Raw genomic sequence first — 57671 nt, forward strand, 5'->3', positions numbered from 1 at the left:
GTATCAGAAACAAGATGGGTATTTGGGCTTTTTGTATCTTTACTCATGGAAAAGTTTGTTTAAAAGTTTATACACCTCAAAGATAATGATTATCAATGAGATAACAAACTTTTCCATTTTTTTATGAATAATTCAGGTTAAAGTTTTGGCTACACAAAATTGAAATTATTAAATATTTTTACTTACTTTTGACGGATTCACGAAGGAAATAAAAAATCAACATATGGGCAAAGGAGACAAAAAATCACGAAGGGGAAAGATCATCATTGGCACCTATGGTGTGAGACGACCCCGCAGGCTAAAGTCGACGAAAGCCGTGGTATCAGCAGCACCAGTAGTGAAGAAATCCAAAGAAAAAGTTAAAAAAACCGAGGAGATCCCTGTAATGATCCCTGTAACGATCCCTGTAACGATCCCTGTAGCGATCCCTGTAGCGATCCCTGTAGCGACGGTTCCTGTTGAGGTTCCTGTTGTGGTTCCCATCCCTGAAGTTATAGCAGAACCTGTTGCCGAAGCTGTAGTAAAGGAAGAGATCCCGGTGGAAAAACCGGTAAAAAAGCCCGCAAAAAAGGCTGAACCTGCTGCCAAGGCAGCTCCTAAATCACCGGCCAAAAAGACAGAGCCGAAGCCAAAGGCCTCAGCTAAGAAGACCACACCGAAAAAGGGAAAAGAAGAAAAGAAAACTGAGTGATTCTCCTCTTCTTCATCCCTGTCGCTGATCGTTCAGAACTGCAACTTAACACTACCAAACACTTCCCTGCCAGGCCCCGGCTGATATGAATTTCCTCCGGGATCGGGTTCTGTAAATCCCATGTAATCTGCATTTGTCAGATTCCTGCCATATATTGACAGCTCTCCATCTAATGTCCCAATAATAAAATGATATGCAAGCCTTGCATGGTACAGGTTAAATCCAGCCTGATTTACATCCTTATTTACAACATCGGTATAGATATACCATTTGGATTGGAATTCGGTACTTATCCCGAAGGAGAAATTTTTAAGGAAATTAACCTCAATCCCGGCATAGAGTTGGTGTTGCGGCGAATTGGGAAGCCAGTTGCCGCTGATGCTGTCAGGGGCAGTATATTTAAAATGGGAATAGGTATAAGCTGCCTGTATTAGCAAAGGTTTGAACGGAGAGTACTTCACATAGGTCTCCACACCAAAACGTTGGCTTGAACCTGCATTACCGTAAAAAGTCTCAAGCGGCCTGTCAGGAATTCTGTAACGGTAAAAGTCATTATCCGTATTCAGAATAAAGGCTGTGATGTCATAATAAAAATTATCATCCTTGTATCCCCTGATGCCAATTTCTTCCCCTATGGATGTGGCAGGTACCATGTCCTGGTTAAAACCTCCGTACGAAAGCGGATTGCTGGCCAGTTCCTCGGTGGCGGGCGGTAAAAATCCCTGCCCCCAGTTGGTATAGAGGTTGACAAGGGGTGAAAGGGCGTACGACAAACCTATACGGGCTGTCGGCTTCTTGAAATCGGCATTACCTGAAAGTTTCACACCTCTGTTCATCTTATCGGTCAACTCGTTTTCCATCTTATCAAACCTGACACTGATAATGGCATTCAGTTTCCGGCCAAGTTCAAGGCGGTCAACAATAAAGGCACCGATAGCATTCTGACGTATGTCCTGGTTTGCCAACATGATGGTATCCTCAATGACGGTTTCACTGATCTTGCCCATTTCTTCTGTTCTCGTTGGATCCTTAATGTTAGGCACCTTGTATTCATGGATGAACTGGTATGCAAAATCAATCCCGGTGCTGAAGTGGTTGATGATTTTATTTTCTCCGTTGGTGAGGTTATACTGAACGGAGGCACCTGAAGTGTTGTAGTAACGGTATTGGACAGCCGAGGAACCTGGTTCCTTGTAATCGGTCAACCTCAGATATCCATTGAAGTGAATATACTGGTTACCGGTGATTTTCACTTCACCGGTTAAGCCATTTGTTATCCGGTTGGTTTTCTGGTATTCATTGAACGGGATGGCGTCAGGATTGGCCTGTTTAGGATCATCCAGCTGCGCTAAATTCAGCCCTTCTGCATTCTGATTGAAATAATCTGTGACATAAAGCATTTGTGTTAATTTCAGCCTTTCGTTGGGTTTCCATGTTACTTTTTCACTGAAATTAGTTCCCCGGAATGCCTGGTGATTGCGATACCCATTACCTTTTATATGTGAAATCGATATGCGGTAATTCAAGTCATTTTTCGTTCCACTGGCCTGGCCCAGGATCTTATAGAAGCCGTTGGAGCCAAAAGTTGCCTGCACATTTCCCTGGATGGGTTTATCGCTACCATTTTCTGTGCTGATGTTCAGTACCCCGGCATTGGAACTGCCACCATAAAGAGATGCTGATGGTCCCCTGAGCACCTCGATGTTCTGAACTGTGGCCCAGTCTACATCATAGAAATCCGGCGCAAAGCCAGTGGGATCGTTCACCGGAATGCCATCGATCAGAACTTTTATTCCCCGTAAACCACGTTCCGACAGTATGCCCTGCCCCCTGATAGACATGTGAACCCTTGATCCGTTTGCCTGATTGTCAATCCTTACTCCAGGGACAAGCCTGAGGGCTTCATCGACGGCAATCGACCGTGGCATGACTGATAGAACAGTTGGCATTACTACTGTGGTCGCACCGGGATTTAATTTTATCGGAAAGGGCAGCCGGTTTGCCGTAATGACTACTTCATTGAGATTTTCCTGCCGTACTGTGTCCTGCACTTTTTCCTGCCCAAATGCAAAGACGCATATAAATAATAGTAATCCTGTGATCAATATTTTTTTATTCATAATTTCTCATTTTAATGTTATTCAGTAAATTATAATGATGTAAGGATACCGGGATGGCATCACGTATGAATACTAGCCGGCGTCAGTCGCCGCTGCTTACAAACGGAAATATTATCAGCTACTGTTCATGTTTTAATTGACCTTACCCCCCGTGCCCCTCTCCTATAGGAGAGGGGGTGAAGGGGGTGAGGTGGTTTGGATAAATTCCCTGCAGCTCGCCACAGTATTTGAGTCCAGAGCACCGCTGGAACGGCATTTCGTAAGCTCAACTTGCTCTGGGGTTCATACCAATTGATTACCTTAACATTGAAAAGATTTGCACTTTCCCGGAAATTAAGTGAGAATAGAATATTCGGGTGGAGGTGAAAGAATGTCTTTAATTGCCGAAGTATAGAAATGAAATAGATCGGGAAACCGGAACTCTTTCGGAACGTCATATAAAGAATTTTCCGACGATTGGAAGAAAAATACCAGGAGAAAGTTTAAGTTCAGCTGTGTTTTGGACCTGGGAGCATTTACCTTGTTTTTTGATAATTTCTCAAAGTCCCTGATGAGCTGTTTCTCTTTTATGTCGTTTATGCAATAATAAACAATAGCGTCGTTTTTTACTTCTATTGAAACAATGTCATATAAATCCTGGTTATAGACAAACTCTTTGTTTTCCTTGATCCAGCGGATGGCGGTCTTGTTATTGACAGGAATACAAATGCGGGTGAGATCTTCTTTAGATATTCTGGAGCGTATTTCTTTCCTGATTTCTTTTCTGACCTCCTGCTGCATCATGCGGAAACAGAGGTAATATCCACAGGTATCATACACAATGGCAATGAGAAGGATGGCTGACAGAATTTTTTTCAAGAGAACAGGAAATTTTCTTACGAAGTTATGAATTTTTGGTTTTATTACTGATTATTGGGTTTATTTTGCACCGACTTTTTAAAGATTTCGCCCCGTTCCTTGAAATCCCTGAACATATCATAGCTGGCTGCAGCCGGTGAGAGCAGGCATATCTTACCTTTTCCCGTATGCCGGATGGCAAAACTGACAGCATCTTCCATGCTGGAGGCAAGATATGTCCTGCGCTCACCGGTCTTCTGTTCACCGGTGAGTGCCAGCATCCGCTTACCTGCTTCACCTACGAAAACCAGATTGGTGATGCCTTTATCCAGTATAAATGATATTAAACCGGTATAATCCACACCTCTGTCGTAGCCGCCAAGGATGATGGTATCCACGTCTTTCAGGGCTTTAATTGCGAAAATGGCAGCCTCGGGTATCGTGGCAATGGAATCATTGTAAAAATGAATGCCATGATATTCACCTATATACTCCATTCTGTGCGGCAGCCCTTTAAATGTCGCGATACCATCAATAATACCGGCATCCGGAATCTCCATCACTTTACAGGCTGTGATTACAGCCATGATGTTCATGAAGTTATGCTCTCCTTTGATAGGAGGCATGCCAATGTGATAGGTGGTTTGTTCTTTGCCGCTGGTGAATACCACTGTTTCTTCATCCGGGGCATAGCACCCTCGTTTTATCTTGTTTTTCAGTGAAAAACCAAACCGTTGACCCTTTAAGGGAATCTGCTCCAGAAGGAGTTGAATGAGTGGATTATCAGCATTGAAAATAAAATTATCGGATTTGGACTGGTACCGGGCAATATTGAATTTTGTGGACTGGTAATGTTCGAAGGAATGATAATGATCAAGATGTTCCTGGTACATGTTTAATAATATGGCTATATGCGGCGAGGAGGTGACATGAGCGAGCTGGTGCGACGATAATTCATAGACGATGATGGTTTGATCATTGATCTGATTGGCGAAGTCCAGCGGTGGCAGTCCGATATTCCCGACCAGAAGGGTATTTGGGTTATGTGAGCGGATTATATGATACAGCAGTGAAGAGGTCGTGCTCTTACCTTTCGTGCCGGTCACACCGATCATCTGAGGGCCATACTGGTGTAAAAATATATCCGTCTGTGAAGTGATGATTCCCATTTCCTGAAGAAGAGCCAGTCTGTTATCCCTTACTCCGGGTGATTTGATGATCAGGTCAAAATCCGTCACATGGCTCAGGTATTCTTCCCCACAGATGACTTTCACCAGTCTGTCTTTGTCAAGATGCGGAGCTTTCTCGAGGATACGGTTGTTTTTATCGACGATGGTCAAAGGCAAATCCGGGAAAAAATTACGCAGAAAGGAATAGGTTGACTGTCCTTCCATCCCAAAGCCAAGTATCAGAACTCTTTTACCTGAGACCATATGTTTTATATGATCAACCACCGATCCAGTTTTTTAATCGCAGCTCCTCTGCGGTATTTAAGAAATGTGCGGAGTTAAATCCGTTCAGCAGCCGGTCGAATTCCTGATTTTTAGCTTGTGTGATTTGCCTGATTGTTTTGTAGTACTTCAGGAGATAAGGTAATGGATCCCCATGATAGGAAGTGATCAGGTGAGTGAGGGTTGCGTTGGTCTCATCAATGGTGCCGACACATTCAAATGGTTTTTCATGTGCCAGGCCTGTGAGGTGTTTGAAAATGTCAAGTAATTCTTTGTCATCCAGCATGTTTTTACCAAATATCTTTACCATGGCATCATGTTCTATGAAAGGTGACAAAATAATATATGAGAACAGGCATTTAGGGCATTGTCCGCACCAGGTGTCGGTTTTGCTTCCGGCATTGCAGCTTTTAAAGGCATCAAAATATTCAGGGAAATCAGCAAAGCGCCTGGCTATCTGAAGTTCATTCAAAGGCCGCAGGATACTGAAATAGTTGATCTGATCACTGATATATTGATCGACATACCATCTGAAATCCTTTTCAAATTCAAAGGTTTTGGAGTATTGATGGTTGATACCGATGCCCGGTATTGTGGCTTCGTTTGAGCTGGATTCATTTGACAGGGCAATATTCCGGCTGGCCGTGATGGCTGATGCCAGCAGGCTGGTAAATGCTATCAGAGCTGAGAAAGGCGTGTGCCCATTGAGAAATCCTTTATCATTCAGTGACAATAATTCAGGATGAATCTCCCGGTTAATGACCATGGTGTCATGCAAGGTGAGTCCTGATTTTTCAATGCAATCGACGATGGCCTTCCGGGGATTGATCGCAAAGGGAATGATGCTTTCTGATTTCAATAACTCAAGGGTCACTGCCGAATCTTTTCCGCCTCCCACAGGAACAATATACCTGCCGGTAAAGGGTACAGATAAGAGATGGTGTGGAGCTTTGCCGGGTGACACGATAGTCATGAATCCCTCCGGATCCGGCCGGATGTTATTCATGTAAAAGAATTCACCTAATCCATGATAATATAATTTTTTCCACCATGCCTTCTGCCGGTCGTCCAGATAGCCTGCCTTAATGATCACCTGTATGGGGCATGCAGCTTTCCAGTAACTGATCAACTCGATCATGCCGATATGAAAAGCTATGTTTTGTATCCCCGGTGATTTCAAAATATTCCTGTAAAAAAATGTTTTCCACGGTAAACTTATAGAGGGATAAAAATGAAACCGGTCGGCCAGATTAAAAAAATATCGGATCTGAACAGAGTGTTCATCCTCCTTTACCTCGAAATTTTCAAAGATGAAAAAAGGATATTCTTTCTGAAGTCGTACATATTTCTTCCGGTTATCCTGATGCTGCATCCAGAGAGGTATAATAGTTGCAAAGGGCCGATAAAGCTGTCCAAAAGTAGAAAATAACTGTTTATTCTGATCTCACAGGTGCGAAATATTTGAAATTATGTATAGTTTGAAGTAATTTTACGCGATTGAAATGGATCGGTAAAAATGCTCAGACGTAATTTCGGGAGATGATGAAGGAAGACAAAAGAAAACCTTTCAAACCATTACAGGGACAGTTGCTGATCTCAGAACCAGCGCTCCAGGATTTTTATTTCAAGCAATCGGTAGTGTTACTTGCCGAACATAATGAAAATGGTTCTTTTGGTCTGATCATCAACAAACCCATCAGTGTCACATTAAATGAAGTCACCCGTGACTTTCCGTCCTTTGATACGCCGCTTTTTCTTGGTGGCCCTGTCAAAACCGATAACATTTACTATATTCATACCCTGGGTGATGTCATTAAAGAAAGCCTGAAGATCATGGATGGTCTTTACTGGGGTGGTGATATTACCATCATCAAAGAAATGATGTTGCTTAATCAATTGTCTCCCAAAGATATTCGTTTTTTTGTCGGGTATTCAGGATGGGCATCTAAACAACTGGACCGTGAGCTGGAAGAAAAATCATGGGTGGTGACAAATGCCAAAGCTGACCAGATTATTCATTCCAATCCCAAGAAAATGTGGGGAAATCTTATCAAAAGGTTTGGCGATGAATATGCCATATGGGCTAATTTCCCTTCTGACCCTTCAATGAACTGACCTTTTCCTGTATGTCAGTTTCCGAATAATGCAGCGATCTGTTGATAGAAAATCAACAAGAGCTTTGGTTTCAGAATAATTGTAAAGAACATGCCGAAGAGTGCTCCATAGAAGTGGGAGTTATGACCAATGTTATCTGAGCCCCTTTTTGACATATATGCTGAATAGACCAGGTAAAGAACTCCAAAAATGATAGCGGGTATGCCGATTGGAATAAAGTAGAGGTAAAGCTTACCTGTCGGATTAAACAGAATGTTTGAAAAAACCACTGCTGAAACCGCACCTGACGCACCGACAGCGTTATAATAGCTGTCATCTTTATGTTTGCCATAATCGTACAGCACTGAAAAGACGATTCCACCGGCATACAGAAGTATATAATATAGGTATGCTTTGACACCGAAATAGTAATTGAAATACTGTTCCACTGCAAGACCAAAGGAGAGCAATACGAACATGTTGATGATCAAATGTATCCAGTCGGCGTGAAGAAAGCCATAAGTAAAGAACCGGTACCATTCGTTATGGTGTCTGATGGAATAGGGATTGAACTGCAACTTGTAGAAAAGAGTCCTGTTAAAGAAAGCAGGCACTGAAAACAGCACCGTGATTATAATAATGATGTACGTCATATCCTGATCATTAATCCCGTCGGATCATTTATGGCTTGGCGGTATAATCAATCTCAGATCCGAGCAAGCTATGCGGAATGAGAAACACGACAATGAGGATAATGGATGCGGCAAGGGCCCATCCGGTTTTTTCTCCGTTTTTGCGAAGTATAAAGAATGCCACTACCCACATGATAAAGGCAATCAGGATTTTATTATCTGTCAGGTCATATCCGAAAGGCCAGCCTGACCAATAAACTCCAAAAGCAAATTTCTGAACGATAGGGCCTATGATTAATCCACCGAAAAATAATAAAATAACAGTCCACCGGGTGTATTTAAAGACATTATTGCCTTTAAACAGGACTTCCACACCTGTACGGGTGGACAACAGCATGGCAAGAAATATCAGCAAAATGTGCGGAATGAGGATATACGCTGGAACATCCCCCCTAAACCGCATGACAACAGGTTCTTTTGTTAAGGCTTTACGCTGGCTGTCCTTTTCGGTAAATATCTGGTACATCACTTTTCCGGCCGGCGGCTGATGTGGTATCTGCGTGAATAAGGAATCACCGCGCCTGACCATCTGAACTTCCGACCATTCGTCATAACTCTTATAACGTTTGAATTTCATGAATCCCCTGATGTCGTCACCAGGCACGAATAGTCTGATATCTGCATCACCTTCGCTACCATGGCTCCTTATGAGTTTATTTTTAATGCTGGTACCATCATTTTCCAAACGCACGGTGACCGGGTATGTCGGTCCGGTTTTTCGCTGATAGTAAGCCGTTACAACCGTAAGTCCGATACTTAAAATCCACAGATAGAAATTCTTTTTTCTAAACATACTGTTTATTTTGGGCTGCAAAATTAAGAAACTTGGTCTATTTAGAAATATTTTAAATATTATTTTATTTTGTGGATGTCCGTAAAAGGTTATTAATTTGGCTGTTCAAATGATGAGCTGTCGCAACTGTTCAAATGAGGCGATATATTCTTGTATTACTGATTCTTATTTCATTTATCCCTGAATACCTTCGTTCGCAGGAATTACTCGGGTTGGTTAACAGCAACTTCGCAGATGTAAATGGCATCCTTATTAATCCCGGTCAGCTGGTAAATTCCAAGCTTTACCTGGATATCAATGTATTTACGGCTGATGCCTTTTTTGATAATAATTACCTGTACATTCATAAGGAGGATTACAGGTTCCTGAATTTTTTCAGAAAAAATATTACACTTCCTGAATATGGCGAAAACAATAACCCTGTTGATCATTATTGGGATAATTATAATAAGTATTTTAACGGCAATATCCGTTTGATCGGTCCTTCGGCCATGATGGTCAGGGGATGGAATGCTTTTGCCATACAATGTGCCATCAGGATGGTGACCACTAACAAGGGAATACCGTATCATCTGGCTAATTTTATCTATGAAGACATGACTTACACCCCACAGCAAGACACGGATTATTCGGCATCACATATGAGGGCAGCAGCATTAGCCTGGGGCGAGATAGGTTTTAGCTATTCAAGGATTATCATGAAATTTCAAAGAAATTCATGGACTGCCGGTATTACAGTGAAACGTTTATTCGGCTATTCCGGGGGATATGTGAATGGATATGAAATGGCTTATCAGGTTCCAAATGACTCGACACTGTATATTGGTTTGTTGAATACCAGTGCTGGTTTAGCACTGGACATGGATTATGAAACCAACGATGTGCCTTACGGCCCTCCGCTCATCAAAGGATATGGATTTTCATTTGATCTGGGAGTAACGTTCCAAAAGAAGCTGCGGGATTATCCTGTAAAACCATTCATGAGTTTATGTACCCAGGGGTACGAAGATTATCTTTACCGGCTGGGTATCTCATTGCTTGATATAGGATGGATCAGATTTACATCCAATGCTCAGAAACATGACTTAAATAATGTTCCCCTTTATACTTGGAATAATATTAACCAGTTTACTTATACAACTGTTAATGATTTGTTTCATGAGCTGAGCGGAAGATTTTATGGCGATTCCATGCAATCGCTGGTTGCCGAAGCGTTTACAATGTTTTTGCCTTCTGCCATGAGCGTGCAATTCGATTACCATTATTACCGCGGTATGTATTTCAATGTCACGCTGATAGCACCGCTTCCCCTGAGTGATGCCCGCGTGACACGGACTCCTGTGCTGGCAATTACTGCAAGGTATGAATCCCCGCTGTTTGAAATGAATCTGCCTCTTATTTTATATAATCTGAGATATCCCCGCATTGGCTTGTCGATGAGGTTCTGGAACCTCACTATCGGTACCGATAAGCTGTTCGGATTTTTCCATTTTACTGACTTTACGGGTCTTGATCTGTACGCTTCACTCAAGCTTAATTTTCCTAAAGGGAAATGCATCTCTTTTAAGAGAAAGGACAGATGCAGAAATATGGAGTTCTAGACAATGAACAATGATCAATGAACAATGATCAATAGTCGGAATACGCCATACTGATCATTGATCCCTGATCATTGATCATTGTTTAATGATTTTGTGGTTCATGACAGTTCTGTCATTAACTATGTGTAGCAAGTAAATGCCTTGCTGAAGAGCAGAGAGATCTATTTTTTTGGTGTAAGTGTTTTTTGTTATACTTAAGGTTTCTTCCTTTGTGACCACTTGCCCATTCAGATCAAGTACAGAAATCCGGAAGTTACCCGAAATATTATTCATTACGATGTATAGCATGCCTGATGTGGGATTGGGATAGCAGGTTACTGAAGAGTTATCAGGCTGATCATCAATGCCGGTGCACTCATTAAAAGCGAAAATGATAGTGATGGTATCGGTATTTGAGCAGTACGTAACAGGATTTGTTACTGTCACCCAATGTGTTTGGATTGCCGTGCCTATGCCTGTTGTATGTATCCGGAGGCTATCGTCTGTAGAAAAGTCTGACCATATATAGTCAAATCCGGGATTTCCGGCATAGAGGAATAGGGTATCATAAACACAGGCGATGACCGTGTCTCTATCTTCGTTAATGACTGTGACGCCCTCTGGCACCAGGTCAATATAAGGTAAAGGAAACATGATGACTGTCCGGGACTCCTGGACGGTATTATAGCCGTCATGGACTGTCACAGTATATGTTGTGGTATCAGATAAGGGTTTCGTCCATGTTGTATCGGAATTGGGTGAATGAACATCCTGTGCGGGGGACCATGAAATGGTATAATACCCTTCGTTTCCACCATATGGAAAGGCAATCAGCAACGTTGAATCACCTCTGCATACTGCCGTATCGGCGGAATAAGGATTGGCTCCCAGAGGACCTCCAGATAAGTTGACAACGACTGTATCGTAATTTATACAGCCGAAGCCATCCTCACCTTTGAGAACGAATACCTGAGGGGCGTAAAGGTTTGTCGTGTAAGGACCGGGGACATTGGGCCAACCGGCAATGAATGCAGTAGGTTCCCAATGATATCCATACGGAGGACCATTACTGCCTGTGACTGTGCCGATAAGCGGAGTGGCTGTTCCATATGGGATAAGCCAATCAGTGCCGGCATTAACAATGGGTAATGGTTTTACTGTCACCGTTACTGTTTTATTGACCTGGTTGTAGCCATCGTAAATGATGACTGTATAAGTTGTAGTTATAGAAGGCCAGACCTTTGGATTCTGCGTATTTGTTGCAAATCCTGGTGGAATTGATGTCCATGAGAACGTATAATTTTCTGATCCGCCGGAGGGCAGGCAGCTTAATTGCGATGAGTCACCAAAACAAATGGTGTTGGGTTCGGCATAAGCATTGGCGCCGAGAGGGCCACCATAAATATGCACCAGGATTTCATCGGAGTCAACACAGGAATTATCGTCAGTGACTGTCAGTTCGAATAATGTGGAGGCCTTGAGAGCTATTGTAGTAGGTCTCGGAATATTCGCGACAACCAGTGAGTCATGAGGTTCCCAGGCATATTGGAGAGGTGGGGAACCCGAGGCGGTGGCTTCGCCAAATATAGTGGTGGTGTTATAGAGCAGGTTAATGTCGGTACCGGCATTAACAATGGGAAGGGCATTTACTGTCACCTGGAGAGGCGATGACGCATTCCCCGGTTCACCACAGGTATTGATACCCGCCACTGTGATGCTGGCAGTGCCGGAAAAGGCACTAGTCCAGTCAACGGTTGCCGATGTGGTTGTGCCGGATATGGTTCCGGCAGTGACAGGGGCAATGGCCCATTGATATGAAACAGCACCCGGCGTGCTGTTGGTCTGGTACTGTTTATTGTCACTATTCTGGCATATCTCAGCCGGACCTGTCGGCGTTTCCGGTGCAGAGGGCGGCTGAATTTGATTGATAGTTTGAATTGTGTCACCTTCGCAGCCATTATTTGTGGTAACTAAAAGGCTTACATTGTGGACTCCTTGTGTGGTGAAAGTATGTTGCGGATTCTTTGTCGTGGCTGTTCCTCCGTCACCAAAATTCCATTGCCATTCAACGACAGTACCGGCAACAGGATTTGAATTGTCATTGAATTGTGTCGGAGCACCAAAGCAATAAGGAATGTAGGTGAATTTAGCCACAGGCGCTGTCAGAATTTCAACGGTTTCTTCGGCAGTGTTATTCGTCGTTGCATATTGCAGGATCAATGATACAACATATTCCCCTGGCAGGGCATATTTATGTTTGGGATTCCAGGCAGGCGACTGGTTTCCGTCACCAAAGTTCCACGTCACCGACTCTACTCCTTCAAGACTTGATATAATAGTAAATTGTGTGCTGTCGCCATAACAGATATTAGAATAAGTAAAGGATGGCGGTGCGAAATATGACTGTATGAATGTGGGTAATCCCATGCGGCACACGTGTGCAGTTCCTTCCCATAAGGTAATACCATCATTAATGAAATGACATTCGACGCCTCCTATATTGGGATTGTTTATCACGCCAAGTTTCCCAAAGTCATAACGCGAAACATATATTTTCTGGTTTGGGCCCACCTGCAGTGCGCCTCTTCCATCTGAAGCAGTACTTGCCACAGTTGCCGTACCGATTCTGACCTTGGAATTCACAATGCTTGCTGAGTCACCAGCATAGGCGTTGAACTGGAATATACGCATTATGGTCAGCGTATCCAGGCTGGCTTCGGTAATGTATAAATAACGCGAATTGGGTGAGAACTCCACACCGTACGCCTTTGTGAAACTCCCCAGTGTAATCGGATTTGATACAACGCCGGTCTCATTATTAAAGTCAAACAACTGGTAATATCCATCAAATTCTACTGCCAGTGCCAGTTTCTGCCCATCGGGTGCGCCTTTTAGATAGCCCTGCGTATTATATCTGTTGCCACCATGATATCTGCCAACGGCTGACACTACTTTGTTTGCCGTATCAACACCATTTGCGGCGGTTACTTTGTAGGCTACGAATTCATTGGAAGGGTGCTCCGTGGTATCCTGGCCAACAATTTCCAGCCAGCGCCATTTATGAGTGATCACCCATATATCTTCATTGTTGCTGGCCTTCATGGCTGTCACTTTTTCAACGACAGGCGTTACAAGCTGCACATTTTTTTCTGTCACCTTACCCAATCCCCCTCCTTCGTTCATGTCAACAACGGAATATTGCAGACCGACCGGATCGCCCTGGTAAGGGACAGTGAAAATATAATAAAGATTAGCATACTGTGGCCGCGGCACGATAATACCCGATTGTGTTGACGACATGTGTCCTCCCAGTCCTGTACCGTTCAGCATCTCGGTGTTATTTTTATTCCACACTGTTGTCCCATCAGTATAAAACAGTAAGTTACCATCACTGTCAGAAATGGTGGCACATCCTTCAAAAGTGAGCATGGCACTGGTTATAATAGCTGAAGGAGGTATAGTGTTAAAGTCCATGCCAAGGTATTTGCCAAACATCCATACATTGGCCTCTTTCTGCTGGGCGAACGAATAAAATGTCAGAAAGATCAGGCAAAACAGAGAAAACAATATTTTTTTCAAGATGTTACCTCCCTCTTTTCTCCTACAAAGTTATAAATAGAAATAGATAAAATTCAAATTATCTGCCTAATTTTTAACCCAGGAAATGGCAAAGTGTGTTTCATTCGGTTTTTTATCGGATAAAATAAGCACCATCAATGTCATATTCGAAGACACACGGGCACCTGGTTAATAGCTGGTCTTCACATCCAGGGCGTCGCGCAATGCATTTCCTATCAGCATAAATGCCAGCACAGTGATCATGATGGCTATGCCGGGCAGAATGGCGAGGTAAGCTGAATCGAGAATGATATAGCTGTAATTTTCTTTGATCATTGTCCCCCAGGATGGTATGGGAGGTTGGACGCCTATTCCCAGAAAGCTTAATCCTGCCTCGATAAGAATGGCGGAGGCGAAATTTGCCGCTGTAATCACAATGACGGGAGCCATTACATTTGGCAGGATATGCCGTGTGATGATCCGTAAATTCCTGAAACCAAGGGCACGGCCGGCTTCAACGTACTCCTTTTCGCGTATGCTCATGATCTGCCCCCTGACTACGCGTGCCACTTCAACCCACATAGTCAGCCCCACAGCTACAAAAACCTGCCAGAATCCTTTACCCAATGCAAAAGTGATGGCGATGACCAGCAATAGCGTCGGTATCGACCATACCACATTGATGATCCAAACGATAAGTGAATCTACACGTCCCCTGAAAAAGCCGGCAAGGGAACCCAGCACTATACCAATCAGAAGAGATATGAAAACGGAAATGAATCCCACTGAAAGACTGACTCTGGTGCCGATCATCAGCTCACTAAGCATATCACGGCCATAACGATCTGTGCCAAGGAGAAAGCTTCTTTTAATTATCCGTTCCTGAAGGACTTTATTTTTCATCTCTTCCAGTGATTCCCTGTGCATATTCCCTAGGACATCCTTGAAAACTAACTGATTCCCGTCCCTGATGATCTTATCATCGATGGAAAGTGGATAAAGTACATCAGCCATATCAAATGTTCTCTCGGGGGCGACTTCACCCGGAATATCTGAGAATTCACTGATTATGATATACTGACCATCAAATCTATACCGGATGAAGGGCACGCAGGTATATGTACGTTTTTGGCCATAGAACATCCTTTTAAGGAAATTGGTCTTTTCAGGTTTTTCGTTTTTTTCGACTTTAAGCATATTCACCGTGAATCCGGGTTTCTTTGCCGACAGCTCAATGAATTGCTCATTGGCAAAAGGGGTAGGATCGGGAGTGATCCAATATCCAAGAACAGCTATGATGCCAGCAACTATTATGATGACCATGGATCCTATGGCCAGGTTATTCTTCAGTAGCTTACGCAAGGCCAGTTTGGATAAAGAACCAGAGCTGATATATTTCTTTTTGCGTAGGAACATGAATGCCTAATATTTTTTAACAAAGCTAAGTATTTTAAATAAATGGCTTTAAGTTACAAGTTACAAGTTACAAGTTGCAGGTTGCAGGTTGTGAGAAGTAATATAGTAAATGCTCCCCATTCAACCAAGTGCTTACAACTTGTGACTTGTAACCTGCAACTTGTAACACGCAACTTGTAACCTGCAGCTCTTTTATTTTAGCCACATGCATTTTTTCCCCAAAGATTTATTATTTTTGCAGCCTTCATGGTGGATGTAGCTCAGCTGGTTAGAGCACTGGACTGTGGATCCAGTTGTCGTGGGTTCGACTCCCATCATCCACCCCACATACTTCAGGGCAGGGTGTAATTCCCGACCGGCGGTATAGTCCGCGACTCCCGATATGATTAAAATCAGATTGGGACTGACCCGGTGCAACTCCGGAACCGACAGTAAAGTCTGGATGGAAGAAGTGTTATAAATGAGCAGGAATCAATAATTAATAATTATTGGATCCTGAATTATAGATTTTATTTAAAAGCCCTGGAGTGTATCCGGGGTTTTTTTTTATGAATACTACTTTTAAAACTTTTGATGATGAGCAGGATAAGCAGAATACCTAAAATGCCGGGCTTGATAGTTTGTTTTATGATTGCGGTGCTCTTCTCTTACGCACAGGGTGTTGCCACAGGGACTATAACAGATATGAAAACCGGTCAGCCTGTCCCCGGGGTGTCGGTGCATCTTAAGTCCGGTGGAACAGCTACTGCCACTGATATTGAAGGGAGATTCAGCATAACGGTTCCCATTGGTCGGCAAGTTCTGGTCCTTTCATTCATCGGGTATAAACCTGTTGAAATTCTCCTGAATCTTAAAGACAATGAAACAAAAGAGTTGGGTGAAATTGGCATCGCCGCGGATATCATTGAGCTGAAAGGCGTAAACATCATCTCTTCCTTTGCTCAGGAGAGGAAAACACCTATTGCCATGTCAACAATAAAAGCGATGATGATTGAGAAAGAGCTGGGTAATCAGGATTATCCGGCCATCATGAAAATGATGCCTGGTATTTATGTGACGCGTGAGGGAGGAGGTACAGGTGATGACCGTCTGTCTGTCAGGGGTTTCCAGCAGGAAAATGTGGCTCTCCTGCTGAATGGCGTACCTGTGGGTAGTGTAGAAAATGGCCTCGTCTATTGGTCTAACTGGACGGGTCTTGCCGATGCCACGCAAACCATACAGGTTCAGAAAGGCCTCGGCGCTTCGAACGTGGCATTGAACTCGGTAGGAGGTACCATTAATATCATCACCAAAACAACTGAAAGTGAAAAGGGAGGAGCACTTAAAGTGTCATTTACCGACTATGGAAATTATAAGGCCATGTTAAGCTTGTCGACCGGAAGGCTGAATGGGGGTTATGCGGTTACTTTTCTCGGCACACGAATCAAAGGCCCCGGCTATGTGGATGCAACGTATGTGGATGCATGGTCATATTTTCTTTCTGTCAGCAAGGAATTCGGCAGGAACCATAAATTGGTTTTTACCGGTATGGGATCTCCGGAACGGCATGGTCAGAATGTTTATAAAATGTCAGTGGAAGAATATAATAAATACGGAAACAAATTTAACTACGATTGGGGGAGCTATAACGGTAAAATCAATAATCTCACCGAGAATTTTTATCATAAACCGCAATTGAACCTGAATCACTATTGGAACATATCCGACCGTTCGTTCCTGGCGACGTCGGTCTATTTTTCATATGGCACTGGTGGGGGAAAATGGTCGGAAAGCTTCTATAGTCCATCCATATTCACTTTCCGGAATCCCTCTAACCAGGTTGACTGGGATGCAGTGTACCAGGAGAATGTCACAAATCAGGATTCCACCAAGTTGGCTAATGGTCAATATGTAACCGGATATTCCAAATATATTCAGACTCATTTCCTTGCCGATCATTACTGGGCAGGATTATTATCGACTTACAAGCATGATTTTGGCAGCCGGTTCAACCTGATGACCGGAATCCATGTCAGGCATTTCAAATCACGGCTGTATGAAAAAGTACAGGATCTTCTCGGAGGGCAGTATTGGATAGAGGATTATGCATGGGCTGTGGATGGCGTTGCCGATAGAAATGAGATCAAGACCATTGGTGATGTGATCAAGCTGGACAATGGCGCCATTATCAGTTATGCCGGTGCATTTGGGCAATTGGAATATTCCGGTGATGTTATATCTGCGTTTATCGCCGGCACTATTTCCAATACTTGGTACCAGCGCGAAGACAGGTATAACTATATATCCAACATCAAAAGCGAGCAAGTGACTCGCGGCGGCTTTGATGTCAAAACCGGAATAAATTATAATATTAACTCGTCACACCGTGTTTTCCTGAATACCGGCTATTATTCAAAAGAACCCTATTTCAAGTTCATTTTCGTCAACTTTTCCAACACGGTTGCGCAGAATATTAAAAATGAAAAGATAACTGCTATTGAAATGGGTTATGGATATCATGGAAAGAATGTCACTCTCGGTATTAATGGCTACTATACTTACTGGAAGGACAAATCCCTGTTGTCGAATGAGAACATCCCCTTGTCCGACAGCACTATGACAAGAGCTATGATCAGGGGACTGGATGCATTGCACAAGGGTATTGAATTGGAGTTGAGTACCCGGCCATTCAGGTTCCTGGATGCCGGAGCTACGCTATCTCTCGGCAACTGGAAATGGAAGAACAATGTCATTGCAGAGCTTTATAATGAAGATGATGTACTCATTGACACCACCGAAGTATACGCTGACGGGCTTTATGTTGGTGGTGCTCCCCAGACTCAGTTAGGCATATTTGCCGGTATCGGAATAACCCCTGATCTGAACCTGAAAATAAATTGGCTCTATTATAACCGGTTATGGGCCGACTTTGATCCTGCCCTTCGCAATAACCCTGATGATCACCGGCAGCCATATCGTCTTCCGCGATATTCTGTCGTTGACATCCTGCTAAATTATCATTTTACAATTGGAAAGCAGGATGCCTCTTTCGAAGCAGGATGCTACAATGTTCTCGGAAAAGAATATATTCTGAGGGGTGAAGATGGCCCAAACCACGATGAAGCCGGTTTCAGAGGATTCTGGTCGTTTGGAAGGACGTTTAATTTCGGTATGAGGGTCGAATTTTAATCGGAGGTTTGTCATGCCGGTTTTTATATCCCTGTAAATTTGCTGGAACAGTTACTCCTGTATAAAAGATACCTATCTTTGCCGGATGCAATACAGTTACCAGCATATAGCCAGGTTATCCGGTTCCCTTCTTTTTCTGACATTCTTGTTATCGGTTATTATCTGCCAGGCGCAGCCTCATTTTCCTGATTCAACTGAAATATACAGGGATAATGTTGTTCCCCGCATTGATATTCTGATTCATCCTGATTCACTGGCCATCATTTATGAAGATCTTGAGAACGATCATGAATTTCCTGCCACTTTTATCTTTAACAATGGAATGTTGTACGATACAGTTGATCAGATCGGCTTCAGGTTGCGCGGTAACACATCACGCTATGCCAAAAAGAAATCTTTCAAGGTTTCCTTTAATACTTATCACCAGGGTCGGAAGTTTCAGGGGTTGGAAAAAATGAACCTGAACAGTGAACATAATGATCCTTCCATCATCCGCGCAAAACTGTGCTGGAATATCTTACGGAAAATGGAGATAGCCTCACCCAATGCCAATCATGTGGAAGTTTACATTAATGGCAACTATTACGGACTATATATTAGTGTGGAAAATGTCGATGAAACGTTTGTCGGGTCACGTTTTGGCAATAATGACGGAAACCTATACAAATGCCTGTGGCCTGCTGACCTGACATGGCTTGGGGATAACCCGGATGACTATAAATTTGTTATTGATGGCAGGAGGGCTTATGAACTGTCGATAAATAAAGAGGAAGACGATTACACCGACCTGCGGGATTTCATCAAAGTACTTCATTTTACATCTGACGAAGAGTTTGAATGTGCTATTGAAGAGATTTTTAATGTGTATGATTACCTGAAGATTATGGTCTTCGAAATACTCAGCGGCCACTGGGATGATTATATATACAATAAGAATAACTTTTACCTGTATCATAATACAGCTACCGGAAAGTTCGAGTTTATCCCGTATGATCTGGACAACACTTTTGGTATCGACTGGTTTAACATTGACTGGGGCACCCGGAGTATTTACGAATGGGGCCCTGCAGAATCCCGTCCATTATTCGACAGGATAATGGCTGTGCAGAAATTCCGTGATCAGTTTTCCTTTTATATGTCACAAACTCTTCAGCATATCTGGAATCCTATTGTGTTTTATCCTGAAATAGATCAGATACGCCAATTAATTTCACCTTATGTGATAGATGATCCCTACTATCCACAGGATTATGGTTATACATATTCTGATTTTTTAAACTCCTATAACCAGCCATTAGGCGGCCATGTCAAATATGGTTTGAAACCCTATATTCTTACACGCTTTAACACAGCTTCAGGGCAGGTGATCCAGAACAATATAATTCCTGTTATCAAATATATCCGGCATAACGGGCCCAGTGTCTACCAGTATGTTCTTTTTCGTGCATTTGCCGAAGATGATGGTGATGGCCTGAGTGTAAATGCCCGATATACTGTTGATGAAGGTATATACCAGATTCTGCAACTTTTTGATGATGGTCAGCATTTTGACGGTGGCGCTGGCGACAGGATCTATGGTAACTACCTGGAGGGTTTCAGTGAGCCAACCCAGATCCGCTTTCAAATACAGGCAACAGATCTGACAGGAAAAACAAACCTGCTGCCTTGTGAACCAGTTCTCATAGATATTGCAACTTACCAGCCGCCCCTGCTTTATATCAATGAATTCATGGCCAACAATGATTCAACGATTGCCGATGAGTCGGGGGAATTTGAAGATTGGTTGGAAATTTATAACGGCGACACCGAATCTCTGTGGCTTGGTGATAAATACATGAGCGACAGCCTTGAAAATCCTTTAATGTGGCCGATGCCTGAGATATTCCTTGATCCAGGTGCATTTATTCTCATCTGGGCAGATAATTCCCCTGAAGAGGGATTATTTCATACGAAATTCAAACTCAACAAGGCAGGGGAGGAGATCACCATTTTTGATGCACCTTCACTCGGTTCTCCCATTATTGACAGGATAACATACGGCCCTCAGGAATCCGATATTTCTTATGGCCGCGAAATCGACGGCAGTGCAGTGTGGAAATCTTTTAGCCTGCCAACACCGGGCTATTCCAATACATCCAATGGTATCAATGATCTGCCAGGCCATGGAACCACACTGAAGGTCTATCCGAATCCATGTACGACAGGGAAGCTGTATTTTGATACACCTGTCAGTATTTGCCTATATGACCTTTACGGCAGGTTGGTTCTGGAGAGCAAAAAAATAAAACAACTAGACCTAAGTTCCTTCAGGCCTGGTATTTATATCTTAATGACCGAAGAAGGTCAGTTTGCAAAGATTATCTTGCCGGTTTCGGGTTTCTGATTGACGATCAGCCGGTAGAAGTACACACCGGCATCTACTTTCCCGTCATCATCCTTTCTTCCGTCCCAATATATGATCTGACTTCCGGTGATGGCGTTTTCATTCAATAGCAGTCTGACCCTTCTTCCCATCAAATCATATATTTCCAATCTAACATTGGCCATTCCTTCGATCTTTATCTCAAAATTCACACCGCCTGCAGTGGGATTTGGAAATATAGTCAGCAGTCGGCAGTCGGCAGTGCATGATAGATGATTTTCGTTGTCAATACCGGTATTTAAATCCGGTTTAGCAAGCTTGATATCTGTATAAAGCCTGTATTCGCCGTGTTGCAGAGTTATAGGACTTTGTACATCGGTCACCGTGATCGAATCCCTTGTGAAATATTCATACCAGGTGCCTGTATGCTGAAAATTGGGATCTGCTGATCCATCTGTCAGGCCAAAGTTGCCCAGGATGGTAAGTGACATTGGCACATCGGTGATGTTTATCCGTTTCATGGCACCCGACAGGGAAAGTGTAAAATTGGAGCTTTCAAATACTTTTTGCTCTTTTTTTAAAGCTATAAGTGTGGCAAAAACATCATGCAGATATTTTCTTCGCCACTCACCATAGTAATCCCATCGCACTGGTTTTAGTCCAAGCCGTCCATTATAATCTATCGAATAATCATAGCCAAGCTCTCCAAACTGCCACATCATTTTAGGACCCGGTATGGTAAAGAAAAACAGTGCGTCCAGTTCGGTTCTCTGCAGTGCAGTGGCTGTATCTTTAATTTGGTATTCACCTGATGAGTTACCCCAGGTGATATTTTTATACATCATCCGTTCTTCATCATGGCTCTCCATATACACCACGGCATGTGGTTCATTCCATCCTCTTGCCTTATAGGATGCCCATGAAAAGTCGGAGTTATTCATCCAGCCCATTGATGACTGTGTATAAGGACCATTTTCATTACCCCAAAGCAGCATACCGTAATTGGCAAGGATTTTTTCCTCGTCATTATCGGCAAAATGTTCCAGGATGACAAAAGCATCAGATTTCGCCTGCCATATGGAATCGGCAATACGTTTTAGTATTGTTATCCGTGACGTATCCAAATGACCCCACTCTGCAGTGTTTCCAAGCGTGTTTTTCTGGGTAAAACCCTTTGACAGGTCAAACCTGAATCCATCGGCATGATATTCGTTGAGCCAGAATTTCACTACTCGGTCAACAAACCGTCTGGTGTCGACACTTTCATGGTTCATATCATACCCTACATTATAATCATGCTTTGGTATAGGATTAAACCATGGACTGTTGGCTGTGGGCCGGTTATTTTGTTTGTCCCAATACAGCATGACCATTGGTGACTGCCCGAAGGAATGGTTCAGTACAATGTCGAAAATGACGGCAATGCCCTTTGAGTGACAAATGTCGATGAGATCTTTTAGTTTATCCTTGGGTCCGTAATACTTATCTACAGCAAAATAATAGGAGGGATTATATCCCCAGCTGATATTGCCTTCGAACTCCATCACAGGCATCAGTTCAATGGCATTAACACCAAGTGTTTTCAGATAGTTAAGCGTATCGATGATGGCCTGAAAGGTATGATTGGTGGTGAAGTCCCTGACCAGGAGTTCATAGATCACCAGGTCAATGATGTGTGGAGAGGTAAAACCTGTGGTTTCCCACTGGTAGGGTTGCAGTGCTGTCTGGAAAACTGTTGCAATGCCTTGTGTCTTACCTTCAGGATAGGAAATGAGACCGGGATATATATCTGCTGTTATGTACTTGTCATTCCAGGGATCGCTGACTTTCTCTGCATAGGGATCCCCAATCATTAACTCTCCATCGACAAAATACTGAAAAATATATTCTTTTGAAGGAACCAGGTGGTTTAAGCGGATCCAGTAACGTGAGCTGTCGGGAGTTTTATACATATAATTAAATGTATCAACTTCCCAGTCACTGAAGTCGCCGACAGCAAAAACATAATCCTTATAAGGAGCATACAGGCAAAGGATGACGGTGCTGTCATCGACATAATTTATTCCCTCAGTGATACCTGCGGGCAAAGAGTTGATGATGGCAGGCTGCCTTACAAAATAATAGAAGGAGTCCGCCACAAAGCCAGTGTCGTTCGAAGCCATGACCTTTACATAGTATTTACCATAGTTGTCTGCGAACAGTGAGTCGGTGATGGTATTGCCCGCCACTTTTTTTAAAAGATTATCATTGACGTAAAGAGCCATAGAATCAGCGCCTATGGCAGTGGCCTGGACCGGAATAGTGTCGAATGGAACAGCGATGATAGCATATTTATCGGGAATCACAATTGAAACGTTCAATCCCGGTTCATAAACGTTTACAAAGATATCGCCTCCTGTTTCTGTTTTACCTTCGAGCCACTGTCCTCCGACCTGTGCTGCGCTGCGGAAAACAAAGGCCATTTGGAGTATTTTCTCGCCGCCTGGCACGTCATAATAAGCCTGAACTGACGGCGTAATGTTTAGCTGATATAGGTTTGGGGTAATACGTGTCATAAGGCATTTGGGAATATTTACACCCCAGTCTGCCTGAACATACTTCCAGTCGGTGGAGGAGGTGCTCTGATCGGTGATGACGCCTGTATGGGCATAAACATCACCGGTATATCCTTCCAGGCCGCCACTGCCCTGTGTAGCGTCGAAGGTGATGATGACAGCGTCGCTGACTGTGGGGAAGGCAGGCTCAGATATCACCACCTGAGCGCCGGACATGAATGACAGTGTCATAAATAACATGAAAGATACCAGGTACCAGGAACCAGGTCGCAGGTATCCCGACTTTGTATGGATTTCGCTCAGCTTCGCCTCGCTCAACCTGCAACCTGCAACCTGCAACCTGTAACCTCTTTTCATTAATATCCCGGATGATATGTTTAATAGAATCTTTTTCATCTGTTTCATTTATCAAATTGAAAATCTAATGGAATCAGGTGCAAATTTAACATTATTCATGGAATCCGGTCTACCATAATGGCGTCCCTAACGGGACTATGGATATTATTTATGGTTGGTGGGAGGGGAGGTTCTGTCCGGAAAATGATTATATTTACATGATATCTCATTTAGCTATAAGAAATAATGAAACAGCTTTTAATTATCGTTTGCGTTTTCCTTGTTTTTTATTCTTCTGCCCAGGACAGCCTGCGTTTTATTTCAGGCACAACTGGTGCGGCCTGCCAGGCTGTCAAATATCATAATGGTTACCTCTATGCAGGCACCGGATCGACACTCCGGGTTTATGATGCCACGACTCCTGTTCCTTTCGAGATGACATTTGAATACAGGTATAAATCAGTCATCATGGATATTCTTGTCAATGATGATTTTTTATATGTGGCTGCAAATTACGATGGTATGACAAAATGGGATCTGAATGAACCCTCAGCGCCTTCAAAGGTCTATGACATCCTTTGCGATGACGGAGGCTTGCCGATGCTGGATGTCTCGATTTCCGGTGACACCATTTTTCTGACGCGATTTAAAAAAATGTCAGCCTATATCGACTATGGTGAATCTTTTAGCAAGCTGGGTGATTTTGGATTTGTCAGCGGAACAGCGCGGCTTTATGGCGCTGATATTAAAAATGGTATCTGTGCTTATTCCGTTGCTGATGTGTTAAGCACTCAGAATGGCGTTTATCTTTACCGAACCTCCGATTTTTCATTTTTAAGCCGTTTTGTCCAGAGCTATTGCTGGCCTGAAAATGTGATATGGGGCAAAAACAATGATGTGCTTCATGTCATGGGTGGAACCAATACTGTAAACGGATACTTTTACAGTCTGGATATATCGAACATCTCTTCACCGCAAATGATCTTTTCCGATACCATCCTCGGTATGCCATTTGGTTTTGCCACCGCCAATCCGTTGAATGCCGAGAATATTAACGACACTATTTATGTTGCGACAACTGCCGGGCTGAAGCCCGGAGGCCCGTTGGACACAACATACATCCACGTGTATGATGCCACCGACCCTGCCAATATCCGCTTCATTAATTATCTTCCTGCCGGACTCTGGCATTTCGACCTTGCCGTCCATTACCCATACTATTATGTAGCCTCGGAATGGTATGGAATTAAAACAGTGGATTACAGCAACTTCTTTCATCCTATCGATAATGGTAATACCCTTACCGGCGGATGGAATACAGGTAGCGATAAATACGGAAATTACCTGGTAGTAGCCAATGAAGGGTATGGGTACAAACTTTACGATTTGGCAGATATTAAAAATCCTGTACTTAAAGGCTTCAACCTGGATCTCGGCTTTTGCATGAAGGCAAAGTTCTCAGATGATGGTGAATATATTTATACAATTAACCTGACCTATGAGAGTTTCAGGATCTATCAGACCTTTGCACTGGCGAAAACGGGTGCTATCGCCACATCAGTGGGAACAGGGAAATTTCAGGTTTATCACGACAGGGTTTATGTTGAGCAGGAATTAGGCGGTAATTTCCTTAATATCATTGATGTTTCCGATCCTTATAATCCTCATGTCGATAGCACAGTCAGCCTCTCCATCAACGACATGTATGCGGCATCCGGAAAGCTCTTTATCTCCAATAATGACAGTATACTGGTATTTGATATTGCTGATCAGCATTTTGATCGTATTGCTTTTGCAGCAATGGATGACAATCAGGACGGCAGGGCTCTTGCAGTCTATGATAATGAAGTATTTGTGTACGTTACACAGAAAGGACTGGTAAAATACAGTCTCCTCGCGGATAGTAGTACTTATAGCCTGGAAGAAGATAGCGTTTTTGTGTTACCTTATGGAGAGCCGGAATTTATGGCTGCTGATACATTTGGGGTGTACCTGTCATACCATGCTAATGGTCTTTTTGCCTGTGACCGCCAAACTCTCCGGCAAAAGGGATATTACAGAGGAGAACTGGAGACAAAAGGTTATGCCAACCAGTATAGCGTGCAAGAGCTCTTTTGTAAAGATGATCTGATTTTTCTGATGGAATACTTTTCTCAGACATCTGTTCTGACCAACTCTAATGGATTTTCATTCGGCCTCTCTGATGTATTGCCGGGAAGCTCCTGCAAAGTGATGGTATATCCCAATCCTTTCAATGATCAGGTAACCATCAGGATATTATCTCCTGAGAAGTTGGACAGCTGGAATATTGCCATTTATGACCTGTTGGGACGATCGGTACGGAACTGTCCGAATATAAGCCGGACATCTGTGACCATTGACCGGAGAGATCTGAATTCAGGAATATATGTCTACAAAATAACTCACCAGGACAGAATATTTGCCACAGGTAAATTCATCATTGAATAAAAATGAAAGGGTAGAGGGATAATAAAGAAGCCCGGACTCGCGCCCGGGCTTCTTACCAGTTTTAGTTCAGGTTAGTTTATGGAAAAGAAGATCAATTAAAAGACAATGAGTTTTTTAACAGCTCTTCTGCCATCTTTGCTTTGAATATTAACGAAGTAAATACCCTTTGTCAGGTCATTAACGTTTAACTGGACAAGGCTATTGGATCCTGAGAATATCTCATTTTGTGTCAGGATTGTCCGGCCGGTCATGTCACTCACGTAAATGGTCATATTTCCATCAAACACATCGCCGATAGTTTTGATGAATACACTTCCTGTGGCGGGATTTGGGAAGAGGATAACATGAGCATTGTTGAAATCAATATCGTTGATTCCGTCGAAGTATGGTCCGCCTTCCAGTTGCAAATCACCTAAGTCGGCTGTATTGCTCCAGTCGTTGGCTGTGCCAAACCAAACAGTCTGGTAATCACGGTCTCCAGAGCCAAGGTCGCTGTCGTCATTTCCCAGACTCCATCCAATTGTTCTGCCTCTGCCGGGGGCAAAGCTGATGTTGCTCCAGGCAACTCTTAATTCAACATTATAACCATCAGCAGTGAGGAGGAATTTGGAATCATGGTCAGTAATCGGTACACCATCGGCTTTAACCCACAGTGAATCTCCATTTTTGAAATCAAGGACGAGCTGAGTATCAAAGTTACCATCGTATGTGCCGTCGGCATCGTGGTTGCCATCTATATAAAATTCAATGGCATCATTCTGCCATGGACTTCCTATACCTTCAACAGGCGAATCAATCACTTTAACACCAATATAGAAGTTCTTCAAATCCCAGCGGGCTCCCCAGGTAACGGTATTATTAATGGTGGTTACTAGGCCGACAACCCATTTATCTGAATTATAAGAGAGCGTATATTCGTCCAGTAGGCCGTTGATGTCAGGTTTGGTATCAATGAACTGGGCATACGCAACGCCATCACCTGTAGGTTCGTTGACGAAGGAATAATCACCTGACATACAGTCAAATGATATTCTGTACCTGCCGGTTGTCGCGGGGATTTCGCCACCACCTAAGGTAGCTGTGCCGGTTGGGAAAACATCACTACCCCATGTTACAACAGGTTGTCTGTCTTTTCTGAACATCACCCCGGCATTTTCAAATATTTCATAAGTGCCGACATAAGTTGTAGGCGCATCAGTAGGAGTTTGTAAAATGACATCACCAATGGTCGAATTGTAGAGACTGACACAACCACATGATAGTATACCAAACAGGAGGTCACCGAAAGATGAGGTGCTGGTAGTATCCTGCATTCCGCCATTCCATGCCATTTTGTATGCCGCAGCATCATTTTCACTAACTATAATGTCAAAGCCTATTTGTGAACCTTCAACGGGCGTAACTCCCAGAGCTGCCCAGGGAATACCTGTTTCAACAATATAACTGGTGTCAGTAGTTGTTATAGCAGCAATAAGAGCGATATCTGCTGGACCCTCAACAACTTTGACAGTTCCGTCGCCGGCAACTTTAAAGTATACATCACATGTATCGTATGCACCGCCTGATTTATTTCCATCGACGAAAAATTCGACTGTATCTGAGGCATCAACAGTGGCATCCTTAACTATAACACCGACGTATAAATATTCATCATTGTAAGTTACCCCAAAGTTTACCTCGATCAGGTCAGTGCCAGGAGTTCCTTCTACAACCCGTGAAATATTCTGGTCGATTTTCCAGTCGGTCTCATTAAGTTTACCGTCAACATTCATTGTGAAGACTTTGGATGCTGTAACCGAATTTCCCAGCCTGGTGAAATGGAATTCATTGGATTTACAGTTAAATGTGATGAAATATTTCCCACCGGGCACAGCTATATAGCTTCCAGCCAGAACACCGACGCCAGCGGGGAAAGTTCCACCCCAGACATTCGTATATGTGATATCGGCATTTAACCTGAACCACAGGTTTGTGCTGCTCATAAAATTATATTCGATGCTGAACTGGCTTGGATATACCGGATCACGAACAAGATAAACATCAGTGGGGACGCCACTCACCAGTTCACCCCAGTTGTTGAAGTCACCGACCATTCCAATTTCACCACATGCTTCGGTATTTGCAACAAAGTTATAGGCGTACGTGGAACTGTTAAAGGTAACATCATAAGTGCCAGCCACTAATGGAATATTCGATCCATTGGGTGTACCGGTCCCGGATGGGAAGGTGTTATTGCCCCAGTTATCCGACCAGTTGGCGTCTTCACGGAATTTTACTTCGGAATCGGCATACCAGCAGCGTGTAAGCTTCCATAAATTCGGATCGGAAGCATCCCTGTTCATAGGAACATCTCCATTCCAATTGTTGAAGGCTCCAATCATACTGATAGGGCCTGATGTGGAAACGAAGTTGTATTCACCTGTTGCGCAATTAAATGTCACAAAATAATCACAGGTAATGCCGGTAATGTTAAGCGGAACCGGAATATTTGCACCATTTATCACACCTGTACCTGTCGGGAAGTCAGCAGAACCCCAATTCACTGTCCAGTCTGCATTTTGACGGAATTTTACACCAACAATACCATCAGCATTTTCTGTGTCACTTGAAGCATCGAGAACGAGCAATGCAGTGAATGAATCCGGATTTGTTGCATTCCTGGTCATCCACACATCCCCTGCCCATCCGTTGAATTCACCGATTATACCGATCTCACCGCAAGTTGACTGGAAATTGTATTCACCGGTAGTGCAATTAAAAGTAATATAATATGAGCCAACAGGAACCGGAATATTGGCTCCGTTCTGTACGCCTGTACCTGTCGGGAAGTCGGCAGAACCCCAATTCACTACCCAGTCTGCATTTTGACGGAATTTTAAGTCAATTATTCCATCAGGTGGGGTGCTTGTATCGTCATCAGTAGTAAGGATAATTGTCGTTGTCCATTGATCAGGAAATTCCGTGTTACGGGTCATGGCATGATCGCCTGCCCACGCGTTGAATTCACCGATTAGGCTAATATCACCACATGTTGCCTCGAAATTATACAGACCCGTAGTACAGTTAAATGTGACCACATAACTTCCAACCGGAACCGGTATATTAGCCCCGTTCAGCACACCTGTGCCTGTCGGGAAGTCAACAGCACCCCAATTGACTGCCCAGGCTGCATCTTGACGAAATTTCATGTCAACGAAGCCACTTGTATCGGTGTCGTCGGAAGCGGTAAGGATGAGAATAGTCGAAAACTGATCTGGAATTTCCGGATTACGGGTCATGAAATGGTCACCCGCCCATCCGTTAAATTCGCCGATCAGACTGATCAGACCACATTGACTTATTGCTTCAATTGTAAAAAAAGAAGCAAAAATCATGATAAATAGTAATCTCTTTTTCATGATTGTAAAATTTAGTTATTAATAGTTTTATAAGGTTCTTGTAAATTTTTTATCAAAAATATTTAATTTTGAGAAAAAATCAAAATATTTATTAATTTCATTGTGCATAAAATTATTAATTTTTTTAATTAAAATTTATTTTTATGACTAATTATTTACGAATTTTTTTCAAGGCAGGTTTCATCCTTCTGTTTATGGTCACGGGGATTATCCATGCGTATCCCCAGGAACGGGTAATAACCGGAACCGTAACTGACGCTGAAACTGGTGAAACGCTGATTGGCGCTACCATTACACTGGCTTACAACCGAAGCTGGGGTACTGTTACAGATTTAGATGGGAAATACCGACTCGCCGTGCCTGACACTGTGAAGGCATTGAGTTATTCTTTTGTCGGTTACACAACACAAATTGTTCAGATCACAGCCAATGTGATTGATGTTCAACTGCAGCCAGGGCAGCTGTTGACCGAAGTAGTTGTTGTAGGATATGGTACTCAGAAAACCAGGGAAGTCACCAGTGCCGTAACAAGTGTCAAATCGGAGGATTTTAACCGTGGTAATATTACTAATCCGGTGCAGCTGATACAGGGAAAGGTAGCCGGATTAGCCATTACACGACCCGGCGGTGACCCAAATGCCGATTTCAATATACGGTTGCGGGGGCTTTCCACTTTTGGCTCCAACACACAACCTTTGGTAATTATTGATGGTGTTCAGGGTGCCTCCCTCAAATCAGTCGATCCCCAGGATATCGCTTCAATGGATGTGCTGAAGGATGCATCGGCAGCGGCCATCTATGGAACACGAGCCGCATCGGGCGTCATCCTGATAACCACTAAAAAGGGCGAGTATGTGCCAGGCGAAAAAGGTATCTCTGTCGATTTCAACACATCGCTTACATCGGAGATGATTGCCCGGCATCTCGACGTTCTGTCCCGTGACGAATACCTCTCATTTAACGGTACGACGGATTTTGGAAATAATACTGACTGGATGGATCAAATTACACGAAACGGATTCTCCCAGGTATACAACTTATCCATGACAGGAGCTAGTGAATCATCCAGCTACAGGGTATCGTTCAATTACAGAACCGGAAATGGCGTAGTACTCAAAACCGGTTTTGATCAGTTTAATGGCCGTTTGAATTTTTCACAAAAAGCACTGAACAATAAATTGACATTTAATCTGAATCTGGCTGCTACCATGAGAGACGAGACATACGGCGATCTTAGTGCCCTCACCTATGCTGCCAGATATAATCCCACAGCACCCGCACATGCTGATGATGATTTTTCAAAGAAATGGGGTGGCTACTTCCAGCGGGAAGCCTTTTATTTTTATAATCCCCTGGCTATCCTGGAACAAAATACATCCGATGGCAAAAAAAATGAGATCATCGGAAGTATTAAAGCTGATTATAATCCTGTTAAAAGCCTTGTATTCAGTGTGTTTTATTCCCAGTCCAGAGGATATGACCTGTATGGGCAATACTGGAGCAAAAACAGCTACTGGACACCCTACGCTATTGGCAGCCACCTGGGATATGCCAGAAAAGAGACTCAGGACAGATTTCACCAGCTTTTTGAGGTAACAGGGAATTTTGATAAGGACTTTAAAAAGTTTAATGTAAAACTGCTGGGAGGTTATTCGTATCAGGATAAAATTGATGATAAATTCTGGGTATTTGCAAAAGGATTTCTGACTGATGGATTTTCATATAACAGCTTGGGGTCTGCATCCGGTACGCTCAGTAACTTCGAGGCCATGTATAGCTATAAAAGTGGTAGTACCCTCATCGGATTTTTCGCAAGAGGCTCGGCCAACTGGGACGATGCACTTTTCATGACAGCTAACTTCAGACGCGACGGTTCATCCATGTTCGGTGAAAATAAGAAGTGGGGTAATTTCATGGGGCTGAGCCTTGGCGTCGATATCATTAAATTTATTGAGATCCCGTATGTGAATAGGTTGAAGTTACGCGGAGGATATGGCGAAACTGGTAACCTTCCAGCTTATCCTTATCTGTCTCAGCTTCTCTTTAATTCGAAACAGCAAAAATTCTTTTACAACGGACAATATATTCAGGCTTATGCACCAGTTTTAAATGAAAATACCGATCTGAAATGGGAGGTCAAAAAGGAATTTGGAGTCGGCCTGGATTTTTATCTTTTTGATTACAGGGTGAATGGTACACTCGATTATTACAGGAGTACAAGCACTGACCTGATTCTGTTATCGAGAGTGGCCTCGCCACCAAAGCTTACCGATTTAATGTGGTTGAACCTGGGTGAACTGGAGAATTCAGGTATTGAATTGGCCATTAATATCGATGCTGTCAAAACTGACAAGTTTAAGTGGTCGACGGAATTCAATTTTACTAAGTACTTCCAAACCACCTTAAAGAAAATAACGAGTAGTTTGTCTACCAGCGAAAGTACTATCCCTAAGGGATATCTGGGAGCTCCCTTTTTGACTGGTGTGTATACCATACAGGTTACTGAGGGTGAGCCTATCGGTCAGATAATCGCTCCTGTATTCCTTGGTATAGATAGTACAGGCCATCTGATGTATGAAGATATTGATGGCGATGGTAAGTTTAATGCTCAAACGGATTTTAAAATAGTGGGTAACGGTTTACCTGATTTTCAGCTCGGATGGGGAAACACATTATCATACCATAACTTCAATCTGAACTTCTTCTTCCGTGGTGTTTTCGGTCATTCTTTGGTGAATGTAAACAATGCCAGATATGGCGTGCCGGTGGTAATACAAGTGCAAAGCGGTATGAAACAAGCACTTGATTATAAAGATGCTTCCGACGGTCCGGTATATTCAAATGTACATGTGGAAAAGGCATCCTACCTGAAACTGGATAATTTTGCCTTTGGATATAACTTCGACTTTCCCAACAGTAAAGCCATATCTGGTTTAAAGGTCTATCTGTCAGGTCAGAACCTGTTTACCATTACCGGGTATTCCGGAGTAGAACCGGAAGTAAGATATGTGGATACTTACGATAATGATAATCCTTTGGCTCCTGGTATTGACAGGGAGAACACATACTTCAGCACACGTTCACTTACTTTTGGAGTTGACATTTTGTTTTAATTATAAAAAGATATAATCATGAAAAGGATTTCGCTTATAATAAAAGTATTACTCATTTCGGTTTTTATCGGAACATTTAACCAATCTTGCACCAAGCTCGACGAAAAGGTCTATTCTGATCTTACAGGAGATCTGTTTTTTCAGGATCAGAATAATCTCATCTATGCTTTTGGTCTCGCTTATACCAACCTGTATGACTTGGTTGGCCACAAATATGGCATGGTTGGCATCGACTGCGGGACGGATTTATTGGTTGTACCTCAGCGGGGAGGCGACTGGTTTGACGGAGGCGAATGGCACCGGTGGCACAGGCATACCTGGACGTCGACTGAAGCTTATGTCCAAAGATGGTGGAATTCATTATATTATGGCATCACTACCTGTAACCGGTTACTACTGCAATTTTCCATTGTTGAGGGAGTTGATACGGAACCGGCCATTGCAGAATTACGCGCTTTACGAGCTTTATATTATTATTGGCTGTTGGATCTTTATGGTAATGTCCCGATTGTAAACCGGTTTGACGTTCCTACCGATTATAAACCTGCGACCAATTCACGCCAGGAAGTTTACAACTTTGTGGAATCGGAATTGCTGGATGTGAAGGATAAATTATCAAAAGAGACCGGTTTGATGACATATGGACGTATAAATTTTTACACTGCGCAGTGCATTCTTGCTAAACTGTATTTAAATGCCGAAGTATATACAGGCACTCCCCAATGGGAAAAAGCACTGGCAGCCTGCGATACGATTATCCTGTCGGGTAAATACGAGTTGTCGCCTGATTTTTTCAATAATTTCATTGCCGACGCTTCCGGTTCGAAAGAGATCATTTTAGGAGTCCCTTTCGACATGATTGAAGCCCCGGGTTTTGAAATTCACTTATTTACCCTGCATTATAACCTGGTCGCGAAATTTGGTATTATCACTGCTTCATGGAATGGGATATGTGCCCAGGAAGCTTTCTTTAATTCCTTTGAAGAAACTGACCTCAGAAGAAACGGTTTATTGTCTGGACCCCAATATAACCAGGACGGAACCCAGATTGAAGATCCAAGCTATGAAAAGTTTAACCCGGCCGATCCAACTGCTCCCAGGGATCCTGATGGCCCGGGTTTGAACCTTACTCCTAATGTCAATATGCTTGAACCTAACTGTTTAAGGCAATGTGGCGCCCGAATAGCCAAATTCCCGTTCATTGAAGGTACCGAAAGGTATACAAGCAATGATTTTCCGATTTTCCGCTATGCTGATGTTCTGCTAATGAAAGCCGAATTGCTGTTAAGATCAGGCGGAAGTGCAGGCGAAGCTCTCGATCTGGTCAACCAGGTAAGAGCCCGTGCCAGTGCGGTTCCTTTTACAGAAGTTACTTACGAAAATCTTTTGGCAGAGCGTGGAAGAGAATTGTATGCCGAAGGGCATCGGCGCTCTGATATGATCCGTTTTGGAACCTATTATGATATCAGGTGGGAAAAAGATGCTGTATCACCCAATTATGTGAGCCTCTGGCCAATTCCTCAAAGCCAGATTGATGTAAATCCTAATCTGGTTCAGAATACGGGATATTAGTATTCCGGTTTAAAAACTCTCAACTGACCTCACCCCCCGTCCCCCTCTCCTCCAGGAGAGGGGGTGAAGGGGGTGAGGTGGTTTGGTCAAATTCTCACAGCTCGCTTTGGAATTTGAATCCGGAATTTGCTCTGGAACGCGTACCAGTTGATTATGAGTGAATTAAAAATCCCGGATATAGCCGAAAAAACCGTATCCGGGATTACTTTTTTTATAAAACCTTCAAGAATAAATAATTATAGCGAATCCTTAATATAAATCCGATATTCCCAGGGATTTAACAGCATAGATTCTTTTTTCTTTAACTTGATTATTTCTCCGGAAAATGCATCCATATATTCCCCGACATAATTTGCTGTCGTGATTTTGAATTGCTTTTGTGTGGGTGTCAGGTTGAATATGGCAACGATTATGTTACTGCCTTTTTCGCGTGCAAAGGCATAAATAGCAGTATCGGCAGAGGTCATTAGCTTCGTGAAACTACCACCGAAACCGCCATTCCACAGCGCTTCATTGTTCTTCTTTAATTCGAGGAGAGTTTTATATAGTCCGGTATATTCGGGATTGTCCTTCCAGTCGATGCTGTCTTTTTCAAAAAATTGCAGACGGTGGTTAAAGGCTACTTCCTGCCCGTTGTATATCAGCGGTATACCCGGCACGGTAGCCGTGAGCACCGCAAAAGTCCTTGCAGCATCTCCCAGCCTCTCAAACTCGGTCCCATTCCAAGAGTTTTCATCATGATTGGATGTAAAGTACATCTTATAGGCGCCTGCTGGGATCACTGTGTCAATCTTTTGAAAATAAGCATCGATATTCTTTACTTTCTTTTTTCCTTGAGCTATACCGTTCATGATATGATACAACTCCCATCCATAATCGGCATCAAAAGCTTCGGTAAGGAGTTCAGGCTGTTCCGCTTCAGCAAGCATGAACACAGGTTTAACCTTGTCGAGGTCGGCCCTGGCCTTGTTCCAGAATTCTGTCGGCACCATTCCGGCGACATCACAACGGAATCCGTCAATCGCTGTTGCTTCGATCCAGAACTTCATGGCGCCGATCATATATTCCCACAGATCCCTGTTTTCATAATCGAGCTGAAGCACATCGCTCCAATCAAAAGGTGAAAGAATCTTACCTGTTGAATCTCTCTTATAAAATTCAGGATGTTCCTTAAGCAGGTCATTATCCCACGATGTATGGTTAGCCACCCAGTCGATAATGACATGCATATTCATCGTATGAGCTGTGGCGACAAGCGATTTCATGTCTATTAACGTTCCATATTCCGGATTGACTGCCAGGTAATCCTTAATCGAATAATAACTCCCGAGTGTTCCCTTGCGATTTTTTTCGCCGATAGGATTTACCGGCATCAACCATAAGATATCAACGCCTAAGTCCTTAAGCCTTGGTATTTGCTCTTCAAAGGCTTTTAGAGTGCCTTCGGGTGAGAACTGTCGGATATTGACTTCGTAGATATTTGCATTTTTGGTCCATTCAAGATGTGTGACTTGCGCGGCAGGTGCCTGATGTACAGGTTTTTGCTGTACGGTATGTATCTTATCCTTGCAAGAAATAAAAATGATAACGAAAAGGATAAGGATAGATGCCCGTAGGGTCAGTCTTTTTAAAGGATATTCTCCAAACATGTCAACTATTTTGCCCATGGTGGTTTTTAAATTTTAAAATTAGATTATTTTCGCTGGCGTTGAATTAAGAAGTTGTTACGCGGGCAAATGTAATGAATATTGTCACTATTTTAATTTAGCAGAATTTCAAATGTGTGAGCCGGAAGCCTCATGATGATCTTCTTGCCATCTCGATTAAGTTGATTTCCAAAATGCGCTTTCAGCTCTGTCTTTTCAAACCTTTCCGGGATTTCAAATTCAATGTTTGCATTATTCTGGTCTTTATTGAACACCACAATGCCTATTCTGTCAAAATATGTTCTTGTGAAGGCCAATGTCGTTGTGCTCATTTCAAGGAGTTCAAAATCGCCAAAAATGAAGGCAAGATTCTCTTTCCTGATCCTGATAAGTTCTTTTGTTATGTTCTTCAGATTTTGTTCATGTTCATTCAGATTGGTGAACTTCATCATCCTCCTGTTATCCGGGTCATTTCCGCCGGGCATGCCGATCTCGTCGCCATAAAAGATCACCGGTATTCCGGGTATTGTCATGTTAAATGCAATAAGCAGGGCCATTTTTTGATATCCCACAGGATCTTTGACTTCAATATCTCTTGTCCATCCGGCTTTCTTACCATCTTCAGCAAACGACAGTGAACCGCTGGCAAAAGAGATGAACCTTGCCCTATCCTGGTTGCCGGTTATGTATCCCATGAGGTTATGGTTCCCATAATACATAAAACTTTCTCGTAACGTATTGATGAGATTCCCAAAAGGTTCTTTGTCGCGGACAAATACGCCGATGGCGGCATCATAAACATTAAAGTCGAATTGGCTATCGAGCTCACCTGAGTTGATGTAACTGCTTATCAGCTCGCCGTTTCCATAGGTTTCACCAATCTGAAAAACAGGTCTGTTATCAGGGATGATGATTTCTGTTTTGATTTTTTTGGTGAGTGTTCGCCAGAATACTTCAGGAATGTGTTTTGTTGCATCATGGCGGAAACCATCCAGTTGAAATTCTTTAAGCCAGTAAACAGCCGAGTCGGAAAGTAATTCATAGACTTCGGGTCTGGCAAGGTCGAGGGTGGGAAGGAATATATCGAACCATGTGGTCAGCCTGTATTCATCCCACCGTTCGGTATTCAGGCTGCCATCGGGCAGATATAAACTGGTGACCCAGCCTGGATGCTCCTTGTAGAATGGATGTTCCTTATGGACATGATGCGCCACAAAATCGAGCAGGATATTCATCTTGTTCTCATGGGCGGTATTTACCATCTCTTTAAAGGCATCGTGTGTTCCAAACCGATAGTCCACCCTGGTGAATGATACAGGCCAGTAGCCATGATAACCTGAGAATTTTGTGTGCGGATTCGGATAGAGGCCCCACGCTCCTTCAGGATTTTGTATGACAGGCGACATCCAAATCGTGTTGACGCCCAAGTCGGAGAAAAATCCTTCGGTGATCTTTTGTGTTATACCTGCAATATCTCCACCCATATAATTGGCTTTGGGAAGTATCTCCGGATCCGGCACAGGATGGTCATTTGATGCATCACCGTCAAAAAACCGGTCGACCATAATATTATAAATGATCATGCCTTCCTTATCTTCACGCGTAAGCAGTGACGGATCGCTGATCACTTTTCCTTTCTCAAATGGGATGAGCATGTCATTGCTCTCACCGGTTTTGCTATAGGCCCATATCCTTAGATAGGAGCGCAAACGGTTTGTTGCATCATCAGGAATGATAATATCCAGTTTCTCGCCGTTTCTTTTCAGATAGGCATCAGGTAACCGGTAATTCTGGTAGAAGACAAAATACCCTTCAACAGGATTCCGGGATCCAATGGTCACCTTACCGGGAGTATGCGACATCGAAAACAGGAAGGGCCGTTCTTTGCCTTCTGTATCCCCGATCTTCATGACAGAGTTATAGCCTCCCATATTGTTATCGGCTGAATCCGGATTTGCCGGGTCAGTTCGCCACCGTCCGTCTATGTCGATCTGGTAAAAATAGGTTCCGGGATTCAACAACAGTGTTGTTTGCCACATGTTGTCCTTCCTGAGAAGCGGAGTGGATGACGGATTCCAGCCATTGATGGTGCCTGCCAGACGCACACGCTGATATTCCTGGCCTTTTGGATCAAATGTAAAGGTTTTGGCTATCTTTCTTGATTTTTTAACCAGGATGGAATAGGGGATACCTTCCACCCATACCTGCATCTCGCTAAGCACCGGATCAACCGGGCCGGCAACATAAGTGATGGCATGTCCGGCATCCTGGTTATAGGATATACCATTGATCCTGATGGAATCGATCGGAGTGGGATCAGGAATATAATCCTCCATGCACACAACAGTGGTATCCGGTTTCAGTACGACAGGTGATGTGAGACCGGCCATGTGTTCTGAGCTGTGAATTTTTAAAACCGGTACATTTTGGCTGCAGCTGACTATCAGCAAAATTACAAGCAGGAATAGTCCATTTTTTTTCATACTTTAGTAGATTAAAATTGTGATTACTCCAAAGTGGCGTGACTATGACTGTTTTTATTTCAGTTCGATTATGATCGCTGTTTTTGCAGGCACCTCAATGAGGTTCAATTCATTGACTTTTTGTTCATTGATGACATCATATCCTGATGAAAATCCCTTCATGCATTCTGCAAAATGTTCTGTATTCACGGTTTTTGCTATGGCATTATTATTCATGATAACCATGACGGTTTCTGTATTGTCATACCGGAAGTATGTATATATCCCATCTTCTGGAACAAAATGTCTGAAATTGCCTTTATGTATGACTTGTTTATCCTTTCTCCATTTTAACAGCTTATTCAGATAAGTATATGTCTCATTCTGAAGCAATGTCCTGCCTGCAGGGACAAATGCATTCACCGGATCTTCAGACCAACCTCCGGGGAAATCGGCCCTGATAAATCCATGGCCCGTTTCGGCATTGCCGGTCATAAGGATCTCGGTGCCATAATAGATCATGGGTATGCCTCTGGTCGTCAGGATATATGCAAGTCCCATCTTAAATTTATTGGGATCTTCCTTAACGCTTGTGAAGAAGCGTGTGAGATCATGATTGTCAACAAAGACCAGGTTATTCTCAGGGTGGCCGTATAAAAAGTCCTGCGCCAGGACGTCATAAATCCGGGCAAGGCCGGTATAGTATCCCTCTTCCTGAGTAAAGGCTTCATTGAGTGCAAAACATAACGGGAAGTCTGTTACGCATGGAATATGAGAGTTATAACCATCCCTGTTGGGTGAGTCCATCTGATAATAGGCAGTCATGGATTCATAACGTAACCAGGCTTCCCCCACGATCGTGAAATTCGGGTATTCTTCCGATATTCTTTTTCCCCAGTCAGCAATCATCTCTTTATTTGAATAGGGCTGGGTGTCGAGGCGTATGCCATCCAGTCCGGCCCATTCAATCCACCAGATGCTGTTTTGGATCAGATAGTTGGTGAGATACCGGTTATTTTGGTTCAGGTCAGCCATGTGCCGGTCGAACCAGCCTGTGAGCATCCTGGTTTTGTCATAATCAGAAGCATACGGATCGGTGATGGTCGAAGCCCTGAAATTCGACGGAGTAAAGTCGGGAAATTGATGTATCCAGTCAGGTGATGGCAGATCTTTGATAAACCAGTGGTTTGTGCTGCTATGGTTGAAGACCATATCCATAATGATCTTCATTCCCTTCTGATGGCATCTTTCAACGAGTTGCAAATAATCTTCGTTGGAGCCCAACCGGGGATCGGTTCTGTAGAAATCGGTGATGGCATAACCATGATAGGAATAGCGGGGATTGTTGTTTTCGAGGAATGGATTCAGCCATAAGGAAGTTACACCAAGATTTTGAATATAATCCAGATGGTCGATGATTCCTTGCAGGTCACCGCCGTGACGGCCACTTGGATCCTGTCTGTTTGCCTTTTCGGTCATCCCGGCTATGTCATCATTTCCCGGATTACCATTGGCATAACGATCGGGCATGATAAGATAAATGACATCCGACTGGTCAAAGCCTTTTCGCTGCGATGATCCGGTTTTTCGCTCCTTTATTTCATAAACATGGTGGAGAATGGATTTTCCATCTTTATAAAATTCAATATCAAAGGTACCTGCCCGGCATTCCTCTTTGATAAGGAGATCAATGAAAAGATAGTTGAGATTCTCAGTGCGATGGGTTTGTGCCAGCAATACACCTGGATATGAGATAAATGGTTCAGTCAGTGCAATATCATTTCCATAAACCAGCAGTTGTAACTCTGGATATTTCATACCTGTCCACCAGAATGGGGGTTCCACCCTGCCGATAGATATGTCCTGCGATCGTGACCATGCAAAAGGAATGAAAAACAGAAATAAAAATAGCACTGGAGTCCTGATAATACTAATCATCCTAGCTTTCATTTTGAAGACCATTGTGTTCTGGTTCAACATGTACATGAACTTCAGCTCTTTTAACTGCAACTTTGATTTCCTCTTCAATTTTGTCGGAAATTATATGTGCCTGTTCAATGTTCAGGTCAGGGGCGACATGTATGGACACTTCGATAAATATCTGGGCACCGGCTTCTCTTACCCTGAGATCATGATAGTGAATGATTTCAGGGACGCTGAAGAGTATTTTTTCTATTTTCATCGTCGCATCACCTGGTGCTTTATCCAGCAGTACATCAATTGATTTTTTGCCCAGACGGAACGAAACAGAAATAACAATGATGGCTACTCCCAGGGCGGCGAGAGAGTCAGCGATGAAAAAACCAAAATTGGCGCATATCAGCCCTAATAGCACAACCAATGAGCTCCAGATATCTGTGGAAAAATGCAGAGCATCGGCTTTCAGTGCCTGGCTGTTATGTTTTTTTGCAGCCTTGTTCAAGGCTCTGGAGCGTGATACATCAATAATAATTGACGAAACGACTACCACGTAGCTCCAGATATTCACATCAATTTCTACTTCTCCGGTCGTCAACCGGTGTACAGCTTCATATATTATCCAGACACACGTGACTAATAAAAGCAGAGTTTCAGCTAAAGCTGACACATTTTCGATTTTTCCATGTCCATAGTGATGATCGAAATCGCCAGGTTTATCCGAAACCCTTACAGCAAAAAAAGTAATGGCCGCAGCCACCATATCCAATCCTGAATGTAAAGCTTCGGAGAGAATTCCGAGGCTTCCTGTCACCAATCCTACAACAAGCTTAAAGCTGGTCAGAAAAATCGCAGCGAAAAGCGATAGTAATGCAACTTTCTTTTTCTCCTTGACTGCCTGGTTTTTCATTTAGTACAAATCAGGTATCTCATATAAGCCGACAAAGATATGAGTTTTGATAAATTCCAATCAAAATCATGATTATTGCCTGATCAATATTTTTCCCCATTTGGGATAAAGGGTCAGGCTGAGCTTTTGTCCTGTAATGATGACCGTTGCATTATCATTCAGCACATCCACGAACTTACCTTCAAAACCAGTGGGAATTTCTATTATTCTCCTTTTATTATTATTGTTCAGGAAAATGATTGCCTGTTGTCCTTCATAATTTCTGGAAAATGCATATATCTCGTCCGGATCATTAATATATATGGTCTGAAAGTCGCCAAGTTGTAACACTTTATAAGTGTTTCTGATACCGGTCATTCGTTTATAATGGTTAAACACGAATCTTTCGATATTCACAGCATCGGTTTGGTGGCTTTTTCTGCCATCAGGGAGGAAAGAGGCGCTGTCGAAAGACATGTTGTCCCATATCATTGGTTTCCGGCAGCAGGGATCATTGGCACCCCACATCCCAACTTCATCACCATAATAAATCATTGGCGCTCCGGGGTATGTCATCTGAAAAATAATCATTAGTTTGAGGATAGTATACGCATCATTATCAGGCTTACGCGTATTATACCAGGGATTCTTTGCCTTGGATTTATTGAAATAATGTTTTTTTTCGAGAAAGCTTTCAATACGGGTATTGGTTATCCGTGATGAGGGCCTGTCAGTGTCGTGGCTTCCAAGAAGGTTTTGCATGACGAGATTGACATCACCGGTAAAGGCTTCCCTGTGAGCTTTGAGAAGGCTGTCGAACCTGCTCACCGAACACTGGTACCTACCCTTGATGAAATATTCGCTGGTGATAAACATGAAATTGTAATTCATCACTGCATCGAACTGATCTCCCTGTAAATAGGGCCTAATAGCCTGCGTCGAGTCAATGATCTCACCAGTCAGGTATGCTTCAGGATTTATGGATTTGACAAATGTCCTGAAATCCTGCCAGAAGCGGTGATGGATTTCGGCGGCGACATCCAGCCGCCACCCGTCGATTCCTTTTGATAAATCCTTATTGTCACCGGGATCCATCCATCGTTTCACTGAAGCAAAAATGTATTTTTTTGGACCTTCTGCAAGTCCTTTTTTAGTCTCTCTCAATATCGGCATATCTTTGACACCCCACCAGCCTTCATAATCAAACCGGGTTCCCATTGCAGGATCATCAAATGATTTAATGACGAACCAATCCTTGAAACGTGAATTCTGCTGGTTTTTCAGTACATCCTGAAATGCAAAGCTATTAATGCCCATATGGTTGAATACGCCGTCGAGGATGATTTTCATTCCGCGTTGATGAACCTCACGGATGAGCTTAAGCATGAGGGAGTCAGCCGATGTCCATTTCCACGTTGAAGGATCGTCGGGGATCTCGGATGCAATCAGTTTTCTATCACCCTCAGGATTTGGTCCGAAGTTAGGATCGATATGGTGGTAACAGGCTGCATCGTATTTATGGTATGAAGGCGCCATAAAAACAGGATTGAGATAAATGGCCCCGATGCCAAGTTGTTTCAGATAATCGAGTTTATCAAGGATGCCCTGCAGGTCGCCGCCATATCTCCGCCGTGTGATGTTATACCATATATCTTTCCCGTTTTCTTTTTCATAGGGCTGCAGCTCGTACCAGTCTGATGTCCAGGGATGCACCTGCCATGGCAGTACTGTATCGTGGGGCCACGCTCCCAGGATATCACTATATGTCGGATCATTTGTCGTATCCCCATTGCAGAAACGCTCCGGGAACACCTGGTACCATACAACTTCTTTCGCCCACTGCGGAACATCCGACGTTCTATCTGCCGTCATAACACTGCAACTTAAAAATACGATGATGAAAAGTGCCAGGATCAGATTGAAGACTAATGATTTCATAGAAGATATAAAAACAACACCAATGAAGTGATTTTTTCGGCAAATATAATGTTATAATTTAACCCCATTTTAAACATTCTATATCATCTTCTCCAACCTGAACTTCACCTTCAGAATCTGTCCATTGCTGTCAATTTTTAATTTAACCATCCTTCCTGGCTTTGAACGAAGAGTATGGTTGATCTCATTGAGCGTCAGATCAATGGCACTGATACCGTTTACTGCGAGAATCAGATTACCGTTTTTTATGCCTGCTTTTTCGGCAGGTGACCCGGGCAGTACCGAAATAACCTCAAACTTTTTCAGATCGGTGCCTGAGGCTATCAGCTCGATACCGCTGAGGTTATATTCAAAAGGTTCAATGTAGGTGTAATTTTTCTTCAGGTAAATTTTTTTATTAAAATAATCGAGTATGATATCGAAACGGCTGAGAATTTCTCCTCCGAGTGTTCCTTGTAAGATCGGGTCATCTGTTTTGTCATTGATCTTATAATCAGGTGAAAACGACACTACAACGTCAGTGAGGGTAAAGTTACCCAGACTGAGTTCGTGTATTCTGGTGAAGAAGCCTTCAATATCGCCACCCAGTCCCCTTCCGACTGCAGCATTGATCTTCGCAAAGGGAAGTCGGATATCATTATTTTCAGGTAGTTCGAAAAGGATAGTATGGCTAGCACCAAGATCAACCATTAGTCTGCATGGTATTATGGTATCACCTGTTAAATTAACGCCAGCTGCCAGATAAGGCTTGTTATTTTCGAATTCAACCTTAAGTGCTAAGTATCTTTTGGGTGGCCGGAAGTGCTCCGGAGTGATGAATGTTAACATTTTTGTCGTAAAGTCTATCTTAACGACAAAATGGCGCAGGATATCAAATCCTATTATCCCAAACACATTTATACCAAGATAATTCCTGAGGTTGAGAAAATCCTCTTCAAGGACAAGCATATTCAGGTTCTTTCCTGATATTCCGGGTAAAGTCATATCGATGTTCCCAATAACACAGGCATCGATTTTTTCCCTGCTTCCGATGACAGGTATGCTCACCATGCGGTCGCACGTTACGCCCAGGATATCGCACAACGACCGTTCGGTAAGAATGTTAGTGCTCACACCAGAGTCAAGAATGAACTTGCAGGGCAGGATTCCCTTCAATGTGACCGGAATAATGATCAGGTTATTAAAATTCTCAAAAGGTATATCAGTCCGTTTATGCCCGGAGGTAAGTGTAAATCCAACCTGCTGCGGAGAGGCTGTCTGACTTAAGAATAATACACTGGTTGAAATGATGAGATATTTTGATAATATATTGAAGATCATTTGAATTATAATAATTAGGACATGATAAATATACTAAAGATTTGTAAAGCCCGATAAGGAATCTGTATTTCGGTGAACGCTGCCACCCTTATCCTGAATTTGTTAAAGTATCATAATGCGGTCGTGCCAAAATATGCCATCCTCAAATAATTTGTAACTTTGAATGCACATTTTCAGGATAATTTATGGAACATCACACTCTTTTTGAATCGCTAAGAAGCTATTGGACTGAATTATATCCCGCGATTCCGCTGAACGCATTAAGGGAATTTACCGGTGAACTGGAAACACTGAAAAAGAGCGTGCAATTTGAACCTCTTGAACCACAGTGGTATAAAGATGCGGTAGTATATTCCCTCTACGTCGATCTTTTCAATAAGGATTTTGCTGGATTGATCGAAAAGTTGGATTATCTGAAAAGTCTGGGAGTCAACTGTCTGTGGCTTCTTCCCATTTTGAAATCACCGATGCGGGATGCGGGATTTGATATCTCCGATTACCGCAGCATCAGACCTGATTTGTTGGGATTGCCTCACTCAGCCTCCGATGCGGAAAGGGAACGGGTCTTTATTCATTTTCTCCAACAAGCACATGAGAATGGGATTAAGGTGATTTTTGACATAGCCATTAACCATACCTCCGAAGAGCATCCGTGGTTTATGGAATCGCGCATATCCTCCTTTGGCAGGTATAGGGATTATTATATATGGAATAGTGACGACAAAAAATATTCTGACGCCCGCATTATTTTTAAAGGATTGTGTGCGAGCAATTGGGAAAAATATGGTGATGCCTATTATTTCCACCGTTTTTTTGAATTCCAGCCCGATCTGAACTACCATAATCCTGAAGTCCTGCTTGAAATGTCAAAGAATTTGCTTTTCTGGCTGGCAAAGGGCGTTGATGGTTTCAGGGCTGATGCTATACCATACATTTGGAAAGAAGAAGGCACTGCCTGTGAAAACCTGCACCAGGCACATGTTGTGGTGAAATTTTTTAGGGCTGTGCTGGATTATGTGAGGCCAGATACATTGCTCCTTGCCGAGGCCTGCCAGAAACCAAATGAAGTTGTCAAATACTTTGGCAATGGCGATGAGTGCCATGCAGGTTATCATTTTCCGCTAATGCCTCAGATGTTCAAGGCTCTGGCTATGAACGACAAAAGCCCTGTTGAACTGACACTCAGCCTGGATGTCACACCTGGTATACCGGATAACAGCCAGTGGTTCACTTTTCTCCGGTGCCACGATGAACTTAGTCTGGAACTGGTGTATGTTACTGAAGAAGACCGGAAATTCATTCACGACAGCTATTGCAGGAAGCCGGAATGGGATTTCCGCCTCGGACAGGGTATATCGGCCCGGTTAGCCGAACTGATGGACAGGGATCCACGGAAAATAGGACTGATCTTTTCTGTAATGCTTACCCTGCCTGGCACACCTGTAGTATATTACGGCGATGAATTCGGAAAATTGAACGATGAAAAATATTATTCGGAGATGATTCGTTTGACAGGGAAAAATGATACCCGTTTTCTTGTTAGGGGAATGATCAACTGGAATGAATTGGATGAACAGCTTAATCTGCCTGGCAGCTATTATGCTTCGGTGTATCAACAGATTAAAAATCAGATCAATATACGCAGGAGATTCCGGTGTTTTGGCAGAGGTGTCATTAAATGGGTGAATATCACTGACTCAACCCAAAAACCTACGACAGCAGTGTTATCCTTCATCAGAAGCTACCGGAGTGAAAATATTTATGTTTTAAATAACCTGTCGCCTGAACATTTGACCCTTAAACTGCCGGATGACATGGATATTGCCGCACCTGTTGACCTGCTCGGTGCCAGGGTTGATGTGGATGATCAGCGTAATTTATATCTGTTACCCTATGGCTATTTATGGCTCACTATCAGAGATAACGGCAAGGAATAATGCACACACCTAAATAATGATCACTATGGATTCAGAGCAACTAAAGAACAGGGTGGATATCCTCAGGAAGGTGGAGGTTTTTAAGGATACGCCGGAAGATATCCTGCAGGGAATAGCCGGTGTTCTTAAAGAACATGTTGTAAAGAAAGAGGAGATTATCTTCCGGAAATGTGATGTAGGCCATTCCATGTATATCATCGGGAGTGGTTCGGTGAGGGTGCACGTTGGGGATTATGTCATCACACGCATGGGACAGGGCAGGGTATTCGGAGAATATGCCCTTTTTGACAAGGAGACCCGGTCGGCATCCGTTACTGCCGAAGAAGAAACATGCTTGCTGGAACTTGAACAGTCGGACTTTACGAATTTAATGGCTTCCAACCTCGATATGATAAAAGGGGTTGTTAAAATTGTCGTCAAACGTATCCGTGAAATGAATGAACTGGAAAGAAAACTTGCGCAGAGCTATATAAAAATCCAGAAACAAAATGAAGAGATAGCCAGGCAGAACGAGAGTATCACAGAGCAGAAGAAGGAATTGGAAAAGAAGAATGTGCAGCTCTTACAGCTCAATGAAGAAAAACATCATCTCATCAATGTCCTGGCCCAGGACCTGCGGAATCCCCTCACAAGCAGCCTGTGCCTCGCCGACCTGCTTAAATCACAGACCACAGACCTTTCAAAAGAGCAGGTCAAATCAATCGAAGTGATTCATAAATCCATAAAACGGATCAATCATATTATCAACCAGGTGCTCGACATCAATGAAATTGAGAGCAAAAGCATAAGCCTGAAGCCGGAAGTGACGAATTTGTTAATTCTTCTGAATGAAATCAGTGAGATCTATACTTATGCCCTGGCACAAAAGAATATTCAGTTACATCTTGATGGCAGCGACCTGTTTGTGAAGGTCGATCCGATTTATGCCGCACTGATATTTGAAAATATCCTGTCGAATGCCATAAAATTTTCACCCGACGGTAAAAATATCTATATCAGATTGATAAAAAAAGAGGATATGGCTGTTGTTGAGATTATCGATGAAGGTCCGGGTATAAGTGAGGATGATGTGAAGAAGCTCTTCGGTAAGTACCAGAAACAAAGTTACCAAAGTATAGGACAAGATGAAACACAGGGCATTGGCCTGTCTATAGTAAAAAAATACACCGAGGCCATGAAAGGTAAGATATGGTGCAGCAGTAAACTTGGAAAAGGCGCAACAATTGGTGTTGAATTCAAACTATATCAGCCTTCAATGTCATAAAGAATGTCATAATGTTTTGCAATGTTGGCCATCGGCAGCGAACCTTAAGAAAACTATGACAATATAGGACCATACATGACTGATTACGGATTTGATGCGGTTATTTTTGACCTGGACGGTGTGATCACCCGTACAGCGCTTGTTCATAGTGCTGCATGGAAGAAGATGTTTGACGACTATTTAAAAGACAGGGTTCGAAGGTATGGTGAGATTTTCAGGGAATTTGACCATGAACAGGACTATCTCCCTTTTGTTGATGGCAAACCAAGATACAAGGGCGTGCAGGATTTCCTGGAATCCAGGGGTATACACTTGCCCTTTGGGAATCCTGAGGATATAACTGACATGGAAACCATCTGCGGCCTGGGAAACCGCAAGAATGAAGCTTTTAATGATGTACTGAGGACTAAGGGCGTTGAGGTATATGATTCTACAGTAGACCTGATATACGAATTGCAACGCAAAGGCATCAAAGTGGGAGTAGCATCCTCAAGCAAGAACTGCAGGGCGGTGCTTGAGCGAGCAGACCTCCTTAAATTCATGAATACCAGGGTCGATGGTGAAGTGTCGGCAGAACTCGGCCTCAAAGGGAAGCCCGAACCCGATATCTTTACAGTAGCCTGCGATAATCTTGGTGTGCCTTATGACAGGGCTGTAGTCGTCGAAGATGCCGTTTCAGGCGTACAGGCCGGCCGGAAAGGGAATTTCGGACTCGTTCTTGGCATCGCCCGCGAAAATAATGAACATGAATTACAACGAAATGGCGCTGATATCGTCGTGAGTGATATCGGCAAAATCGGATTTGACGGCATCGCAGAATGGTTTGCAACAGGTCTTGATAAGGACAATTGGTCAATAGCCTATTATGATTATGATCCAAAATTGGAGCGAAACCGGGAATCGCTGCTGACTATTGGCAATGGCTACTTCGGAACCCGCGGAGCGATGGATGAAACTACTGCCAATTCGGTCAATTATCCGGGCACCTATATGTCATCCGTTTATAACCGCCTGGTGTCAAAAGTTGCAGGACGTGATGTCGAAAATGAGGATTTTGTCAATGTGATCGACTGGCATTTTATCACCTTCAGAATAGATGATGAAGAATGGCTGGATATTAACAAGGTAAAGATCGAGGATATCAAAAGGACTCTGCTTCTGAATGATGGCATTCTTTACAGAAGAGTGGTGATAAAGGATGAAAAAGGTCGTCGGACCCTGATTGAATCCAGGCGCATAGCAAGCATGGACATACCTCACCTCGCTGCTGTTGAATACTCGGTTATCCCGGTAAATTATTCTGCCACAATAACTATGAAAAGCGGTCTTTATGGTGATCATATCAATGCCGGTGTCGATCGTTACAAGGAGCTGAACCAGCGCCATCTGGAACCTGTTGAGGAAGGTTGCAGCGACAATGCCCATTTTGTCGTTGTGCAAACAACACAGTCAAAGATTAAGATAGCCGTTGTAGCCCGGATGACGGCAGTGCATAATGGCCAGGTGCTTAAGCCCGTTTTCATGCACAACTCCTCAAAAGGAAGGTCGGAACTTCTTTTTAGCAGGGAGATGAAAATGGGTGAGGAAATTAAAGTGCACAAAATCGCAGCCCTTCACAAATCGACCGATCATCATCAGATCAATCCCTGTAAGGCTGCATTGTCATTGCTCAAAGGGTATTCATTTTTTAAGGATGTTCATACCAGGTCTGCTGAACAGTGGGAGACAATCTGGGACACCATAGATATAAAAGTTGAAGGTGACCGTTTGACGCAGAAGTTACTTAGACTTCATCTTTATCATTCACTGGTAACGACCTCTCCGCACAACTCATGGATCGATACCGGTATCCCTGCCAGGGGATTGCATGGTGAAGCTTACCGCGGTCATATCTTCTGGGATGAGCTTTATATTCTTCCTATTTATTTCATACACTTTAAAGATGCAGCTCGATCTGTCCTCATGTACCGTTACCGCCGACTGGATGCAGCGAGGAAATATGCAATGGAAAACGGATATTCCGGTGCCATGTTTCCATGGCAAAGCGGCAGCGACGGACGGGAGGAAACACAGATCATCCACCTGAATCCTGTTTCCGGGAAATGGGACCCCGACCATAGTTCGCTGCAACGCCATGTTTCACTGGCTATTGCCTATAACATATGGTATTATTTCTGGATAACCGGAGACCTGGATTTCATTAAATCATACGGTGCCGAGCTGTTCTTTGAAATATGCCGGTTCTGGGCCAGCAAAAGTAAACTTAATTCAGCAACAGGAAAATATGAGATCGACAGGGTCATGGGACCTGATGAATTTCATGAAAAATATGAAAATTCCGATACCGGAGGCCTAAAGGATAATGCCTATACAAATTTGATGGTGGCATGGACATTCCGGAAGGCACAAGAACTTTATTCAGCACTGGATAATGAATCAAAGCTGGCTGTTGAAAGGCAAATTCATTTGACTGTTAAGGAATTGGCCCATTGGCAGGAACTCGCAGGGAGTTTAAACATCGTCATTTCAGAAGATGGAGTTATTGCCCAATATGATGGGTATTTTAAACTGAAAGAACTTGACTGGGATTTTTATAAAAAGAAGTATGGTAATATTTACCGGTTCGACAGGATATTAAAAGCTGAAGGCCAGTCACCTGATGAATACAAGGTAGCCAAACAAGCCGACACGCTGATGACATTTTATAATCTGGATAAGGATGAGGTGGACGAGATTCTGAATGCCATGGGTTATAAGCTGCCGGTTGATTATCTTGAGAGGAACCTGAATTATTACCTGAAACGTACCTCACATGGATCGACACTGAGCAGGGTAGTACATGCTCATCTGGCCAATTTGCTGGGTGATAAAAAGCTGAGCTGGTCGCTCTATTCCGATGCCCTCACCAGTGATTATAACGACATACAGGGTGGAACAACAGGCGAAGGCATTCATGCCGGCGTGATGACCGGAACAGTATGGCTGGCTATTTCTTCCTATGCGGGGCTGAACCTGCGATCGGAAATGGTAAAATTCAACCCGAATCTCCCGGATCACTGGAGATCTGTTGAGTTCAAATTCACCTTCAAAGAAAAAAATTACCATTGCATCGTCTCTAAATTGGGTGTAAATGTCAAGGTGGACGGTCCAGTCGGACATCAAATTAAAATTGGGTTGGCCGATAAAAGCTTTACTGTCAAATCGGGCGAATGGCATAAAATTATAATCAGTTAAATCTTCATTTTTAATTAACTTTCACTATGTTAGGAGACGTTTTATTAATTGAAGACAAGCACCGCAATGCCGGGCAAAAAATTGTCGATTTCATTCTTAAGAACCGGAAAGGAAAAATGATGGTCGGTATCTCCGGCGAATCCGGTTCAGGCAAGTCGGAGCTGGCCCACGTCATAGCCCGTTTGCTTCGCAAGGAAGGCATTATGGCTAAGCCGATACACATCGACAATTATTACCGTATTCTTCCTCTCGAACGCACGGAGTGGCGAAAAAACCACGGTATTGAAAATGTTGTCGGTTATGGGGAATACGATTGGGATAAAATATACCAGAATATTCGCGATTTCAAGGATGGCAAAACATCGTCCATGCCCTGCGTTGATTTGGTTACCGAACAGGTTGATACCCTGATCACCGACTTCAAGGGCATCGACATGCTGATCATCGACGGTTTATACGCCATAAAGACAGAAGGAATTGATATAAGGATATTCATCGAGCTCACCTATCACGAAACTAAAAAAGCGCAACTGGTGCGCGGCAAGGAACCACAGAATGAATACCGTATGCGTGTCCTGGAACAGGAGCATAAGATGGTACAGGCGCTACGACCGGTGGCAGACTTGCTGATTACCAAGGAATATGAGATGGTGTCTGCCGGAAAGATTTGACGATTGTCGATTGGGCGATTTTCGATTTGACGACATCCAATCCCTAACCGTGATATTCAGGGATCACGGCAAGCGCAAACAGACGGTAGTTATGCAGTCGTTTCAGGCCTAGAAGTAGTTTTGACCATCCAAAAGGGAACAGGTACCCGTTGAGATCATTTTGCAGCATATCTACATCGGGCAGGGCTATATTGAAACTAATGGGGCGACCCTGAGCATCCTCGGCAACAGGCACACCCTTGGGCTGTATGACCGGCTTCAGGTCGCGAGCTACGGCTAACGCTTCGGCTTCCGTTACCGGTGTATAACCCCAATTATCGGTGAGGCTGCGATTCGACAGGTCAATAACCGTCTGTACATACTGATCGTGGCGGAGCATATCAATCTGGCGCATACGCACGCCATAACGCTTGGCTACAGCACCATTCAGGTCAGGCTGGGTTTTGAAATTTGAGTTAAATGAAAAAAAGCGCCGTTGAAGAACGTCTTAATTTAAGTAGGTCTTGACTGCACCTTTATTCCCGAAGAAATAGTTCAACCCAAAGTCTATTACCAAACCACTCCTGGTGACTTTATAATCCTGATCCTTGATCTTGTTTTTCTGTGATTTAAAACCTATTTTAGGAGTGAATGCAAGGTAATCGGTGAAAAAGTAATTATAACCGGCTCCAACGTAATAGGCGGTGATATTTTCTTTTGTTTTATCGGCAGGGTTAGAGCCCGTCTTGTATGATGAATTATTGGAGCCAAAACCAAAACCTCCGTTGACAAAGAAATTTCTCAAACAACCATTGAAAGGCAGGTTGTAAAGGACCTGTGGCATAAAAATAAATCTGCTGCCTGAATTTTCATAAGGATACGCAACGTCTTCCTTGCTTTTATATTTATAGGTGTTGAGAGTGATATTTGCACCGACAGCCAGGTTATTGATGACATAATAATATCCATTTAAGCCTACCCGGAAGTCAGTTTCGTTTTCGTCCATGTTCATGCCGGCTTCTTCCGTAATATCGTAATTTAGGGTATATTTATTCAATGAAAGGCCAATCCATGAGGTTACACCCATTAATGCATATCCCTGCTGGTAACGTTCATTGACCTTGGAACAGCCATTCCCTATATCACAGGAATAATCGTGATTTGGAATAAAAAAAGTAAGATCAAGATAAAATGCAAGTTCGTTGTCTTTGTCGTCACCTCCGTCCCAATCGGCTTTTCTTGATTCATAACTGATGCCAGGTGTAACATATCCGTTGCAATTGGGCGATAGTTTGATAGGTGATTCAATGCCGAGAATATAGCCAAACATATTATCCTTCTCGTTATAGTTATCACCGTATTCATACTTTGCCTTTCCGATACCAACAGCGCCCCATGCCTGCAGGTTTAATTTCCCAAAACTCCGGCCATATAGAAGCTAGAGGTAGGCCATAGTACTGCTATTAAGATAAGAATAACCTTTTTTCTGTTTTTCCCTGTCATATGTAACATATAACCCACCGGCAAAATGATTGACAGGGAAATATAGTGCCCATAATTCGACTTCACTAGTGTTATAGTTCCTTTTTGCATTATCATTAGTCTTGTCGGACATAAAACTGACGCCTAAACTCTGGTTTACATCGTAGGTCCAGGTACCTTTTGAATAAATACCCCCATTCTGGGCTTTTGCGGTTGTCATTCCCAAAGCCAGGAAAGCAGTAACCGCCAGTAATAAGAAGTAATTTTTTTTCATAAGCTGGAATTTTGTTGTAAGTGTGATTAAATAAATTTATAGAATTAATGTCCGTAAATTTAAAAAAGAATATAAAACTTGTCAAGTGGTTGAAAAATTTATACACAAATTTTGGATACATTGAATATAAATTTTATGACGTTTGCTTTTCCCACATGCGCCGGAGAGTAGCAAATCAATGCGGTATTTTGTGAAGTTTATCCTGCAACATACGGGGTTCAACAGCCTGGATTACAATTTTTTATAAAACCGTTATGACGATGAAGAAAAAATGGTGATATGAATGGGCGATTGTCGATTGGGCGATTTGGCGATGTGCGTCTAACCTGTAAACTTTTTTTAGGACTAGACACCTCTTTATACTTCAGAGATCGAACGTCGAACATCGCACCATCGAAAATCGACAATCGCCCAATCAATTGCTTCTGGTTTGCTTATCCAGGATATCCTTGACAAAAAACGTGCTGATAGCTCCCAGAATCATGAAAGCCCCGGCCATGATTAGAGATAACAGAGGATCGTCATGAAAAATATATTGTAAAATCAACCCCCCGAAAATACCGTTTACAATCTGCGGGATGGTGATCGACATGTTAAACAACCCCATGAACATACCCATTTGTTTGGGAGGAATCGAACTGGCCAACATGGCGTAAGGCATGGCAAGGATACTTCCCCATGCAATGCCGATTCCGACCATCGGGATGACCAGCAACTGATGGGTCGGGATGATGTAAAAAGAAATAAAGGATAATCCACCGATGGTGAGAGCCATGGCATGTGTTGTTCTCCGGCCGATTCGCTTCGCCACCTTTGGCAGTAACAACGCAATGATAGCTGAGATCCCATTATATATCCCGAAGAGAATGCCAACCCAGTTTCCGGCATTTTGGTAAGCCAGTGAGTTGGGATCCGTTGTTTCGAAAAAGTGTTTGGCTACTGCGGGAGTGGTGAACACCCACATGGAAAACAGGGCAAACCATGAAAAAAATTGAACCAATAATAACTGCCACATTGTTTTTGGTATCTTGAATTTGGCCCTTTTCTTGTCTGGTTCATCATTTTCATGATAATACTCCGGCGGATATTCCTTTGTAGATGCTACCGTCCAGATAATTGTCGACACGAGGATAGCCGCACCGAAATAAAAAGATATGATGACATTTGGAGGTACTAAACCTTTCCCCGTCGCTTCTTTGGCTATTCCAAACCAGTCACCCAAAATATAAGGTAACCAGGAACCCACCACGGCGCCGATCCCAATAAGTAATGTTTGCATTGAGAAACCTAAAGTATGCTGTTCGGGGGGGAGTTTATCGGCGACCAGGGCTCTGAATGGCTCCATCGAAATATTTATCGAAGCATCCATGATCATAAGCAATCCACCGCCGATAAACATCGGTGAAATGAAGGTGGCCAGATGTGGTGCATTAGGCATCAATATCAAGGCAATGCTTGTTAAAAAAGCCCCTGCAAGAAAATAAGGACGCCTTCTTCCCAATCTGTTCCATGTTCTGTCACTAAAATATCCGATGATAGGTTGTACGATCATGCCGGTAATCGGTGCCACAAGCCAAAACCAGCTCAGATCATGGACATTGGCACCGAAAGTCTGTAATATCCTTGAGGCATTGGCATTCTGAAGTGCAAACCCGAATTGAATACCCAGAAAGCCGAAGCTCATGTTCCATATCTGCCAGAAACTTAATTGTGGTTTTATTTTCATAAAGGAGAGGTTAGGATGAATACCTGCAAATATACAAAAGGCATATCAGGGTGAAAAATTCTTGGCAGACTTTATGAACCAGATGTAGCGATGTAGCGATGTAACGATGTTGCGATATGCGAAGGAATGATTACTGAATTAATTCACAATATCGTTTTTTTATTACTTCGTTACATCGCTACATCGTTATATACTCGAGTGTCCTTAAAATAATTATTAACCGGATTACTCCTCTTTAAACCTCTCCGTATCCCTTGCATAATCTTTTCGTTTAATCGACTCCCTCTTGTCATAAGCATGTTTTCCTTTGGCCAGGGCAATGTCCAGTTTGGCAAGTCCTTTTTCATTGATATAGAGCTGCACAGGAATGATAGTGAATCCTTTTTCTTTGACTTTGTTCAGCAGCTTGCGCAGCTCCCGTTTGGTAAGCAGCAATTTCCTGTCGCGTTTTGGTTCGTGGTTATAGTGTGTGCCATGGGAATATTCCGCAATATGCATATTTTTAACAAAAAGCTCTTCTTCAATGAAATCACAGTATGAGTCAGCCAGGCTAACTTTCCCAATGCGAATCGATTTAATTTCTGTTCCTGTAAGCTGGATGCCGGCAGTAAAAGTCTCCAGTAAAAAATATTCAAACGAGGCCTTCTTGTTTTTTATAGTGATAACCGCATTTTCCATAAGTCAGCAAAGTTAATGAACTATCTCACATACCCTAATAGATCGTTCACTGATCATTGATCATTGATCATTGATCATTGATTTTCTCCTTTCCCCAAATATCGCCGTCCCAATCCTTACAATAGTGCTGCCTTCCTCAATAGCGATTTCATAATCACCCGACATACCCATCGAAATCTCTCTGAAGAATTCATTTCGGGTGAAGTAGGCTTCTTTCAGATCTGTATAGATTTGTTTCAAATCCCTGAATTCCTGGCGAACATTCGATTTATCCTTTGTGAAAGAGGCCATTCCCATGACCCCGATAATCGAGATATTCTTACATGCAATATATTCCGCTGATCTGAGTATCTCTGTGGCTTCCTGGAAGGACAGACCGAATTTGGTCTCTTCCCGTGCAATATGAAACTGGAGAAGACAATCAATAACACGGTTGTATTTCTGGGCCTGCCTGTTCATCTCACCTAATAATTTCATGCTGTCGGCACTTTCTATCAGACTGACAAATGGAGCAATGAATTTAACCTTATTCGTCTGTAAATGCCCGATAAAATGCCATTGGATATCTTCGGGCAGAAAAGGTTGTTTACCGATGAGCTCCTGAGCCTTGTTTTCGCCAAAGAGCCTTTGCCCATAATCGTATGCCGCCCGGATGTCCTCTGCAGCCTGTGTTTTGGAAACAACAACCAACCTGACATGTTCCGGCAATTTCCGGCGGATATTTTCAAGGGTTTCCTGTATCGACATAAAGTACAGATTTTTTGAGTGAGTGTACGAAATCATTAAAGAAATCAATCTTGCAAAAATACTAAAAGACTATAAAGATATTGCAATCTGGCATTAGAGTGAACTCTGGTGATAGGGGCAAAGGAGTTACCATTAATTTCATAATTTTGTCGTGAAAAACAATTCCGGGAGAGTCATGCGCAGGATACTTATAAACTTTATATTGCAGTTTTTATTCTGGATTTTATTTTTTGCTTTTGCCCGGGTGATATTTCTGGTTTATCATGCCAGACTTCTGGCAGAGGAACATACCGGATTCTTACATACACTGGCATCGTTTTGGTATGCGCTCAAGCTCGATGCGGCCACTACCTGTTACATCCTTGTATTTCCGTTTCTTTTATTAGTGGTGCAGTCACTTTACAGCCCGCCTTGGCTGAATGTCATCAATAAAATCTATACGGCCGTTGTCCTGTTCGTATATTCACTGATAACTACAGCTGAGCTGGGTATTTACTTCGAATGGAAAACAAAGCTTCATTATAAGGCTTTGATGTATCTCATGCACCCAAAAGAAATTTACGACTCGGCCGAAACATCAACATTTATTATTCTTTTGGCTATTCTCATCATTCAGTTTCTGGGAGGATTACTTTTTTATTTAAATTTTTTTTATAAACCTGTCATTCATTTCAAACGGAAGATTGGTTTTTCAGTTTTATTTTTTATCGTGACTTCTGCTGTACTTTTCGTTGGTGGCAGGGGAGGGCTGCAACCTATTCCCATTAACCAGAGCGAAAGCTATTACTCCCGGTTTAATATCCTGAACCTGGCCTCGACCAACTCCGCTTTTAACCTGTATATCAGTTTCTATGAGAACCATAAATATCTCGGGAAGAATCCATTTAACTTTTATGATCTGAATGATGCCAAAAAGGAAGTAAGTGCAATTTATTCGGTTCCAACTGATACGACTATTCAGATTCTCAAAACAAATCGCCCCAACATCGTCATTTTGATTCTTGAAAGCTGGGCAGGCGATCTGATCGGGACTTTAGGTGGTGAGCCGGGTATTGCTCCTGAATTTCACGAGCTCGAAAAAAGTGGCCTGCTATTCACTAATATTTATGTCAGCGGCACGAGGTCGGAACAGGGAATGGGGTGTATCTTCAGCGGTTTCCCCTCGCATCCCATCTCCTCCATTGCCGTCCAACCTGATAAATATACTAAGCTGCCAAGCATTATCCCAATCCTGAAAAATCAGGGCTATGCCACATCGTTCTATTTTGGCGGTCAGCTTATTTACGGCAACATCAAAAGCTA

35 protein-coding genes and 1 tRNA gene (1 of these 36 running past the window's edge) are annotated in these 57671 nt (G+C 43.0%); 14 read left to right on the forward strand and 22 right to left on the reverse strand.

Annotated features, from left to right (window positions below; all coding sequences use genetic code 11):
* Positions 1-223 precede the first annotated feature (223 nt).
* Positions 224-691, forward strand: a complete 468-nt coding sequence (locus NT175_05915; protein ID MCX6234247.1) for a 30S ribosomal protein THX — start codon at positions 224-226, stop codon at positions 689-691.
* 32 nt (positions 692-723) lie between these two features.
* On the opposite strand, the gene NT175_05920 is transcribed toward NT175_05915, so the two are convergent.
* The 4 genes from NT175_05920 to NT175_05935 form a co-directional block, all read right to left on the reverse strand.
* Entirely contained in the window at positions 724-2811 is a 2088-nt protein-coding gene (locus tag NT175_05920; protein ID MCX6234248.1) for a TonB-dependent receptor, read from the reverse strand.
* 333 nt (positions 2812-3144) lie between these two features.
* Positions 3145-3669, reverse strand: coding sequence for a hypothetical protein (locus tag NT175_05925; GenBank protein ID MCX6234249.1), 525 nt, complete (start codon positions 3667-3669; stop codon positions 3145-3147).
* 44 nt (positions 3670-3713) lie between these two features.
* Positions 3714-5102, reverse strand: coding sequence for a UDP-N-acetylmuramoyl-L-alanine--D-glutamate ligase (gene murD, locus NT175_05930; protein ID MCX6234250.1), 1389 nt, complete (start codon positions 5100-5102; stop codon positions 3714-3716).
* On the reverse strand, positions 5095-6471 hold the full coding sequence (locus NT175_05935; GenBank protein MCX6234251.1) for a hypothetical protein: 1377 nt from the start codon (positions 6469-6471) through the stop codon (positions 5095-5097). Before NT175_05935 ends, murD begins: the two co-directional genes overlap by 8 nt.
* A 167-nt stretch (positions 6472-6638) precedes the next feature.
* Between NT175_05935 and NT175_05940 the strand changes: the two genes are divergently transcribed.
* Positions 6639-7214 (forward strand): YqgE/AlgH family protein, encoded by a 576-nt coding sequence (locus NT175_05940; protein MCX6234252.1) that lies wholly within the window; start codon positions 6639-6641, stop codon positions 7212-7214.
* Positions 7215-7228: 14 nt separating this feature from the next.
* Here NT175_05940 and NT175_05945 read toward each other — a convergent pair whose 3' ends face one another.
* Together NT175_05945 and NT175_05950 are read right to left on the reverse strand one after the other, a co-directional pair.
* The gene (locus NT175_05945; GenBank protein MCX6234253.1) at positions 7229-7846 is read right to left on the reverse strand and encodes a rhomboid family intramembrane serine protease; all 618 of its coding nucleotides are present in this window, start codon (positions 7844-7846) and stop codon (positions 7229-7231) included.
* A 28-nt stretch (positions 7847-7874) separates the two neighbouring features.
* A complete protein-coding gene (locus NT175_05950) occupies positions 7875-8678 on the reverse strand; it encodes a hypothetical protein (protein ID MCX6234254.1) in 804 nt (267 codons plus the stop codon).
* A 134-nt stretch (positions 8679-8812) separates the two neighbouring features.
* Here NT175_05950 and NT175_05955 point away from each other — a divergent pair, with 134 nt between their 5' ends.
* A complete protein-coding gene (locus tag NT175_05955) occupies positions 8813-10279 on the forward strand; it encodes a DUF5723 family protein (GenBank protein MCX6234255.1) in 1467 nt (488 codons plus the stop codon).
* Between the two features lie 75 nt (positions 10280-10354).
* Here the strand turns inward: NT175_05955 and NT175_05960 are convergent, their stop codons facing one another.
* Both NT175_05960 and NT175_05965 read right to left on the reverse strand, forming a co-directional pair.
* Positions 10355-13837 (reverse strand): PKD domain-containing protein, encoded by a 3483-nt coding sequence (locus NT175_05960; protein MCX6234256.1) that lies wholly within the window; start codon positions 13835-13837, stop codon positions 10355-10357.
* Positions 13838-14005: 168 nt separating this feature from the next.
* Entirely contained in the window at positions 14006-15232 is a 1227-nt protein-coding gene (locus tag NT175_05965) for an ABC transporter permease (protein MCX6234257.1), read from the reverse strand.
* Between the two features lie 249 nt (positions 15233-15481).
* On the opposite strand from NT175_05965, the gene NT175_05970 reads away from it, so the two are divergent.
* The 3 genes from NT175_05970 to NT175_05980 all read left to right on the forward strand — a co-directional run bounded on the left by NT175_05970 (position 15482) and on the right by NT175_05980 (position 20783).
* Positions 15482-15558 (forward strand) — tRNA-His (locus NT175_05970).
* A 250-nt stretch (positions 15559-15808) separates the two neighbouring features.
* Positions 15809-18400, forward strand: a complete 2592-nt coding sequence (locus tag NT175_05975) for a TonB-dependent receptor (GenBank protein ID MCX6234258.1) — start codon at positions 15809-15811, stop codon at positions 18398-18400.
* A gap of 85 nt (positions 18401-18485) precedes the next feature.
* On the forward strand, positions 18486-20783 hold the full coding sequence (locus NT175_05980) for a CotH kinase family protein (protein MCX6234259.1): 2298 nt from the start codon (positions 18486-18488) through the stop codon (positions 20781-20783).
* Here NT175_05980 and NT175_05985 read toward each other — a convergent pair.
* On the reverse strand, positions 20744-23713 hold the full coding sequence (locus NT175_05985; protein MCX6234260.1) for an alpha-amylase family glycosyl hydrolase: 2970 nt from the start codon (positions 23711-23713) through the stop codon (positions 20744-20746). The genes NT175_05980 and NT175_05985 overlap by 40 nt on opposite strands.
* A gap of 186 nt (positions 23714-23899) precedes the next feature.
* On the opposite strand from NT175_05985, the gene NT175_05990 reads away from it, so the two are divergent.
* Positions 23900-26122 (forward strand): T9SS type A sorting domain-containing protein, encoded by a 2223-nt coding sequence (locus NT175_05990; protein ID MCX6234261.1) that lies wholly within the window; start codon positions 23900-23902, stop codon positions 26120-26122.
* A 95-nt stretch (positions 26123-26217) separates the two neighbouring features.
* On the opposite strand, the gene NT175_05995 is transcribed toward NT175_05990, so the two are convergent.
* Positions 26218-29520, reverse strand: coding sequence for a T9SS type A sorting domain-containing protein (locus NT175_05995; protein MCX6234262.1), 3303 nt, complete (start codon positions 29518-29520; stop codon positions 26218-26220).
* 143 nt (positions 29521-29663) lie between these two features.
* On the opposite strand from NT175_05995, the gene NT175_06000 reads away from it, so the two are divergent.
* A complete protein-coding gene (locus tag NT175_06000; protein ID MCX6234263.1) occupies positions 29664-32633 on the forward strand; it encodes a SusC/RagA family TonB-linked outer membrane protein in 2970 nt (989 codons plus the stop codon).
* Positions 32634-32651: 18 nt separating this feature from the next.
* Entirely contained in the window at positions 32652-34205 is a 1554-nt protein-coding gene (locus NT175_06005) for a RagB/SusD family nutrient uptake outer membrane protein (GenBank protein MCX6234264.1), read from the forward strand.
* 236 nt (positions 34206-34441) lie between these two features.
* On the opposite strand, the gene NT175_06010 is transcribed toward NT175_06005, so the two are convergent.
* The 6 genes from NT175_06010 to NT175_06035 form a co-directional block, all read right to left on the reverse strand.
* Positions 34442-35872: an alpha-amylase family glycosyl hydrolase gene (locus NT175_06010; GenBank protein MCX6234265.1), complete on the reverse strand. Its 1431-nt coding sequence runs from the start codon at positions 35870-35872 to the stop codon at positions 34442-34444.
* Between the two features lie 92 nt (positions 35873-35964).
* On the reverse strand, positions 35965-38334 hold the full coding sequence (locus NT175_06015) for an alpha-amylase family glycosyl hydrolase (GenBank protein ID MCX6234266.1): 2370 nt from the start codon (positions 38332-38334) through the stop codon (positions 35965-35967).
* A gap of 54 nt (positions 38335-38388) precedes the next feature.
* A complete protein-coding gene (locus NT175_06020; GenBank protein ID MCX6234267.1) occupies positions 38389-40251 on the reverse strand; it encodes a glycoside hydrolase family 13 protein in 1863 nt (620 codons plus the stop codon).
* Position 40252: 1 nt separating this feature from the next.
* A complete protein-coding gene (locus tag NT175_06025; GenBank protein ID MCX6234268.1) occupies positions 40253-41140 on the reverse strand; it encodes a cation diffusion facilitator family transporter in 888 nt (295 codons plus the stop codon).
* 72 nt (positions 41141-41212) lie between these two features.
* Positions 41213-43057, reverse strand: coding sequence for a glycoside hydrolase family 13 protein (locus NT175_06030; protein MCX6234269.1), 1845 nt, complete (start codon positions 43055-43057; stop codon positions 41213-41215).
* A gap of 78 nt (positions 43058-43135) precedes the next feature.
* Positions 43136-44377, reverse strand: coding sequence for an aspartyl protease family protein (locus NT175_06035; protein ID MCX6234270.1), 1242 nt, complete (start codon positions 44375-44377; stop codon positions 43136-43138).
* Positions 44378-44562: 185 nt separating this feature from the next.
* On the opposite strand from NT175_06035, the gene NT175_06040 reads away from it, so the two are divergent.
* The 4 genes from NT175_06040 to NT175_06055 all read left to right on the forward strand — a co-directional run bounded on the left by NT175_06040 (position 44563) and on the right by NT175_06055 (position 51483).
* Positions 44563-46314: an alpha-amylase family glycosyl hydrolase gene (locus tag NT175_06040; GenBank protein ID MCX6234271.1), complete on the forward strand. Its 1752-nt coding sequence runs from the start codon at positions 44563-44565 to the stop codon at positions 46312-46314.
* A 25-nt stretch (positions 46315-46339) separates the two neighbouring features.
* On the forward strand, positions 46340-47578 hold the full coding sequence (locus NT175_06045; protein MCX6234272.1) for an ATP-binding protein: 1239 nt from the start codon (positions 46340-46342) through the stop codon (positions 47576-47578).
* A 75-nt stretch (positions 47579-47653) separates the two neighbouring features.
* Positions 47654-50812, forward strand: a complete 3159-nt coding sequence (locus NT175_06050) for a beta-phosphoglucomutase family hydrolase (GenBank protein MCX6234273.1) — start codon at positions 47654-47656, stop codon at positions 50810-50812.
* 26 nt (positions 50813-50838) lie between these two features.
* Positions 50839-51483: a uridine kinase gene (locus tag NT175_06055; protein ID MCX6234274.1), complete on the forward strand. Its 645-nt coding sequence runs from the start codon at positions 50839-50841 to the stop codon at positions 51481-51483.
* A gap of 43 nt (positions 51484-51526) precedes the next feature.
* On the opposite strand, the gene NT175_06060 is transcribed toward NT175_06055, so the two are convergent.
* From NT175_06060 to NT175_06085, 6 genes are all read right to left on the reverse strand, one after another.
* Positions 51527-51862, reverse strand: a complete 336-nt coding sequence (locus NT175_06060; GenBank protein ID MCX6234275.1) for a hypothetical protein — start codon at positions 51860-51862, stop codon at positions 51527-51529.
* 108 nt (positions 51863-51970) lie between these two features.
* On the reverse strand, positions 51971-52792 hold the full coding sequence (locus tag NT175_06065; protein ID MCX6234276.1) for a hypothetical protein: 822 nt from the start codon (positions 52790-52792) through the stop codon (positions 51971-51973).
* A 108-nt stretch (positions 52793-52900) separates the two neighbouring features.
* Positions 52901-53218 carry a hypothetical protein gene (locus NT175_06070; protein ID MCX6234277.1) on the reverse strand — a complete coding sequence of 106 codons (318 nt, stop codon included), beginning with the start codon at positions 53216-53218 and terminating at the stop codon, positions 52901-52903.
* A 415-nt stretch (positions 53219-53633) separates the two neighbouring features.
* Positions 53634-54944: an MFS transporter gene (locus NT175_06075; GenBank protein MCX6234278.1), complete on the reverse strand. Its 1311-nt coding sequence runs from the start codon at positions 54942-54944 to the stop codon at positions 53634-53636.
* Between the two features lie 225 nt (positions 54945-55169).
* Positions 55170-55622 (reverse strand): SsrA-binding protein SmpB, encoded by a 453-nt coding sequence (gene smpB, locus NT175_06080; protein ID MCX6234279.1) that lies wholly within the window; start codon positions 55620-55622, stop codon positions 55170-55172.
* Positions 55623-55682: 60 nt separating this feature from the next.
* Positions 55683-56405, reverse strand: a complete 723-nt coding sequence (locus NT175_06085; protein ID MCX6234280.1) for a YggS family pyridoxal phosphate-dependent enzyme — start codon at positions 56403-56405, stop codon at positions 55683-55685.
* Positions 56406-56544: 139 nt separating this feature from the next.
* Between NT175_06085 and NT175_06090 the strand changes: the two genes are divergently transcribed.
* On the forward strand, positions 56545-57671 hold the 5' portion of the coding sequence (locus NT175_06090) for a sulfatase-like hydrolase/transferase (GenBank protein MCX6234281.1). Its footprint extends 739 nt past the window's final position; only the first 1127 of its 1866 coding nucleotides appear in the window; it begins with the start codon at positions 56545-56547; the stop codon falls past the right edge of the window.

It is taken from the genome of Bacteroidota bacterium, from assembly GCA_026391695.1.
Taxonomy (GTDB): Bacteria; Bacteroidota; Bacteroidia; order Bacteroidales; family JAGONC01; genus JAPLDP01.

What these genes read in the sequence shown, in the direction of transcription:
- NT175_05915 (MCX6234247.1), top strand. Translation starts at nt 224, where the DNA reads ATGGGCAAAGGAGACAAAAAATCACGAAGGGGAAAGATCATCATTGGC.
- NT175_05920 (MCX6234248.1), bottom strand. Translation starts at nt 2,811, where the DNA reads ATGAATAAAAAAATATTGATCACAGGATTACTATTATTTATATGCGTC.
- NT175_05935 (MCX6234251.1), bottom strand. Translation starts at nt 6,471, where the DNA reads ATGCAGCATCAGGATAACCGGAAGAAATATGTACGACTTCAGAAAGAA.
- NT175_05940 (MCX6234252.1), top strand. Translation starts at nt 6,639, where the DNA reads ATGATGAAGGAAGACAAAAGAAAACCTTTCAAACCATTACAGGGACAG.
- NT175_05945 (MCX6234253.1), bottom strand. Translation starts at nt 7,846, where the DNA reads ATGACGTACATCATTATTATAATCACGGTGCTGTTTTCAGTGCCTGCT.
- NT175_05950 (MCX6234254.1), bottom strand. Translation starts at nt 8,678, where the DNA reads ATGTTTAGAAAAAAGAATTTCTATCTGTGGATTTTAAGTATCGGACTT.
- NT175_05955 (MCX6234255.1), top strand. Translation starts at nt 8,813, where the DNA reads ATGAGGCGATATATTCTTGTATTACTGATTCTTATTTCATTTATCCCT.
- NT175_05965 (MCX6234257.1), bottom strand. Translation starts at nt 15,232, where the DNA reads ATGTTCCTACGCAAAAAGAAATATATCAGCTCTGGTTCTTTATCCAAA.
- NT175_05975 (MCX6234258.1), top strand. Translation starts at nt 15,809, where the DNA reads ATGAGCAGGATAAGCAGAATACCTAAAATGCCGGGCTTGATAGTTTGT.
- NT175_05980 (MCX6234259.1), top strand. Translation starts at nt 18,486, where the DNA reads ATGCAATACAGTTACCAGCATATAGCCAGGTTATCCGGTTCCCTTCTT.
- NT175_05985 (MCX6234260.1), bottom strand. Translation starts at nt 23,713, where the DNA reads ATGAAAAAGATTCTATTAAACATATCATCCGGGATATTAATGAAAAGA.
- NT175_05990 (MCX6234261.1), top strand. Translation starts at nt 23,900, where the DNA reads ATGAAACAGCTTTTAATTATCGTTTGCGTTTTCCTTGTTTTTTATTCT.
- NT175_05995 (MCX6234262.1), bottom strand. Translation starts at nt 29,520, where the DNA reads ATGAAAAAGAGATTACTATTTATCATGATTTTTGCTTCTTTTTTTACA.
- NT175_06000 (MCX6234263.1), top strand. Translation starts at nt 29,664, where the DNA reads ATGACTAATTATTTACGAATTTTTTTCAAGGCAGGTTTCATCCTTCTG.
- NT175_06005 (MCX6234264.1), top strand. Translation starts at nt 32,652, where the DNA reads ATGAAAAGGATTTCGCTTATAATAAAAGTATTACTCATTTCGGTTTTT.
- NT175_06010 (MCX6234265.1), bottom strand. Translation starts at nt 35,872, where the DNA reads ATGGGCAAAATAGTTGACATGTTTGGAGAATATCCTTTAAAAAGACTG.
- NT175_06015 (MCX6234266.1), bottom strand. Translation starts at nt 38,334, where the DNA reads ATGAAAAAAAATGGACTATTCCTGCTTGTAATTTTGCTGATAGTCAGC.
- NT175_06020 (MCX6234267.1), bottom strand. Translation starts at nt 40,251, where the DNA reads ATGATTAGTATTATCAGGACTCCAGTGCTATTTTTATTTCTGTTTTTC.
- NT175_06025 (MCX6234268.1), bottom strand. Translation starts at nt 41,140, where the DNA reads ATGAAAAACCAGGCAGTCAAGGAGAAAAAGAAAGTTGCATTACTATCG.
- NT175_06030 (MCX6234269.1), bottom strand. Translation starts at nt 43,057, where the DNA reads ATGAAATCATTAGTCTTCAATCTGATCCTGGCACTTTTCATCATCGTA.
- NT175_06035 (MCX6234270.1), bottom strand. Translation starts at nt 44,377, where the DNA reads ATGATCTTCAATATATTATCAAAATATCTCATCATTTCAACCAGTGTA.
- NT175_06040 (MCX6234271.1), top strand. Translation starts at nt 44,563, where the DNA reads ATGGAACATCACACTCTTTTTGAATCGCTAAGAAGCTATTGGACTGAA.
- NT175_06045 (MCX6234272.1), top strand. Translation starts at nt 46,340, where the DNA reads ATGGATTCAGAGCAACTAAAGAACAGGGTGGATATCCTCAGGAAGGTG.
- NT175_06050 (MCX6234273.1), top strand. Translation starts at nt 47,654, where the DNA reads ATGACTGATTACGGATTTGATGCGGTTATTTTTGACCTGGACGGTGTG.
- NT175_06055 (MCX6234274.1), top strand. Translation starts at nt 50,839, where the DNA reads ATGTTAGGAGACGTTTTATTAATTGAAGACAAGCACCGCAATGCCGGG.
- NT175_06060 (MCX6234275.1), bottom strand. Translation starts at nt 51,862, where the DNA reads ATGCTCCGCCACGATCAGTATGTACAGACGGTTATTGACCTGTCGAAT.
- NT175_06065 (MCX6234276.1), bottom strand. Translation starts at nt 52,792, where the DNA reads ATGTTTGGCTATATTCTCGGCATTGAATCACCTATCAAACTATCGCCC.
- NT175_06070 (MCX6234277.1), bottom strand. Translation starts at nt 53,218, where the DNA reads ATGAAAAAAAATTACTTCTTATTACTGGCGGTTACTGCTTTCCTGGCT.
- NT175_06075 (MCX6234278.1), bottom strand. Translation starts at nt 54,944, where the DNA reads ATGAAAATAAAACCACAATTAAGTTTCTGGCAGATATGGAACATGAGC.
- smpB (MCX6234279.1), bottom strand. Translation starts at nt 55,622, where the DNA reads ATGGAAAATGCGGTTATCACTATAAAAAACAAGAAGGCCTCGTTTGAA.
- NT175_06085 (MCX6234280.1), bottom strand. Translation starts at nt 56,405, where the DNA reads ATGATTTCGTACACTCACTCAAAAAATCTGTACTTTATGTCGATACAG.